Genomic DNA, 57,181 nt, shown 5'->3' with positions numbered 1-57,181 from the left:
TCCGAACAACATCGTAAGCTTCAGCGGCGTCGACTATTTCGGCAATCCGACCTCGAACACGAACATCCTCGGCACCAACACCGCCAACAGCGGTTCCGGCCTGTTCGCCAACGCCTCGCTGCCGAGCGGCCACACCACCTTCGGCTACACCACGTCGCTGCTGTTCGCGATGCTGGTGCCGGAGCGCTACACCGAGATGCTGACCCGCGGGTCGGAATACGGCGACAGCCGCATCGTGCTCGGCGTGCACTATCCGCTCGACGTCATCGCCGGCCGCGTGCTCGGCACCTATGACGTGGTGCAGATGCTCAACAACAATCCGCAATACACCAACGCCACCGTCAACGGCGTGTTCGGCATCGGCGACGTCACCACCACCGGCAACTTCCAGACCGTGTTCAACGCGGCGCGGACCGACGTGACCAATCTGCTGGTGGCCGGGTGCGGCGGCAGCAGCATCGCGGCCTGCGCCGCAAGCGGCGCGCCGGACCGCTTCAGCGATCTGGCCAAGGACAAGGCCGACTACACCGCGCGGCTGACCTACGGCCTGCCGACGCTGTCGTTCGCCCAGGCGCCGCGCGAGGCCGCGCCGGCCGGCGGCCCCGACGCATCGATCCTGCTGGCGACGGTCTATGGCGGCGATTCGGCTGCGGCCAAGACCATCGCGCCGACCGGCGGCATGTTCGGCAGCCTGTCGACCAGCACCATCAACCAGATCCTGGTGAACACCGAGACCAACGCGATCGCGCCGTTCTACGGCACCGCGCTGAGCTACTGGGCGCGCCTCGACCTGTTCGCCGCCGTAACCTATTTCCAGGGCGTGACCGGCACCCTGAGGCTGGCCGCGAGCGACGTCGTCACCACCAACGTCACCGTCGCCAATGGCGGTGTGCTGGGCGGCACCGGCACCATTGCGACGACCAAGGTTCTGAGCGGCGGCGCACTGCAGGGCGGCGCCAACGGCCAGGGCACGCTGCGGATCAACGGCAGCCTCGCGTTCCAGTCCGGGGCGCTCTATCTGGTGCAGGCGACGTCGACGTCGGTCGGCTCCACCAATGTGACGGGCACCGCGACCCTGACCGGCGCCACCGTGCAGGTGTCCTCGCCGACCAACAGCTTCAAGTTCAACCAGGCCCAGACCATCCTGACCTCGGCCGGGCTGAACGGCACCACCTTCGCGTCGCTGGTGACGCCGACCGGCATCAATGGCTCGCTCGGCTATTCCGGCAACGCGGTGACGGTGACCTTGAACTCGGGCCTCGGCCAGATCAGCGGCCTCAACGCCAACCAGCGGTCGGTCGCGAACGCGCTCGACGTTGCCTTCAACGGCGGCGCTGCGGCCGGCGGGCTTGCCGCCATCTTCAACGGCAACGTCGCCCGCAACCTGGAGCAGGCGGAAGGCCAGGGCGCGACCGGCTCGCAGCAGACCACGTTCAACGCCATGACCCAGTTCCTGGGCGTGATGACCGATCCGAACATCGACGGCCGTGGTGAGGCGGCGGTGCCGGCCGCTGCAGCGCAATTCGCCGCCGACGACAGCGAGGCGCTCGCCTATGCGTCGAAGGGCAAGGCGCGGTCGCAGGGCGAGCGCGATGCCTATGCCGCGATCTATCGCAAGGCGCCGCCGCCGGTCGTCTATGAACCGCGCTGGAGCGTTTGGGCGGCCGGCTTCGGCGGCTCGCAGACAACCGACGGCAATGCGGTGCTCGGCACCGCCGACACCCGCAGCAGCATCTACGGCACCGCTGTGGGCGCCGACTATCGCTTCTCGCCGAACACCATCGCCGGCTTCGCGCTCGGCGGCGGCGGCACCAGCTTCTCGCTCGGCAATGCGCTGGGCACCGGCCGCTCCGACCTGTTCCAGGCCGGCGCCTTCATCCGCCACACCGAGGGCCCGGCCTACATCACCGGCGCACTCGCCTATGGCTGGCAGGACGTCACCACCAACCGCACGGTGACCATCGCCGGGCTCGACCAGCTGCGCGCCAACTTCAACGCCAATGCCTGGTCGGGCCGCGTCGAGGGCGGCTGGCGCTATGCGACGCCGTGGATGGGCATCACGCCGTACGCCGCCGGCCAGTTCACCAGCTTCGATCTGCCGGCCTATTCCGAGCAGGTGATCACCGGAACCAACGCCTTCGCACAGACCTACAGCTCGAAGACGGTGACGGCGAGCCGCAGCGAACTCGGCCTGCGCAGCGACAAGTCCTATCTGGTGCAGGACGGCGTCCTGATCCTGCGCGGCCGCGCCGCCTGGGCGCATGACTTCAACACCGACCGCACCGTCAGCGCGACGTTCCAGACGCTGCCCGGCGCCTCTTTCGTCGTGAACGGCGCCAGGCCCGCTTCCGACCTCGCGCTGATCACCGGCTCGGCCGAGATGCGCTGGCGCAACGGCTTCTCGGTCGCCGCGACCTTCGAAGGCGAATTCTCCGACGTCACCCAGAGCTACGCCGGCAAAGGCGTGGTGCGTTACTCCTGGTGACGGCAACGCCAACCAACCGATCCAAATCGAGCGCAAATGAGGCCTCCGGCGACAGCCGGAGGCCTTTTGCATTGCTCCCCTCGCAGGGCGCATCGCCCCGGGGCTGGACAAGCCCTTTGCATCCAGCCCAAACTTGTACCCGTCAAACCGCGGCCATGAGCGCGCGGACAAGCAACGAACGGACGTCCCGCAACCAACGACGGGCGCCGCAAAGAGGGAGTGCATCACATGGCCGTTTCACGCCGTGACGTCTTGTTGGGCAGCGCCGGCGCACTGGGCGCCGCCTCGTTCTCCTTCCCAGCTCCCGCCATTGCCCAGTCGGAACCGATCAAGATCGGCTGCCTGGCTGCGATCACCGGGCCGAGCTCGGCGCCGACGGTCGGCTTCAACCGCGGCGTCAATTTCGCGGTCGACGCCATCAACAATGCCGGCGGGGTGAAGGGCCGCAAGATCGAGATCGTGATGCGCGACACCCAGGGCGATCCGACCAAGGCGGTGAATGCCACCCAGGAGCTGATCAGCCAGGCCAAGGTTCACGCGATGTGGGGGCCGCTGAACTCCGGCGAGGCGCTGGCGACAACGCCGATCATGGCGCGCGCCAAGATGCCGGATCTGCACCCCTGCGTGGTCGAAAGCCTGATCGATCCGGCCAAGTTCCCCAACGCCTTCCGGATCGCGCCGTCGAACAACCAGTGGGACGACGCGGTGCGTAACTATTGCCTGAAGATCCTCAAGGTGAAGAAGGTCGCCGTGATCGGCGACACCACCGGCTACGGCGTCACCGCGGTCGGCGCGTCGGTCGCCGCCTTCAAGAAGGACGGCGCCGACGTCGTCTACCAGGCCAATGTCGATTCGACCCAGCCCGACATGACGCCGGACATGCTGCGCGCCAAGAACGCCGGCGCCGAGGCGATCGTGGTGTGGAGCGTCTCGACCGGCATGGAGGCGCGTATGTTCAACATCCGCGCCACGATGAACTGGGACGTTCCCTTCGTCGGCCATCCCTCGATGGCGTCGGGCGAACTTGCGGGCCTGGTCGCCAAGCCGGAGAACTGGAAGAAGGTCTATGCGATCGGCTACAAGAGCTGCAGCTATGACAGCGCCGGCAAGCTGCCGCCGAAGAGCGAGGATCTGGTGGCGCGGCTCGCCAAGGCCAATATCGCGCTGAACGATACGCTGCTCTGGTGGGTCGCCGGCGGCATCGACTGCATCGAGCTGATCGCCAAGGCGGTGGCGGAGAGCGGCTCGACCAGCAGCGCCGACATCATCAAGTACTGGAACACGCTGTCGGCCTATCCCGGCTATTTCGGCAACTATCATTTCTCGCCGACCGAGCATAACGGCTATCTGACCGAAGAGATCGTGATGTCGGAATCAAGCACGGCGAAGAACGGCACCTTCGCGCTGGCGCCGGGATACAGTTGAGCCAGCGGCGAGGGCGCAGCCGATGCTCGCCTCGATCCTTGCCTCCGGCCTCGCGGCGGGCGCGATCTACGCGCTGGTCGGCGTCACCTACAACACGATGTTCTCGACCTCGCGGGTGATGAGCTTTACCGCCGGCCAGCTCGCGATGCTGGGCGGCGTGTTCGGCTCGATGTTCACGCTGAAGCTCGGTCTGCCCATTGCCGTGGGCTTCGTGCTGACGCTGCTGTGCTGCGCCATCATCGGCATCATCACCGAGTTCGTCGCGGTGCGGCCGGTGCTGAAAAGCCTCGACCAGCACCTCTACGTGCTCTCGACCCTGGCGGTCGCGCTGATGATCCAGCAGATCGCCGCGATCAAATGGGGCACCGAGCCGCAGCCGTTTCCGCGCATCACAGGACTGGGCGAGGGCGTGCTGGACGAAAAGTTCTGGCTGCCGGTGGTGGCCTGCGCCATCACGATCATCGGCCTCGAATATCTCTACCGCCGCACGCTGGTCGGCCGCGCCTTCGTCGCGATCGCCGAGGACAATTTTGCCGCGCGGGCGCTCGGCCTGCCCGAACGCAATCTGCGCGTTGCGAGCTATGCGCTGGCCGGCGTGGTCGGCGGCATTGCCGGATATTCCGGCGGACAGCTGCTGCTCGCCTTCTTCGCCAATGGCGCGCTGCTGAACTTCTACGGCTTCGTGCCGGTGGCGCTCGGCGGGCTCGGCAACAATCGCGGCGCGATTATCGGCGGGCTGGCGCTCGGCCTGTTCCAGCAGGCCGCGAACTTCCTGGTCGGCGGCATCTTCTCCTCGGTCGCGGTGTTCACGCTGTTCATCGTGGTGCTGCTCGCCGCGCCGCAGGGTCTGTTCGGCGCCTCGACCGCGCGGAGGGTGTGATGACCGCGGTCACCGACACTCCGTCCCGAACCGATAGCGGCGCCTGGCGCGCCGTGCTGCCGCATGTCGCACCGTTCCTCGGCATCCTCGCGGCGGCATTTTTGCTGCCGTTCGTCAGCAACGACTATTGGGTGCTGATCGGCACCCGCGCGGCGATCTACTGGGTGCTGGTCTCCGGCCTCAATCTGGTGGTCGGCTTCGCCGGCCATCTCGCGATCGGCTATGTCGCGCTGCTGACGCTCGGTGCCTACACGACCAGCGTGCTGGTCGCCGGCAATGTGATGCCGGCCATTCCGGTATTCGCGGCCTTGCCGATCGCGGGCTGCATCGGCGCGATCTTCGGCGTCATCGTCGGCCTGCCGGCGCTGCGGCTGCGCACCTTCTATTTTGCGATGTCGACATTGGGCTTTGCCACCATCGTGACCCAGATCGCGCTGGCCTGGCAGAGCGTCACCGGCGGCGGCATCGGCATTGCGGGGCCTGAATTCCCCGAACCGTTTAACACGCCATGGGGTTTTTACGGTCTCTGCATCGCATTCGCCGCCGTGACGACCTGGATGAGCGCCAACGTCGCGCGCAGCCGGTTTGGCCGCGCCCTGATTGCGGTGCGCGACGCTGAAGTGGCCGCCGAAGCCAGCGGCATTTCCAAGCCAAGGATGCTGGTCGCGATCTTCCTGTTCGCCGGTGCGCTCGCGGCCATCGCAGGCGGCCTGTTCGCGACCCTGCAGACCTACATCACGCCCGATGCCTTCACCTTCGATCTCTCGGTGCTGTTCTTCATCGCGATCCTGATCGGCGGCCGCGGCTCGATCCTCGGGCCGCTGCTCGGCACCATCATCCTCACCATCCTGCCGGAGATCGCAGCACCGCTCGCGGCGTGGTCGACCTTCCTCTACGCGGTGCTGCTGTTGCTGATCGTGCTGGTGATGCCGGGCGGCATCGCGGCGCTGCTCGACTTCCGCAACCGCCGCCCGCTTGCCAGCAACCGCGCCATCGTGCCGCGCCCCGCCGCGCTTGCCGACATCGTGCGGCGGCGCGCCGGTGGCAAGACGCTGCAGCTGCGCGGCATCGCGCTCAGCTTCGGCAATGTGAAGGCGATCGACGGCCTCGATCTCGACGTCGCGCCCGGCCAGATCCACGGCCTGATCGGCCCGAACGGCAGCGGCAAGACCACGACGCTCAACGTGATCTCGGGCTACTACGCCGCGAAGGCCGGCACCATGACGCTCGGCGGCGCGGCGCTGCCCGCGGGTCAGCCGGTGCTGCGCGCGGCGCGCGGCATCGCCCGCACTTTTCAGACGCCGCGGGTGATCGGCGAAGCCTCGGTGCTGCAGAACGTCATGATCGGCGGCTCGATCGAGGGCACGGCGCTGTTCCTGGAGGCGATGCTGGCGCTGCCGCGCAACGGCGCGGACGAGCGTCTGCTGGCCGAGAAGGCGCGCGCGCTACTTGGCGTGGTCGGCCTGGAGAACCTTGCCGAGGTCCGTGCCGACCGGCTGCAGCACAGCGAACTGCGCTTCATCGAGATCGCACGCGCCTTGATGCTCGATCCGGATTTCCTGCTGCTCGACGAGCCTGCGGCGGGCCTCTCCAACGACGAGATCGAGCGGCTGGCTGCGCTGATCAAGGCGGTGTGCGACCGCGGCACCGGCGTGCTGCTGGTCGAGCATCATGCCGACCTGATCTTCGACATCTGCCACCAGGTCACCGTGCTGAACCTCGGCCGCACGCTGGCGGCGGGCACGCCGGCGGAAATCCGCGTCCACAAGGAGGTCGTCAGTGCCTATCTCGGCGGCTGAATCCCTGCTCGCGGTGAGCGCGCTGCAGTCCGGCTACGGCAAGATCCGCGTGTTGCACGGCATCGACATCAGGATCGCAGCCGGCGAGGTGGTGGCGCTGCTCGGCCCCAACGGCGCCGGCAAGACCACGCTATTGCGCGCGATGTCGGGACTGTTGCCGGTCAGCGCCGGCCAGGTCCGCTTCGACGGCCGCGACATGACCAACGCCACGCCGCGCGATGCCGCGCGCGCCGGCCTCGTCCATGTGATCGAGGGCCATCGCGTGTTCACGCAAATCAGCGTCACCGACAATCTGCTGCTCGCCGGCTACGACCTGCCGCGGGCCGAGCGCGCGTCGCGCGTCGAGGAGGCGCTGTCGTTCTTCCCGGAGATTGCCGAGAAGCGTCACGAGCGCGGCGGCGCGCTGTCGGGCGGGCAGCAGCAGATGCTGACGGTAGCGCAGGGCCTGGTGCGCCGGCCGCGACTGTTGATGCTGGACGAGCCGTCCGCGGGTCTCTCGCCGGTGCTGGTCGACCGTGTTCTCACCGTCGTGCGCCGGCTGCGCGAGCAGGGCACGTCGGTGCTGCTGGTCGAGCAATTGCTGGAAAAGGCGCTGGCATGCGCTGATAGGGTCTACGCGCTGGTGCAGGGCGCAATCGCGCTGGAGGCACCGACCAGCGAAAGCGATCTGCCACACCGGCTGGAGCGCGCCTATTTCGGCCACGAAAGCCATGCGCTGGGCTAGAGCGTTTTCGAGCGAAGTGGATACCGGTTCGCGTGAAGAAAACGCGTCAGAACAAGAATCTAGAGCTCCGTTCCGATTCCATCGGAACGGAAATAGCTCTAGGGCGGTGGCAAATTGCCCCCGCCGCGCTCGGCGATTTCCCCGGGAGTGCCCGGGATGTTGGACGGTGAGAGCGGCGTGGTGTCGACGAACAACCGAGCCAATTGTGGTGCCGCGGTGCTTGTTCCTTCGAGCCTGAATACCGAGCCGCTGCGGTTGCCGCCGGCGCGGATGCCTTGGAGGGCGCAGGATTCATCGCCTGGCAGGACGTAGTCGGGCCCGAGGCGCGGGCCTCCGCGCGCCGGACCTGCGGAGGAGTACGGTGCCTTGCGGCCATTCGAAAGGATGTAGCTGCCGGCAACGTGGATTCTCCGAACCTTCTCCGTCGCGATGCCGTTGAGGGTACCCCTGCGGTGGATCAGAGAACCGTGCTTCTCGAACACACCGTTCGCATAAGTGCAGCCGGCTGAAGCCCCGTGGTCGGCTTCCCAGGCAGCATCCACGAAGTAGGAACGTTTGGCGCCGGTATGCATGCCCATATTGGGATCGCTTCGTGCGACGTAGGCATGGACCTTGGCGTGCGTGTCGACGTACTCGACCTTGACAGTCCAGTCTCCGTGTTCCGCTACAGTCCCGGCTGTTGCGACGGTCGGTTCGACTGCCAGCAGCCACACCGTGCTGCTTCCCCATGCCACCGGTGCGAACACCCCGGTGTACGGTGGAATCGGCACGCCGGGACCGGGAGAGACCGGGCCGCTCGTCGAGCTGAAGACGATTCCGCCGGGCGACGTCAGCGTTACCGTGACATGCGCAGCGTCATGCGTTTGCATCCAGACCTCGGCAAAGCAAAGCACCGTGTTGTCCGGCGGAAGGCGCCACGTCCAGGCGACGCTGTCGGGCATTGTCGCCTCACTTCTGACATAGGCGATGTGCCCCTCGGTGAGGTAGGCATTGCCGGCGGCCAGCGCGATATGGAGCTTCGGCTTGCCCGACGAGCCATCGTATTCGGAGACCAGGTCCCTCAGCGTGTCCTCGAGTTCAGCCGTACCGTCATGCGGTCCCGTGGTCGGTCCATAGCTGATATTGATGACGACCGTCTTCGTCACGTACGGCTTGGTGAACGTCATGATGTAGTCGATCCCATCCTTGACGTACGCCTTGAGCCAGACTCCGGTCGCATCGCGAATGCACTGATCCGCGAATTGTACGAAGACCACGCCGGTCGTCGATGCGGGGTCGGCGTTCGCCTCCCAACTCGGCGGGTTCCGGCCGACAATGCGCGACGAAGTCGGGATGCGCCCGGCGAGTACGTCCATCACATGAGCCCCGTGCGATACCTGCCGCCTCAGGGTCGTGAACTCGGCGTCCGCATAGCAACTATCCTCATCGACGCTCCCGGCACCGGTCCGATGCGACGCCATCCAATCGCTGAGCCCGACGACCGTCGGCGTACCGGCGGTCGAATCGTGCAGAAACTCGATCCCATAGTTGAAGTCGGGCAGAAATCGGCCGAACTGTGCGTTGGTCCCGGCCGGGATCGGCTGTCGGCTCATGGAGCCGTACCAGGGGCCGAGCGTCTGGTTCTGGTCCCAGATGCCGAGCACCCTTGTATCCGTTCCTCCGAGAGTTGTCAGAAATTGAGCCGCCGCGAACGGACAGCCGTCGTCGAGCAGGCCAATCAGATGCTCCGGCGGGTTGGCACGAGAGCGTTCGACGATCTTCCGTGCGAAGGCTCGCTGGTCGGTCGGCACCAGCGGCAACGACAATTCGACCCGGGATACGTTGTCGTTCCAGGCGTCGAACAAGTAGTTCCCGTCGGGTCGCGCGTCCTTGCTCGTGTCCCTGAATGCGTCGGTCACCACGCTCTTGTGCGCGCGCATCGTCGTGTAGAGCGAGTCCCGGTCCACCGGGCTGAATTCGACGGCGTATTTCGGATCGGCGACGGCCTTCTTGAAGGCGTTTGCCCGGTCGAGGCTCCTGAACTCCACGAGCAGGAAGACCCGAAAGGTCTTCTCGTCGAACGACGCAAAATTCTTGAAGTCGCTCGCGATGGCGTAGCGCAGATATGGATCGAAGCAGTTCGGCCGATCGTACATGGAGAATTCTCCACTCGGATGATTGCGCTCGGGCGTTCCTCAAGGGTAGGGGAATCTCGTTTGCCATTCCGCCTGGGCCGCGGCCCACAGGTGCTGCATCAAGAGAGACTGCTGGATGTTGACTCCCGTGGACGTCGAATAGAGCTTGCCGGCGCCAAGATCCTGATCCGAGCTGAACGGATTGAAGTCCGTGCTCGCGTGATGATCGATCCACGTCGCGTTGAATGTCCGGATCGTTGATGCGGTCGAGCCCGATCTCGTCGTGGTGCCGAGGCATCGGCCGACGAAGTACTCGCCGAGTGCAACCCCGAGCATTCGTCCCGCCATGCTGTCGACGGGAAAATGAACGCCGGCAACGGTGCGGTTGACGGCGATGCGCGCGGCCTGGCGATCGAGCTGATCCTTGATCTTGTCATATCCTGTAGTGCCGCCGCGATCCAGGAACAACAGTTGCTTCAGCATGTAGGCGACGGCATGGGCCTGGGTGGAGTGCCCGCTGGGGAAACTGCCGTGCCCCGGCGTCGTGATCATGGGCTGGACTTCCGCGTTGTACTCGACGGGACGCCAGCACGCCAGCGCATGCTTGAAGCGCATCTCCACATACACGCAGAACTGCAACACGATGTTGATCAGTTCGAAGGTGCGCTTGGTGCGGTCCGGATGCATGTAGATGATCGACGACCAGAAGGCGTATTGCGGATCGATCTGCGCCATGATCTCGGTCGCGCGTTCGTCACGCAGCTCGGCCCAGCTCAGCACGATCGGAAGCTGCGCAACGAAGGTTGCCTGGTTCGGTCTTTCGATCGCGGCAATGACGAACGGGGAAGCGGTCGTCGACGAGGCGGCGGACTGCGACGACTGCACCTGGAAGCCGTTGCCTGTTGTCGTCGGTGCGAAGCTGATGCCTTGCAGCATCTCGCCGATCGCCGTGTAGGCGCGGACCCATGGCTCCCAGCGCTCCAACTGCGCAGCGTCTTCTATCGAAGGCAGTCCCGGTGCATAGGTGTTGAATTCGGGAACGATGGTCCCCTCGCGGCTCTGGATGAGCGCGTCGACCATGATCGAATTTGCATAGGCATCGGCCATGGTGCCGAGGAACGAGCCTCCCGCGCCGCCGGCCCCGCCAGCTCCTCCGGCTCCACCAGCGCCTCCGGCTCCTCCGGCGCCGCCGGCGCCACCGGCCCCGCCCGCGCCACCTGCACCTCCAGCACCGCCTAGCTGAGCCATTGCTGCCTCCTCATGATCAATATGCTTGGGTAAAATCAGCCCGTCGTCGGTAAGCCCGCGATTTCAAGGCAGCGCGCCCATTGCCTGCCGGTTTCGAGTTGTGCATTCGGAATGCGTGCGATGTATCTCTGGACGGTCAACGCCGGTTCCAGCCTGCGCATACCGGCCAACGCTGCGCGCGCCCCGTCGATTCGGTCCTGCAGCACAAGCGCAATTGTCAGCACCCTCCAGGTCGAGGGATGCATGCGATTGAGGCTCAGCGACGAACGCGCCAGTCGCTCGGCTTCCTGATAGTTGTGCGCGGATAGTTCGGCGGTGGCACCGAGCGATTCGAAGTAGTAGCGCTGAGGATCGAGCGGCGAGAGCTGCAATGCCCGCCGGGTCGCCTCGACGGCGGCTTGCCCCCGCCCGTTGAACGCATCCACCGTGCCGCGGTACAGCCAGCCGAGCGCGTGGCTCGGGTTCGCTTCGACGGCCTGATCGCATCGCTCGCGGGCGGCGTCGAGATCTTTCAGCAGATGGCAGTGAACGAATCCTTCGGTCGCCAGTGCAAGCGCATCGGAGGGATCGCGATCCAGTGCCGCGTGCGTCGCGTTCAGTGCTTCGGTTGCTTCGCGCTTGCGGTCTTCCGACCACCCGCGTGTGACACGCAAAATGAACCAGTTGGCGAGCCAGGCGCGCGGCGCCGCAATCCGGCTGTGCCGGTTGATCAGTTCGTCGAGGATCTTGCGGGTTTGGAGAAACTCGTCCTTGCCGGAGCAATGCATCAACCGGATGCTGCCAAGCAGCAGCGAATAGCTTTCCAGTGTCGGCAGCGGCTGGGTCAGGACGTGTTCGACCTCGGCGTCGAAGACCGCCAGATGTGCGGCACTGGCGATCCTTTGCGCGAGCTCGCTGTCGGGCTGCAGGAGATCCGCAACGGTTCCGCGAATGCGGTCGGTCCAAACCACGCGGTTGGTGCGCGCGGCCGAAAGTTCTGCGGTCACCATCACCTCACCGGCATCCACAACATAACCACCGCTCAGGATGTAGGTGGCACCGAGATAAGCGGAGACTTCGGCAACGTCGTTCACCCGTCCGCGAAACACATTCGTGGACAGACGTGAGATCACCTTCAAATTCGGCGTCTTGGACAATCGCCAGATCACGCTGTCCGCGATCAGGTTGCCGACGTCGAAATGTTCGTGGGTGTCACGGCGCGCGTTGAAGGGGATGATGGCGATCGTTGGTTCCATGGGAGTGCCGTAATCGCGCCGGGCGGCGAGGCTCGGATATGGACCCGCCGGACCGACGCGATAGGCGCGAACCGGCTTGTCAAAATGTTTGAGTACGCATTCGCCCATGTCCTCGCATATTGCATCCACGCCATGCGTCAGCTCATCGCGCGCGGATGCGCTGCCAATGGTCTCGCCCGGCTCCGCCAGGCTTGCCAGCCCGGCGGCCAATTGTTCGTGCACCGACGCGCTGGCAATGGTCTCACCGGGTCCTGCCAGCGTTGCCAGCCGGGCTGCCAAGTTCACGCCCGTTCCATAGATATCCACGCCGTCGGTCCAGGCGATGGCGGAGTTGATCCCGGCACGGAGGTGGAAGCGGCGGTCTTCGGGTATCGTCGCGTTTTGCGCAGCGAGTGCGCGATGCATTTCCGCGGCCGCGGCCACGGCATCAGACACGGTCTCGAACCGCACCATCAATCCGTCGCCAAGGCTCTTGACCAGAACGCCGTGATGGCGACGCAAAATCTGCGTGGTTACGGTGTGGACGAAGCTTGTCCAGCGGCGCACAGTTTCGGCTTCATGCTCGCGCATGAGCCGCACTGATTCCACGAGGTCGACCAGCAGGACGACCGCCTGTTGTCGCACAAGACCGCCGTCCGCGATCGGACGACCGGACAGCGCATCTTGCGCGTGGTTCTCGTCATCTTCGTCCACCCCATAGGGCGCGGATGGCCCGCCGTCGCCATTCCGGCTTGGGCCTGTTGGCGACTGAGCCGAGCAGGTCGAATGCACCAAAACCTCCCAAGGCTCATGTTACGGGAGAATTTCCAACCGATCCGCCGATCCAGGCTCCTGACTATGATCCAGGCTCCTGACTATTATGCCATTTTTCCTGAGGAGAGGTTGTGATCAATTTCACAGCGACCGGTATTTCATGCTCTATAGGGCGTTAAGTACCAGCCGTGTCATTGAACCAGCACCGCGGCATCTTGTCACCGATCGCGGAATGAAAGAATTCCATGCGTCTCCCCTTCTACGGCTGGATCATCGTCGCGGTGACCTTCGTCACCATGGCGATCGGCGTCAACGCGCGCACCGCGTTCTCGCTGTTCTATCCGCCGATCATCACCGAGTTCGGCTGGGAGCGCGGCGTCACCGCCGGCGCGTTCTCGTTCGGCTTCGTGGCGTCGGCGATCGCGAGCCCGCTGATCGGGCGGCTGATGGACCGCAGCGGTCCGCGCGCGGTGATGGAGCTTGGCGTGCTGCTGATGGGATCTGGGCTGCTGCTGGCGCCGCTGACCACGCAGCCCTGGCACCTTTACCTCACGATCGGCGTGCTGGTCGGCTCCGGCAGCGTCTGCCTCGGCTATTCCGGCCAATCGCTGTTCGTGCCGAACTGGTTCATCCGCCGCCGTGGCCTTGCAATTGGACTAGCCTTTGCCGGCGTCGGCATTGGCTCGGTGACGCTGCTGCCGTGGGTGCAGCACATGATCGAGCAGACCGGCTGGCGCACCGCCTGCACCGCGATGGGGATCATGGTGCTGGTCGTGCTCGCGCCGATCAATCTGTTGCTGCGCAAGCGGCCGGAGGACATCGGCTTGCGGCCGGACGGCGATGCCGCGCCGACGGCGGCCTCGGCGAAGCCGGCCTCGAACATCGTCGATCCGGTCTGGGCCGGCACCGACTGGACGCTGCCGCGCGCGCTGCGCACCGCGCGGTTCTGGTGGATCGCGGTCGGCTATTTCTGCGGCCTGTACATCTGGTACGCGGTGCAGGTGCACCAGACCAAATTCCTGCTCGACATCGGCTTCAGCTCCAATGTCGGCGTCTGGGCGCTCGGCGTCGTCAGCTTGCTCGGCATTCCCGGCCAGATCTGGCTCGGGCATCTCTCCGACCGGATCGGCCGCGAATGGGTGTGGGCGATCTCCTGCTTCGGCTTCGTCATCTGCTTTGCGGCGCTGGTGGCGCTGCGATACTGGCCGGCGATGCCGCTGGTCTGGCTGATGGTGCTGACCCAGGGCGCGCTCGGCTACGGCCTCACCTCGGTGATGGGACCGGTCGTGCTGGAGATTTTTCAGGGCAAGCATTACGGCAGCATCTTCGGCACCGTGATGCTGGCCGCGCTTGCCGGCGGCGCCGCCGGGCCGTGGTTGACGGGACAGCTCTACGATCTCACCGGCAGCTACACGGCTGCATTCGTGCTCGGCATCGCGGCCAGCCTGCTGTCGGCGTTCGCGATCTGGCAGGCCTCGCCCGGCAAGGTCCGCGCCGTCGCCGGACAGATGCACAAGATCGCAAGCGCCCCTGATCTCAGGCCGACGCGACGCCGATCGCGCGGTGTAGATCGGTGATGGCGCGCAGAAAACTGTCCGCCGGCGTGGTCTCCGGGTCGATCAGGCGGTGCAGCCGAAATCCGTCCTCCAGCGCCAGCACGACCGCGCCGGTCCATTCCGGGTCGAGCGCGTTGTTGCGGCCGCCATTCTTCGCCGTGGCGGTGACGATATCCGTGATCAGCTTGCGCCGCGCGCGCAGCCGCTTGGCCAGTTCGGGCCGGCGCTTCTCGGCGCGCGCCACGAACAGGATCATCTCCATGTGCAGCAGTGGCGAGCGGCCGAGCGGATCCTGCCGGCTGCGATCCATGGTGCGGAGCGCTTCGAGAAAATCGGCGAGATTCTGGTGCTGGGCGAGCAAATCGAGACATCGCCTGACCGATTGCTCGACGTGATCCTCGAGCATCGCGAAGATCAACTCGTCCTTGCTGGTGAAGTTCGAATAGAACGCGCCGCGGGTGAAGCCGGCCGCGGCCGCGATCGCCTCGATGCTGGCGCCGCCGATACCCTGTTCCTCGAACACCCGCGCCGCTGCCTCGAACAACTTCTCGCGGGTGTCGTCGCGTGTTGGTCTGGTTCGAACCCTTGACATCGGCGCAGTTTAGGGCACAATGCAACTCGATACAAGAGTGTATCGAATTGCATTTCAGCGAAACCAGAATATCCGGCCAAAGCCGCCGGCCCGAGGGATGACACCAAGGCGCGTCACGGTGCAGGCACCCGGCGCAGCGAGCGAACGAGGTCACCATGAACGAGCATGTTCAGTCGACAGGCAGCGAGCCGCTTTTCAATCCGCTGGCGCCCGAATACATCCGCAATCCCTATCCGTATTACGAGCGGTTGCGCACCATGGACCCGGTGCACCTCAATGTGCACGGCGCCTTCGTCGCCAGCCGTCACGCCGAGGTCAGCCTGGTGATGCGCGACAAGCGCTTCGGCAAGGATTTTTCCGAGCGCACCATTCGCCGCTACGGCCCCAAGATCATGGAGGAGCCGGCGTTCCGCAGCATGAGCCACTGGATGCTGCAGCAGGATCCGCCCGATCACACCCGCCTGCGCGGCCTCGTCGTCAAGGCCTTCACCGCGCGCCGGGTCGAGGACATGCGTCCGCGCATCCAGCAGGTGGTCGACGAGACGCTCGACCGCATCATTCCGCAGGGAAAGATGGACCTGATCGAGGATTTCGCCTTTCGTCTGCCGGTCACGATCATCTGCGACATGCTCGGGATTCCCGAGGAGCACCGCGAGGCCTTCTACAACGGCTCCCGCGACGGCGGACGCCTGCTCGATCCGGTGCCGCTGTCGCCCGAGGAGATCAAGCAGGCCAATGCCGGGAACGTGATGGCGGCGATGTATTTCCACCAACTGTTCGAGCTGCGCCGCAAGCAGCCGGGCGATGACCTCACCACGCAGCTGGTGCAGGCCGAGGAGAATGGTCACAAGCTCACCAACGAGGAGCTCACCGCCAACATCATCCTGCTGTTCGGCGCCGGCCACGAGACGACCGTGAACCTGATCGGCAACGGCCTGCTGGCGCTCCATCGCAACCCGGATCAGCTGGCGCTGCTCAAGGCCAATCCCGGCCTGATCACCAACGCCATCGAGGAGTTCCTGCGCTATGATTCCTCGGTGCAGGCGACCGGCCGAGTCGCGCTGGAGGACATCGAGGATCTCGGCGGCAAGCGGATTCCGAAGGGCGAAACCGTGCTGTGTCTGCTCGGCTCGGCCAATCACGACCCCGCAGTGTATCCCGACCACCCCGAGAAACTCGACATCCGGCGGCCGAACGTGAAGCCACTGTCGTTCGGCGGCGGCATCCATTTCTGCCTCGGCGCCCAGCTGGCGCGGATCGAGGCCGAGATCGCGATCTCGACCCTGCTGCGCCGGATCCCGGACCTGCGGCTCGATGACGCGGAAAATCCCGAGTGGCGGCCGACCTTCGTGCTGCGCGGCCTGAAGAGCTTGCCCGCCAGCTGGTGATCTCCCGGAGTTGCGGCGGGCAGCGTTCCCGCGCGCTCACGGGGAAAACCGGTGTCCAGCCTGAAGTTACAGCGGGAAAGTCGCTGTGACTTCGCCATACTTGTCTCTATATATTGAGCTGCTCCGGCCAAAGGTTTGCCAAGGTTCAGCGTGAGGCGGCTGCCGCGGAGCGGGCTCAAAGGGAGACACCGTGCAGACGACGCTGCTCGGCCTGGCAATCGCATTCATTCTTGCACTGGTGGCCGCGCTGGTCGGTCCGTATTTCGTCGACTGGAACCAGTTCAGGCCGCAGTTCGAGGCAGAGGCGACGAGGATCATCGGCGCGCCGGTTCGTGTCGCCGGCAACCTCGATGCGCGCCTGCTGCCGGCGCCCTGGCTGCGGCTGAAGACCGTCACCATCGGCGGCGCTAACGACCTCGGCAAGGTCCGCGCCGCCAATCTCGACGTCGAGTTCAGCCTCGGCTCGCTGATGCGCGGCGAGTGGCGCGCGACCGAGCTCACCATCAACGGCGTGTCGCTCGATCTCGGGCTCGATCCGAAGGGGCGGGTCGACTGGCCGGTGTCGAGCGGGGCCCTCAGCCTGGCGTCGCTGGCGATCGACCGCCTCAACCTGACCGGCCGCGTCGCGCTGCACGATGCGGCGAGCCGCAGCACGCTCGAGCTGAACGACATCGCCTTCAGCGGCGATGTCCGCTCGCTCGCCGGCGCGATCCGCGGCGACGGCAATTTCATGATGGGCGGCAATCGCTACCCGTTTCGGATCTCCTCGGGGCAGGGCGCTGATAGCAACGGCACCCGTGTGCATTTCTCCGTCGATCCCGGCCAGCGGCCGGTGTCGGCCGATCTCGACGGCGTCCTGAGCTTCGAGAACCGCGCGCCGCGCTTCGAGGGGAACGTGACGCTGGCGGGCCTGCCTGGCCAGCGCGGCGGCAGCGATGCGCCGCCATGGCGGATTGCCGCCAAGGTGAAATCGGACGCCGCGGCGGCGCGCCTCGACCAGGTCGAGCTGAGCTATGGCGCCGAGGACCGCGCCCTCAAGCTTGCCGGCAGCGGCGATATCCGTTTCGGCGCGACGCCGCTGCTGCGCGCCTCGCTCTCGGCCCGGCAGCTCGATGCCGACAGGTTCGCCGCCAAGGACACGGGTAAGGATACCGGCAAGGACGGCAATATCGAGCCGGCGAAGGTGTTGCCGGCGCTGCGCGCGGTGTTGTCGGGCCTTCCGCAAAGCCCGATCGCGGCGCAGATCGAACTGGCCGCAGAGCAGATCATGCTCGGCGGCCGTCCGCTGCAGGACATCGCGGCCGAGCTGCAGACCGATGCAAAATCCTGGACGGTGCGCCGGCTGGACTTTCGTGCGCCGGGCTCGACGCGGGTGTCGATGAGCGGCGCCAGCGCGCAGGCGGGAGTGGCCGACAGCTTCAAGACCGCGCTCAACATCGAATCGACGGATCCCGATGCGCTGATGAACTGGCTGGAGGGGCGCGGCGACGCCGCCTATCGCAGCCAGAAGCCGCTGCGGCTGCGCGGCGACGTCGCGGTGTCGCCGGCAGGCTTTGCGATCGATGCCATGAAGGCGGAGCTCGAGGGCGGCACGCTCGAAGGCCGTGTCGCGGTCTCGCACCGCGCGGCGAGCAAGGGATCGAAGATCGAGGCGCAGCTGAAGGCGGAGCGGCTCGATCTCGATGCGACCACGGCATTCATCCGCTCGCTGGCCGGCCCGCAGGGCGAATGGCCCGACGAGATGCAGCTGTCGCTCGATGTCGGCCGCGCGATCTCCGCAGGCCAGGAATTGCGGCCGCTGCAGGCGAAGATTGCCTATGGGCCGAGCAGCATCGTGGTCGAGCGCGTCAGGATCGGCCAGCCCGACAATGTCACGCTTGACGGCAGCGGCACCTTCGACCGCGGCAACGCGACCGGCAAATTGACGATCGATGCGACCGCCGCCTCGCTCGGCCGGTTCGCTGCGATCGTGCAGCCGTTCGCGCCGTCGGCTGCCGCGCGGCTCGGCGTGCTGCAGGCCGATGCCGGCCCTGTCAAAGCCAAGCTGGCGCTCGAGCTCGGCAAGGGCAAGGCGGCCGACCGCACCGCCGCACAGGCGACGCTCGATCTCGACGCGCCGCAGCTCAAGGGGCGCACGGTGCTGTCGGCGACGCCGCCGGTCGCCGCAATCCGCGCGCTGGATATCGACGCGCTCGGCCGCACCGAGGTCGCCGCGGAGGCAAAGGTCTCGGCGGGCCAGGGCAATGCCCTGCTGGCGCTGCTTGGACTTGATCGGACGATCGCCGCCGGCGCGGGCCCGCTGCAGTTCGAGGGCAGCGTCAATGGCGCGTGGCACGCGCCGCTGCGATTGAAGGCGAAGCTCTGGGGCGGCGGACTAGACGCCGATGCCGAAGGCACCGCGGAGCCGTGGGCGAAGGATGCCAAATCGAGCGTCAGCCTGCGCGTCCGCAGCGCCGACATCACGCCGCTGCTCAATCTGAAACCATCGGATCCGGCCGGAAACATCCGCCTGACGTCGCGCCTGACCCTCGCGGGCGACCGCCTGAGCTTTGACGATCTCGACAGCATCGTGGCCGGCTCGCGGCTGCGCGGCCGGCTTGCGGTGACGCTTGCTGACCAGAAGAGCGTCGAGGGTGAGATCGGCCTCGACCAGATTTCGCTGGCGCCGGTCTTTGCGGCCGCGATCGGGGCTGCGGGCCATGATGCGAAGGAGCCGCTCGGCGCCGGCCTGACCGGCGGCTGGCGCGGCAAGGTCACCTTCGAGGCGCTGCGCGGCCTGTTGCCGGGCGGCGCCGAGCTGCAGCCGGTGAGCGGCACCATCAGGTCCGACGGGCAGGCGGTGACCTTCGACGGCATCAAGGGCAAGATCGGCGGCGGCGAGGCGAGCGCCAGCATCGATGCGCGGCAGGGCGTCAACGGGCTCGCGCTGAACGCCAACCTCCAGCTCTCCGGCGTCGACGGCTCGGCGCTGCGCTATCGCAGTCTCGCGCTGCCAAAGGGGCGCGCGGCGATGCAGATGACGCTGTTGACGCAGGGCCGCAGCGCCTCGGCGCTCGTGGGCGCGCTCTCTGGCAGCGGCACTGTGACGCTGGAGGAGATCAGCCTGCCGGGGCTCGATCCGCGCGCCTTCGACGTCGCGATCCGCGCCAGCGACTCCGGACAGGCGACCGACGACAACCGGCTGCGGCAGATCGTCGAGCCGGCGCTCGCGGGCGGTGCGCTGTCGGTCGCGTCGGCGCAAATCCCGTTCAACATCCGCGACGGCCGCATCCGGGTCGGCGCCACCACGCTCGCGGCTAGCAGCGCCAATATCGTCGTGTCGGGCGGCTACGCCATTCCGGACGACCAGGCCGACATCCGTGTCGCGCTGGCATCGACGCAGATCGGCACCGCGAACAGTCGTCCGGAAATCCAGCTGCTCGCGGTGGGGACGCCGGACGGCCTTTCGCGCAGCGTCGACATCGCGGCGCTGTCGTCGTGGCTTGCGGTGCGTGCGATCGATCGCGAGACCAGGCGGCTCGATGCGATCGAACGCGGCGAGCCGCCGCCTCCGGCGGAGCCGCAGCCTGCGGCGATTCAGCCATCGACTGGGGCCGCCGCACCCGATGCGCCGGTGCCGCCCGGCGAAGTGCCGCTGCCGCGCCGCGCGCCGGCGAAGCCGAAGATTGTGGCACCGCATCCGCCGATCGTGCCGCCGGTGGCGAACGCGCCGGCCGTCGTGCCGTCAGCGCCGCCGGTCGGAAGCCAGCCCCAGCTCGCGCCGTTGCCGCCGCCGATCGACGTCAAGCCGCTGCCGGGCGCAGCCAGACCAAAGCAGCCGCGTCCGCCATTGTCGCTGACGCCGCAGGTCGCCAACCCGCCGCCGCGGCCGGCGATGCAGAACTAGGAATCAGGTTAAGGGGCGTGCAGGCCGCTCAGGCCTGCTGACGCGTATCGACTTGCTGGGAGCGCACCTCCGGCACGGCCGGCGCGGCGCGCGAGCGGAAGTAGTCCAGCACGAAGAGACGGATCGCGGAGGACAGATTGCCCTGCTGGCGATTGCCGTCGATCTCGCCGACCAGCTCCGACAGCGTCATGTTCCGCAGGCCGGAGATTTCCTTCATGCCGTTCCAGAACGCCTCTTCGAGGCTGACGCTGGTCTTGTGTCCGGCGACGACGATCGAACGTTTCACCACGGGAGACTTCATGATGCGTCTCCACCGTCGATGCGATGCTGATCGAGCTGACGCGCATTGCGCTCGGCAACAAATTCATCGCGCGTACGTTCGGACTTCGTGCGACCGAATAGCGCACGGTTGGCTTCGGCCTGCTTCGCTGCTTGTTCGCGCTCACCGCGCTTCTTGAATCGTTTCAAGTTGACCACGTCGCCCATGCTTGTCCCTCATCGTCCCCTGGTCCGAATTGGTGATGCATCGTGACGAAAGCAAGTGTGGTCGCGCTGCGCGCCTGGCTCGGTTTCCATCCAGAATCCCCGTTTGATGCTTGTGATAGCATCAAAGAACTGGTTTCGCTCTGCGAAAACTAGACGTCTGCATGCTGTACCATGCGCCAGCGCAGAGCTGGTAGATGAACGGCCTTAGTCTTTAGGCGTTATGATCCATAATTATATCACGCACGTTGGCCGTAATTGTCCGGATCAATTATCCGGACATTGCGCCGGGCATTCAGCCGGGGTGTGTCATTTTGTCCGGCTGCACCAGACGATCGAATTCATCTGCAGACACGAATCCAAGCCGCAACGCCTCTTCCTTCAACGTGGTGCCGTGCGCATGCGCCGACTTGGCGACCTTGGCCGCGTTGTCGTAGCCGATCTTCGGCGCGAGCGCCGTCACCAGCATCAGCGAGCGCTGCATCAGTTCGCTGATGCGCTTTTCGTCGGCGCGTATGCCGACAACGCAATGCTCGGTGAATGAGCGGACGACGTCGGCCAGCAGCTGAATGGAATTTATCATACAATATGCCAAAACCGGCTTGTACACGTTGAGCTCGAAATGGCCCTGGCTGCCGGCGACCGTGATCGTGGTCTGATTGCCGAACACCTGGCAGCACACCATGGTCATCGCCTCGCACTGCGTCGGATTGACCTTGCCCGGCATGATCGATGAGCCCGGCTCGTTCTCCGGCAGGATCAATTCGCCGAGGCCCGAGCGCGGCCCCGAGCCGAGGAAGCGGATGTCGTTGGCGATCTTGAACAGCCCGGTCGCCACCGAGTTGATCGCGCCGTGCACCAGCACATAGGCGTCGTTCGACGCCAGCGCCTCGAACTTGTTCGCCGCGCTGGTGAACGGCAGCTTGGTGATCTCGGCGACGTGCCTGGCGAAGGCGTCGGCGAATTCCGGCTTCGAGTTGAGGCCGGTGCCGACCGCGGTGCCGCCCTGCGCCAGCGGAAACAGCTCCTTCACCGCGGTCTTGAGCCGCGCGATGCCGCTCTCGACCTGCGCGGCATAGCCGGAGAATTCCTGGCCGAGCGTCAGCGGCGTCGCGTCCTGGGTATGGGTGCGCCCGATCTTCACGATCTTGGCAAATGCCTCCTGCTTGTCGTGCAGCGCCTGGTGCAGCTCGGTGAGCGCCGGGATCAGGTCGGCGATGATCCGCGTCGCCGCGGCGATGTGCATCGCGGTCGGGAATGAATCGTTCGACGACTGGCTCATGTTGACCTGGTCGTTCGGGTGGATCGGCTGCTTGGCGCCGAGCTCGCCGCCGAGCATCTGGTTGGCGCGGTTGGCGATCACCTCGTTGACGTTCATGTTGGTCTGGGTGCCCGAGCCGGTCTGATAGACCACCAGCGGAAAATGATCGTCGAGCTTGCCGTCGATCACTTCCTTTGCAGCGCTGATGATGGCGTCGGCGCGGCGCGCATCGAGCTGGCCGAGTTCGCGATTGGTCTCGGCGGCCGCGAGCTTGACGATGCCGAGCGCGTGGATGATCGCGATCGGCATCCGGTCGTGGCCGATCTTGAAATTCTGCCGTGAGCGCTCGGTCTGCGCGCCCCAGTAGCGGTCGGCGGGCACGTCGATCGGACCGAAGCTGTCGGTCTCGCTGCGGGTGGCGGCGTGGGATGGTGTCGTCGACTGAGCCATCGATGCTCTCCGTTGCGTCATCAGCACGTGATCCGGCAATCGCGCCAGCTTTCCGGCGGCAACGCCAGGCGTCCGCGCCGCGGTCACGTTCAAGCAGAAGATAGTGCGGGACGACGGTCTGTCATCCCGATCTTCGCCGGCATCCTACAGGGTAGGGGAGAGCTCTGCGCTTAGATTATTTCTCGGATCATTTCTTGCGGAAGCGATCGAGCCGCACCACCTCGGCGCCTTCGCTCGGCTTCTCCGGCTCGCCCTCGGTCTCGGCTGCATTGCTCTCGCCGGCAGCGCGGGCCGGCGTCGCTGCGAGCGAGGAGGCCGCCGGCGCAGCCGGCACTTTGGCGGGCGCGGCTTCGGAAAGCGCGTCCGAGACGTCGAACCTGAGGTCGAACGGCGCCGAAGGATCGAGGAAACGCGTCACCGAGGCGAACGGCACGGTCAACCGCTCGGGGATGCCGCCGAACGACAGGCCGACCTCGAACCGGTCCTCGGTCACCACGAGGTCCCAGAACTGGTGCTGCAGGATGATCGTCATCTCCTCCGGATATTGCGCGAGCAGCCGCGACGACAGCTTCACGCCGTCGGCGCCCGACAGGAAGGTGATGTAGAAATGGTGCTCCCCCGGCAGGCCGTGTTCGGCGGCGTCGGCCAGCACCCGGCGCAGCACCCCGCGCAGCGCGTCCCGCGCCAGCACGTCATATCGGATGTGATCGGTCGCCATGGTAATTCCGTCGCTTTCGAAAATGGCCAACATTTCTGAAGGCGCTGCCGGACCCATCCGACTCGCCCCCTGTCTTGGCCAATCTAACCTGCCGGGAGCCGGAAATCAGCAGGGACGGCAAACTGAAAATGCAGGGCGGAAACGCCCCGGTCTGAAAAGAGGTGGAAGTGGAGGCTTCTGTTGCCAGGTGCCTCCGAACCCCGCCTAGCGGAGCTTAACCCGCTAGGACTTTAAGATGGTCTTTCAAACTGCGTTACGCAGCCTGAGCAACCGGAGCAAAGTTGTCGTTGGCAACTATTGCATTGGCCCGATGTCGGCGGAACCATACCGAGAAAAAACGCGCCCTTTACGCCCTCGTCGATCCTATTTCGCCCCCGCCAAAAGCCACCCTGGAAACGTTCCCCGGATGGGCTTTGGTGGAGGCGCCGGGTACCGCCCCCGGGTCCGAATGGTTTATTGCGACGGTCATTTATTTCCATAGCCGGCGAACCGGCACCCCCAATATAGGCGGCTGGCTCAGAGAAAAACAGTGCCGATTCAGGCGCCTTCGGCTGTGAAAACACGCCGATTTGGGTTGGCCTGTGTCCCGTGGCCGTTCTAGATTTTGCCCATGCCCCCGGAATCCCCGCCGGTTGCCGCCCCGGCGCCGGATGCCTCTGCACCATCCCCGCCCACCCAGCCCGGCCTGCTCGAGCTGTTCCTTGCCTTTGCCAAGATGTCGCTGGCCGGCTTCGGCGGGGTGCTGGTCTGGGCCCGGCGGGGCATCGTCGAGCAGCACCGCTGGATGACCGCGGAGGAATTCAACGAGACCTTCGCACTGTGCCATTTTCTGCCAGGGCCGAACATCGTCAACCTGTCGGTCGTGTTCGGGGCGCGCTTCCGCGGCATCGCCGGCGGGTTCGCGGCCTTCGCCGGCCTGGTCGGCCCGCCGATGGTGATCGCGACCATCCTGGCCGCGCTCTACATGCATTACGGCGATATCCCTGCGCTGCGCCGCACCCTCGCCGGCGTCGCCTGCGCTGCGGTCGGGCTGCTGATCGCGGTCGTGTTCAAGATGATGATGCCGCTGATCAAGCGGCGTGATGTCACCGGCCTCGTCATCCTGACCGCGGTGTTCGCGGCGATCGGCCTGATCCGATGGCCGCTGCAGATCGTGCTGCTGGTCGCGATCCCGCTGAGCCTTGCGATCACGATCCTGACGCGCCGCATGGTGAAGGCATGAGCAGCAATTCCAATCCGATTGCGGAACTGGTCTGGACCTTCGGCCTGATGTCGCTGTTTGCGGTCGGCGGCGCCAATTCAGCTATACCGGAAATGCACCGTGCCGCGGTCGACGTCCATCACTGGATGACCGACAAGCAGTTCGCCGATGTGTTTGCGATCTCGCAACTGTCCCCTGGACCGAACGTGCTGATCGTGACGCTGATCGGCTATTCCGTCGCCGGGATCGGCGGCGCATTGGCCGCGACGGTCGCGATGTGCGGGCCGACTGCGCTGTTGGCCTATTATGTCAGCCGCTTCCTCGAGCGCTCGAAGCATGCGCGCTGGCCCGCGATCATCCAGGCCGCACTTGTTCCGCTCTCGATCGGCCTGATGGCGGCGAGCGGGCTGATCCTGGCGCGGACATCAGACCAAAGTTGGATCGCGGCCCTGATCACGATTATCGCAGCTGCACTCGCCTTTGCGACACGGATCAATCCATTCTGGCTGCTGCTCGCCGGGGGCGTCTTGGGTTTTGCTGGCGTTGTCTGACGAAAATCGCTAGGCAGGGGCGGGGCGGGACCTATTCCAGCCGATAGAAGAAGCAAGGCCCGCGATAGCGGGTCATGGAGGAGACACGCATGGCCGACACGATGGGCCACACGGCGTCAGCGACGGACAATATGACGCGAAATACGTCAGTCGCGCTCGGAATCGTCCTGTTGGGGCTGGCGCCGCAGATCTTTGAACTGGTGTGGTCGTTGGGAACGCTCGTCGGACTTGGGGCCGGCCGTGGTCCGCTGCAGGTGGTGACTGCGCATCTGACGGCCCTCGTGACCTCGGTCCCCAGCCTCATTGCCGTTCTGGCCGCCGTTCCTGGCATGATCCTGAGCTATTTTTCTCCGGGATCGGCTGCCGCGGCCGCGAAGTCGACGCTATCGTCGGACGAGCTTCTGGCGCTGATCTATTCCTATCCTCTGTTTGCCGTCGCGATCCTGACGCTGTTCGTCAGGATCCGGGCGCCGCAGGACTATATCGGCGGTGTCGTGCTGATGGCGGTGGCGCTGTTTGCGCTCTGGGCGTCCAGCGATCTGCAGGGTATGCACGGCTTCTCCTTCGGCGCGGGAACCGCGCCGCGGATGTTCGGTGTGCTGCTGGTGGCGCTGAGCGCCAGCATCGCCCTGACCGGGCTTCTCCACGAGGGGGCGGGGCTTTCCCACTATTCCTGGCGAGGGCCGCTGTTCGTGTCGGCGGCGATCATCTTCTTCGCGCTGGCGATCCGGCCGCTTGGGCTCGTCGTCACCGCATTTTCGAGCTTCCTGATCGCGGCGATCGGTTCGCATGAGACGACGTGGCTCGAGGCCGTCATTGTCGGCGCCTGCCTGACGCTCGGCTGCGCGATCCTGTTTCCCTACATCCTCGGGCTTCCGATGCCGATGTTCCCGCGTTTTCTGATCCAGTGAGGACGTGATGGATCTGTTTGCCAACCTCGCTCACGGTTTCGCGGTCGCGTTCTCGCCGATCAACCTTCTGATGTGTCTGATCGGTGCGCTGGTCGGCACGCTGGTCGGCGTGCTGCCGGGCATCGGCACCATCGCCACCGTCGCGATGCTGCTGCCGATCACCTTCGGCCTGCCGCCGGTCGGTGCGCTGATCATGCTCGCCGGCATCTATTACGGCGCGCAGTATGGCGGCTCGACCACCTCGATCCTGGTCAATATTCCCGGTGAGGCGACCTCGGTGGTCACCGCGCTCGACGGCCACCAGATGGCCAAGCAGGGCCGCGCCGGTCCGGCGCTGGCGATCGCCGCGATCGGCTCGTTCTTCGCCGGCTGCGTCGCAACCGTGCTGATCGCCGTGCTCGGCGCGCCGCTGACCAAGCTCGCGCTGGCGTTCGGCCCGGCCGAATATTTCTCGCTGATGGTGCTCGGCCTGATCTTCGCGGTGGTGCTCGCCAAGGGCTCGGTGCTGAAGGCGATCGCCATGATCGTGTTCGGCCTGCTGCTGTCGATGGTCGGCTCCGACATCGAGACCGGCGCCTCGCGCATGGCCTTCAACATCCCGGAACTTGCCGACGGCCTCGGTTTTGCAACCGTGGCGATGGGCGTGTTCGGCTTCGCCGAGATCATCCGCAACCTCGATCATGGCGCCGAGATGAGCCGCGATCTGGTGCAGCAGAAGATCACCGGATTGATGCCGACCAGAAAGGATCTCATCGACTCGGCGCCGGCGATCGGGCGCGGCACCGTGCTCGGCTCGATCCTCGGCATCCTGCCGGGCGGCGGCGCCGTGATCGCCTCGTTCGCGGCCTATACGCTGGAAAAGAAGCTGGCGAAAAATCCGTCGCGGTTCGGCCGCGGCGCGATCGAGGGCGTGGCGGCGCCGGAAAGCGCCAACAATGCCGCGGCGCAGACTTCGTTCATCCCGCTGCTCACCCTCGGCATCCCGCCGAACGCGGTGATGGCGCTGATGGTCGGCGCGATGACCATTCACGGCATCGTGCCGGGTCCGCAGGTGATGCAGAAGCAGCCCGACCTGGTCTGGGGCATGATCGCCTCGATGTGGATCGGCAATCTGATGCTGATCATCATCAACCTGCCGCTGGTCGGCATCTGGGTCCGTCTGCTGCGCGTGCCGTACCGGCTGATGTTCCCTTCGATCGTGATTTTCTGCGCGATCGGCATCTACTCGGTGAACAACGCGCCGGTCGACGTCATTCTCGCCGGCGTGTTCGGCCTGGTCGGCTACTGGCTGATCAAGCACGATTTCGAGCCGGCACCGCTGCTGCTCGGCATGGTGCTCGGCCCGCTGATGGAGGAGAACCTGCGCCGTGCGCTCTTGATCTCGCGCGGCGATTGGAGCGTGTTCCTCTCGCGGCCGCTGTCGGCGGTGCTGCTTGCGATCGCGGCCGGCCTCTTGGTGCTCGCGGTACTGCCGAGCCTGCGTGCCAAGCGCGACGAGGTGTTCACGGAGTCCGAGGGATAGCTGCGGCCTGCGTCGGCGCGCCGCAGGCGCGCAGCCGGAAGTCGAGTAGACTTTCACGGCAGCTTCATGAAATGAAAATGCCGGCCATTGGCCGGCATTTTTGTTGGTTGGACGTTCCGAGGAGATTGAGATGATGCCCATTCGCTCGTTTGCGGGCGCTTGCCTTGCTGCGCTCGCTTCGCTGTGCGCAGTTGCACCTGCTGCGGCGCAGAAATATCCGACGCGCAACATCACCATGATCGTGCCGTTCGCGGCCGGCGGGCCGACCGACGTGATTTCGCGCATCGTCACCGGGCACATGGCGCCGACGCTAGGGCAGAGCATCATCATCGAGAACGTGGTCGGCGCCGGCGGTACCACCGGGGCCACGCGGGCCGCGCGCGCCGCTAATGACGGCTATACGTTGATCACCGGGCATATGGGCACGCACGCGGCCTCCGTGCCGCTGTACCCGAAGCTCGCCTACCATCCGGAAAAGGATTTCGAGCCGGTCGCGCTGCTCGCCGGCACGCCGATCCTGATCCTGGCCCGCAAGGATTTTCCGCCGAAGGACCTCAAGGAGTTCGTCGCCTACGTGAAGGCCAATGCCGAGAAGGTCAACGCCGCGCATGCCGGCATCGGTTCGGTCTCGCACGTGTCCTGCGAACTGCTCAATTCGATCCTCGGGATCAAGCCGGTCGGCGTGCCCTTCAACGGCACCGGTCCCGCGATGAACGCGCTGGTCGCCGGCCAGGTCGACTACATGTGCGACCAGATCGTCAACGCGGTGCCGCAGATCAACGCCGGCACCATCAAGGCCTACGCGGTGGCAACGCCCGAGCGCAATCCGTCGCTGCCCAACGTGCCGACCACGACCGAAGCCGGCCTGCCGGAGTTCCAGGCCCAGGCCTGGAACGCGATCTTCGCGCCGAAGGGAACTTCGCCGGCGATCATCGCCACGCTGAACGCCGCTGCGGTCAAGGCGCTCGACGATGAGAACGTCAAGAAGCGGCTGCTCGAACTTGGCAGCGTGATCCCGGCGCCGGCCAACCGCACGCCGGAGGCGCTCGCCGCGCTCGTCAAAAGCGAGATCGCGAAGTGGACGCCGGTGCTCAAGCCGGCGACTTAAACCAGCGCAATCAGGTAGATAGACAAGGGGCGGAACGCGAGTTCCGCCCCTTGTCGTTTGCCGGAAGAGTGTTCATTTTTCAGGGTATAATCGGTGCAATCAGCCGAATCGGGCGTGTCGACCGGCGGCCTCGGCCGCTACATTCGCCGCTCCCTGGAGCCCCCGAAACAGACGCCCATGAACCAGTATCACGACCTGCTCGAACGCATCCTCGCCGATGGTGCGGAGAAGCATGACCGCACCGGCACCGGCACGCTGTCGGTCTTCGGCCATCAGATGCGCTTCAATCTGTCGGCCGGCTTCCCGATGCTGACGACAAAGCGGCTGCCGCTGAAGGCGATCGTGCACGAACTGCTCTGGTTCCTCGCCGGCGACACCAACATCAAATATCTCAACGACAACGGTGTCACGATCTGGGACGAATGGGCCGACGCCAATGGCGATCTTGGTCCGGTCTACGGCTCGCAATGGCGCTCGTGGCCCGCGCCCGACGGCCGCAGCATCGACCAGATCGCTGGCGTGATCGAGATGATCGAGCGCAATCCGGACTCGCGGCGGCTGATTGTCAGCGCCTGGAATCCGGCCGAGGTCGATAAGATGGCGCTGCCGCCGTGCCACTGCCTGTTCCAGTTCTATGTCGCGAACGGCAAATTGTCGTGCCAGCTCTATCAGCGCTCCGGCGACGTCTTCCTCGGCGTGCCCTTCAACATCGCCTCCTATGCGCTGCTGACGATGATGGTCGCGCAGGTCACCGGCCTGAAGCCGGGCGACTTCGTGCATTCGCTCGGCGATGCGCATCTCTATTCGAACCATCTCGAGCAGGCGCGCCTGCAATTGACGCGGCCGACACGGCCGCTGCCGACCATGACGATCAATCCCGACGTGAAGGACATCTTCGCGTTCCGCTACGAGGACTTCAAACTCGAAGGTTACGACCCGCATCCGCACATCAAGGCCGAAGTCGCGGTGTGAGGGATTGATGTCTCTCACCATCCGCCGCGCGCGGCCCGACGAGGCCGGACTGGTGTTCTCGCTGGTCCGTGAGCTCGCCGAATACGAGAAGCTGCTGCACGAGGTGCAGGCCAGCGAGGCCGACATCGCCGAGGCGCTGTTCGGCGCCAATCCGCGGCTGTACTGCGACATCGCCGAATGGAATGGCGAGCCGGCCGGCTTCGCGGTGTGGTTCGTCAACTTCTCCACCTTCGCCGGCCGCCACGGCATCTATCTCGAAGACCTGTTCGTGCGTCCGGCGTTGCGCGGCGAGGGCATCGGCAAGGCGTTGCTGATGCATCTTGCAAGGGAATGCGTCGCGCAGGGCTGGTCGCGCCTGCAATGGGCGGTGCTGGACTGGAATGCGCCGTCGATCGCATTCTACAAATCGCTCGGTGCCGAGTTGATGGACGAATGGACGATCTGCCGCGTCTCCGGCCCGGCGCTCGCGGCGCTGGCGAAAGGGGCGCGTTGATGGAGATCGTGCTCGTCGTTGCAGTCGCCGAGAACGGCGTGATCGGCCGCGACAATGCAATTCCGTGGCGGCTCAAAGCCGACCAGCAGCGCTTCAAGGCCATCACCATGAACAAGCCGGTCGTGATGGGACGCAAGACCTTTGAATCACTGCGCCGGCCGCTTGCCGGGCGCACCAACATCGTGGTGACGCGCGATCCCGCCTACCGGGCGCGCGGGGCGATCGTCACGACGTCGTTCGAGAGTGCCCGCGCGGCTGCGCTTGGCGATGCGCTGCGGCGTTTCGCCACTGAGATCGCCGTGATCGGCGGCGCGGAAATCTACCGACAATGGATGGATGTCGCCGATCGCCTCGAGCTTACCGAAGTCCATGCCAGGCCGGAGGGTAACACGCGGTTCGACGCCATCGATGCGAAGCACTGGGAAGAGGTGTCGCGCGTGCGGCATCCGGCCGGCGAGGGCGACAGCGCCGACTTTTCGTATGTGACATATCGTCGGCGCGGCCGAGGTTAACCAATGTTTGCATTGACAATTATGCCCCGGCGCATAGCTCGTCCCGCCATGAAGCTTGCGTTGTAAGGGTCCCGACGGTCCCCTATAACCGGGCCGGACATTCGAGCCCTTGACCGATCCGGTCCGGGCTTGCCGAGGAGAGATTTGATGCCGTGGAAAAATCAGGGCGGGGGGCCGTGGGGCTCGGGTCCGAAAGGACCATGGGGCTCCGGTCCGCAGTCGGTCGGGCCGAGGCCGCCGGACCTTGAGGACCTGCTGCGCCGCGGCCAGGACCGGCTGCAGCAGTGGCTGCCCGGCGGGCATTTCAGCGGCATGGGGGTCGCGCTGGTCGTGGCCGCCGCGCTGGTGATCTGGTTTGCGACCGGCATCTTCCGCGTGCAGTCGGAAGAGCTCGGCGTCGTGCTGCGCTTCGGCAAGTATGTGCGCGACGCCCAGCCGGGCCTGCGCTATCACCTGCCGTATCCGATCGAGACGGTGCTGCTGCCGAAGGCACTGCGCGTCAGCACGATCTCGATCGGCATGACCCTGATCGACGATCCCTCCCGGCGCGGCCGCACCATGCGCGACGTGCCGGAGGAGAGCCTGATGCTGACCGGCGACGAAAACATCGTCGACGTCGACTTCACCGTGTTGTGGCGGATCAAGCCGGGCGGCGCCGGTGCCTTCCTGTTCAACATCCAGAATCCCGAAGGCACCGTGAAGGCGGTAGCCGAAAGCGCGATGCGCGAGGTGATCGGCCGCTCCCAGATCCAGCCGATCCTGACCGGCGCCCGCAACGTCACCGAGCAGAACGTCCAGGAGCTGATGCAGAAGACGCTCGACACCTACGGTGCCGGCATCCAGATCACCCAGGTGCAGATGCAGAAGGTCGACCCGCCGGCGCAGGTGATCGACGCGTTCCGCGACGTGCAGGCTGCGCGCGCCGACTTCGAGCGTCTGCAGAACGAGGCGCAGACCTATGCCAACAGCGTCGTGCCCGAGGCGCGCGGCCGCGCCGCGCAGATCCTGCAGGCCGCCGAAGGCTACAAGGAGCAGGCGGTCGCCGAGGCCAAGGGCCAGAGCGCGCGCTTCCTGAAGGTCTATGAAGAGTACAAGAAGGCACCCGACGTGACGCGTGAGCGGATCTACCTGGAGACCATGGAACGCGTGCTCGGCGGCTCCGAGAAGCTGGTTTATGACGGCGGCGCGGGCCAGAACATCGTGCCCTATCTGCCGCTCGGCGAATTGACGCCGCGGCGTCCAGCAGCACCGGCGGCCACCACCGGCCAGCAGCAGCAGGGAGGCACCCGATGAGGTCCCCCGTCACGGGCATCATGACCCTGATCGTCCTGTTCGTGGTGCTCGCGCTCGCCTACAGCTCGATGTTCACGGTGCAGCAGACCGAGCAGACCATCGTCCTGCGGTTCGGCGAGCCGGTCGAAATCGTCACGGACCCCGGGCTGCACTTCAAGGCGCCCTGGAATTCCGTGATCAACATCGACAAGCGGATTCTCGATCTGGAGAACCCGTCGCAGGAGGTGATCGCCTCCGACCAGAAGCGGCTCGTCGTCGACGCCTTCGCGCGCTATCGCATCAAGAATGCGCTGCGCTTCTACACCAGCGTCGGCTCGATCCAGGCCGCCAACATCCAGCTGACCACGCTGTTGAACGCAGCGCTGCGCCGCGTGCTCGGCGAGGTCAGCTTCATCACGGTGGTGCGCGACGAGCGCGAGCGCCTGATGTCGCGGATCCGCGAGCAGCTCGACAGGGAAGCCGACGGCTACGGCATCGAGGTCGTCGACGTCAGGATCCGCCGCGCCGACCTGCCCGAACAGAACAGCCAGGCCGTCTACGAGCGGATGAAGACCGAGCGGCAACGCGAGGCCGCCGAATTCCGCGCCCAGGGCCGCCAGAAGGCGCAGGAGATCCGGTCCAAGGCCGATCGCGAGGCCACCGTGATCGTGGCCGAGGCGAACTCGACCGCCGACCAGACCCGCGGCGCCGGCGATGCCGAACGCAACCGCCTGTTCGCCGAAGCCTATGGCAAGGATCAGGACTTCTTCGCGTTCTATCGCTCGATGACGGCCTATGAGAACGGCCTGCGCTCCAGCGATACGCGTTTCCTGTTGCGGCCGGACTCGGAGTTCTTCAAATATTTCGGCAGCGCCAGCGGCAAGGCGCCTGAGGCGGCCGCTGCGCCCAAACAGTAGCGGCGCGGCACGGCGGCGAAGCGGATCACGCCTCGCCGCCGTCAAAAAACAAGAAGCATCGAGCGGGAGGTTGCCATCTGATGAGGTCCATAGCGTTCGGCGACTTCCTCATCGGCTTGGGAATCCTGTTCGTGCTCGAAGGCATCCTGTTCGCGGCAAGCCCGTCCTGGATGCGCCGGGCGATGAAGAGCGCGCTGGAGACGCCGGACAACATCCTGCGCGTCGTCGGCATCGGTTCGGCGGTGGTCGGGCTGATCCTGATCTGGCTGGTGCGAAAGTAGAGAGATTGTCGTTCCGGGGCGATGCGAAGCATGGGCCTCAGGTGCGCAATTGCGCACCGGGGAACCTGGAGATTCCGGGTTCAGCCTCCGTCGGGCTGCCCCGGAATGACGACGTAAACTCTACGCAATCGTGAGCCTTCTGCAGCCGGTTTTTCGCCGAAATGCCCGGCTGAGATGCTTGCCCGCACGCCGGTTCGGGCGCACTCTGTGACCAATGATTTCGACCCGTTTGCCTGGAGAGATTCCGACATGACCGCTGCCAGACCAGCCCTGAGCCGCCGCCTCCGCCTGATGGGGGCTGCGATCTCGATCGGTGCTGCGACCGTGCTGAGCTCGGTGCCGGCGTTCGCGCGCGGTCCTGAAGGCATCGCCGACACCGCCGAGAAGGTGATCGACGCCGTCGTCAACATCTCGACGTCGCAGAATGTCGAGGCCAAGGGTGGCGGCGGCGCGATGCCGCAACTGCCGCCGGGCTCGCCGTTCGAGGAATTCTTCGACGACTTCTTCAAGAACCGCCGCGGGCCGGGCGGCAGCAAGGGCGGTGACAAGGGCGGCGACTTCCAGCCGCGCAAGACCAACTCGCTCGGCTCCGGCTTCATCGTCGACGCCGCGGGCGTCGTCGTCACCAACAACCACGTCATCGCCGACGCCGACGAGATCAATGTCATTCTCAACGATGGCACCAAGGTGAAGGCCGAGGTGGTTGGCGTCGACAAGAAGACCGACCTTGCGGTGCTGAAGTTCAAGCCGCCGAAGCCGCTCACCGCGGTCAAGTTCGGCGACAGCGACAAGCTGCGTCTCGGCGAATGGGTGATCGCGATCGGCAACCCGTTCAGCCTCGGCGGCTCCGTGACCGCGGGCATCGTCTCGGCCAAGAACCGCGACATCAGCCAGGGACCCTATGACAGCTACATCCAGACCGACGCCTCGATCAACCGCGGCAATTCCGGCGGGCCGCTGTTCAACCTCGACGGCGAGGTGGTCGGCGTCAACACGCTGATCATTTCGCCGACCGGCGGTTCGATCGGCCTCGGCTTCGCGGTGCCGTCGAAGACCGTGGCCGGCGTGGTCGACCAGCTGCAGAAGTTCGGCGAGCTGCGCCGCGGCTGGCTCGGCGTGCGCATCCAGCAGGTCACCGACGAGATCGCCGACAGCCTCAATATCAAGCCGGCGCGCGGCGCGCTGGTCGCCGGCGTCGACGACAAGGGCCCGGCCAAGCCGGCCGGCATCGAGCCCGGCGACGTCGTCGTGAAGTTCGACGGCAAGGACGTCAAGGACCCGAAGGATCTGTCGCGCATCGTCGCCGACACCGCGGTCGGCAAGGAGGTCGAGGTCGTCGTCATCCGCAAGGGTAATGAGGAGACGCGCAAGGTCACCCTCGGCCGCCTCGAGGACAACGACAAGGTTCAGCAGGTCAACGCCAAGCCGAAGGATGATACCGCCGAGAAGCCGGTGACCCAGAAGGCGCTCGGTCTCGATCTGGCGGCGCTGAGCAAGGACCTGCGCACCAAGTACAAGATCAAGGACAGCGTGAAGGGCGTCATCGTCACCGGGGTCGACAACAATTCCGATGCCGCCGAGAAGCGGCTGTCGGCCGGCGACGTCATCGTCGAGGTGGCGCAGGAGGCGGTCAGCAACGCCGCCGACATCAAGAAGCGCGTCGATCAGCTCAAGAAGGACGGCAAGAAGTCGGTGCTGCTGCTGGTCTCCAACGGCGACGGCGAACTGCGGTTCGTGGCGCTCGGCGTGCAGTAGCGGCCACGCGAGTCATTCCGGGGCGATGCGAAGCATCGAACCCGGGATCTCGAACGATTTGCCCGACTTGAGGTTCGGGGCTCGGTCCTGCGGACCGTCCCCGGGGGCGAGGGCACACACTATTTCGGAATAATAAAAGATTACCCCTGAGTTGCCCGACGTGTCAAGTCGCCCGGTCGACCGCCGGCTACTTTGCATGGGGTTGTTTTCGCCATATTGGCAGTTCGCCCCCGCGATCGCCCTGCGGACCGCCTTATTCCACGAACTCATCCCGCCGATAGCCCTGCGCATACAATAGCGCGGTGAGGTCGCCGTGATCGATCCGGCCCGCGGCGGCGGCCGCGACTGCCGGCTTGGCGTGATAGGCGACGCCGAGGCCGGCGGCCTCGATCATGCCGAGGTCGTTGGCGCCATCGCCGACCACCAGCGTGTCGATGTCGTCGAGGTCGAAGGATTCCGTCAGCTCGATCAGGGTGGCGAGCTTGGTGGCGCGGCCGAGGATCGGCTCGATCACCTCGCCGGTCAGCTTGCCGTTCTCGACCTGCAACCGGTTGGCGCGGTTCTCCTGGAAGCCGATCCGCTCCGCGACCACGTTGGTGAACAGCGTGAAGCCGCCCGAGATCAGGCAGGTGTAGGCGCCGTGCGCGCGCATGGTCATGACAAGCTGGCGGCCGCCCGGCGTCAGCGTGATGCGCTTCTCCAGCACCTCGTCGACCACGCTGACCGGGAGATCCTTGAGCAGCGCCACGCGCTCGCGCAGCGCCGGCTCGAAGTCGATCTCGCCGCGCATCGCGCGCTCGGTAATGGCGGCAACATGGGCCTTCAGCCCGGCGAAATCGGCGAGTTCGTCGATGCACTCCTGGCCGATCATGGTGGAATCCATGTCGGCCAGAAAAAGCTTCTTGCGCCGGGCGATCCGCGGCTGCACGACAATGTCGATCGGCAGGTCGCCGCGCGCCGCGCGCAGGCGAGCCTCGATGGCCTTGACGTCCGCGCTGCCGGTGTCTTGGCTCTCGAACGGAATGTCGACGGCAACTTCGTTGAACAGCCAATGCGCCGGGCCGGCCGACGGCAGCACCGCCCGCGCGCCGTCGACGATGGTGGAGTCGAGCGCGGGGCTTGCGGGATTGCAGATCAGCGTGGCAACGAGGGACATGCAGGCGCATTCGAAATTGTTGGACAAGGCCGTGCTTATCGCAGGGCCGACCGCCAGCGGCAAGTCGGCGCTGGCGCTGGCCCTTGCCCAGGCAACCGGCGCCGTCGTGATCAACACCGACTCCATGCAGGTCTACCGCGATTTGCGGATCATTACGGCGCGGCCGACCGCGGCCGAGGAGGCGCTGGTTCCGCACCGGCTCTACGGCCATGTCGACGCGGCCGTGAATTTCTCCGCCGGCGCCTGGGTGGCCGATGCGGCGAGGGTGCTGGCGGAGGTGCGCGCGCAAGGGCGGCCGGCGATCTTCATCGGCGGCTCCGGTCTCTATTTCAAGGCGCTGACGCGGGGGCTATCGGCGGTGCCGCCGATCCCCGCCGTGGTGCGCGAAGCCGTGCGCGCGCGGCTGGAGCAGGGCGGCGTCGAGGCGCTGCATGCCGAGCTCGCACAGCGCGATCCGGTGTCGGCCGCGCGGCTGAAGCCGCGCGACCGCACCCGCGTCGCGCGCGCGCTCGAGGTCGTGGAGGCCACCGGGCGGGCGCTGCCGGACTGGCATCGCGAGGGCCTGCCGCCGCTGCTGCCGGCCGGCGAGTTCCGCGCGCTGTTTCTCGCGCCCGAGCGCGAGCGGCTTTATCAGCGGATCGATGCGCGGTTCGGCACCATGCTCGAGGCCGGCGCGCTCGACGAGGTCGAACGTCTGGCTGCCCGCGGGCTCGATCCGCTGCTGCCGGCCATGAAGGCCCACGGCGTGCCGGCGCTGATACGCCATCTCAAGGGGGAGATCAGCCGGGATGACGCCGCCGAGATCGGCCGGGCCGATACCCGTCACTATGCAAAGCGCCAGTTCACCTGGTTTCGTCACCAGCTGCCGGAATTCGAGTGGGTGGCGCCGGAGGGCGCCAGGGAATGGCTCGGGATTTCGTAACCCGGATGGAGCGCAACGTAATCCGGGGGGCTGCAGCCACGGAGGGGCCTCTCCCGGATTGCGCTTCGCTCCATCCGGGCTACCCGTCTGCTGATGGCGGCCCGCGCCCGTCTGCCATGCGCGTTTTGCCACGCAAAAACACTCGCCGAACGGCCGGAACCCCGTTACACTCCAAAAAGCCGCGAAAATGCTTGCCTTGCCTTGACATTCGGGCTTTGGCCGCTATGTTTCGCGCAACCTTTGGGAAGCCCGAGCAGCCGCATGCGCAACATTATTACCAAACTGCTTATCGCCGTCGTACCCAGGCACACCGCCGGGGATGGCTAGCGGCCATCCAAATTCAGGCGGTGTGCATGGGGCCTCTGGGGCCCTTTTTTATTTCCCGAAGCAAGCTTGCAAGAAAACCGCGCCAAGCCAGGCGCATCCGGAGTGAGCCATGACCGACAAGAGCCACGATCCCAATCAGATGACCGGCGCCGCGATGATCGTGCGCGCGCTCATCGATCACGGCGTGCTGCATGTCTTCGGCTATCCCGGCGGCGCGGTGCTTCCGATCTATGACGAGATTTTCCAGCAGAGCGAGGTCGAGCACATCCTGGTCCGCCATGAGCAGGGCGCCGGCCACGCCGCCGAGGGCTATGCGCGCTCGACCGGCAAGCCCGGCGTGGTGCTGGTGACCTCGGGCCCCGGCGCTACCAACATGGTGACGCCGCTGACCGATGCGCTGATGGACTCGATCCCGCTGGTCTGCATCACCGGCCAGGTGCCGACGCACCTGATCGGCAATGACGCCTTCCAGGAATGCGACACCGTCGGCATCACGCGGCCCGCCACCAAGCACAACTGGCTGGTGCGCGACGTCAACGACCTCGCCAGGGTGCTGCACGAGGCATTCTATGTCGCCACCACCGGCCGGCCCGGCCCGGTCGTGGTCGACGTGCCGAAGGACGTGCAGTTCGCGACCGGCACCTATCATCCGCCGCGCAAGTCCGACGTGCATGTCTCCTACACGCCGCGCGTCAAGGGCGATGCGATGCAGATCCGCAAGGCGGTGGCGCTGCTCGCCAACGCCAAACGCCCCGTGATCTATTCCGGCGGCGGCGTGATCAATGCCGGCCCGGAAGCCTCGAAGCTGCTGCGTCAGTTCGTCGAGGCCACCGGCTTCCCGATCACCTCGACGCTGATGGGGCTCGGCGCCTATCCGGCCTCGGGGCCGAACTGGCTCGGCATGCTCGGCATGCACGGCACTTACGAAGCCAACATGACCATGCATGATTGCGACGTCATGCTGTGCGTCGGCGCGCGCTTCGACGACCGCATCACCGGCCGCACCGACGCGTTCTCGCCGAACTCGAAGAAGATCCATATCGACATCGATCCGTCCTCGATCAACAAGAACATTCGCGTCGACGTGCCGATCATCGGCGACGCCGCCAACGTGCTCGGCGACCTCCTGCAGGTGTTCAAGGCGGAGGCCAAGAAGCCCGACATCAAGTCGTGGTGGCAGCAGATCGCGCAATGGCGCGCGCGCAACTCGCTGTCCTACAAGAAGAACAACGATATCATCCTGCCGCAATATGCCATTCAGCGGCTGTTCGAGCTGACCCGTGGCAAGGACACCTACATCACGACCGAAGTCGGCCAGCACCAGATGTGGGCGGCGCAGTTCTACGGCTTCGAGGAGCCGCATCGCTGGATGACCTCGGGCGGCCTCGGCACCATGGGCTACGGCCTGCCGGCCGCAGTCGGCGTGCAGGTCGCGCACCCGGATAGCTTGGTGATCGACATCGCCGGCGACGCCTCGGTGCAGATGACGATCCAGGAGATGTCGACGGCAGTGCAGTTCGAGCTGCCGATCAAGATCTTCATCCTGAACAACCAGTACATGGGCATGGTGCGGCAGTGGCAACAGCTGCTGCACGGCAACCGTCTGTCGCATTCCTACTCGGAGGCGCTGCCTGACTTCGTCAAGCTCGCCGACGCCTATGGCTGCGTCGGGCTGCGGGCGTCCAAGCCGGCCGATCTCGACGGCGCGATCAAGGAGATGATCTCGATCAAGCGCCCGGTGCTGTTCGATTGCCGCGTCGCGGCACTGGAAAACTGCTTCCCGATGATCCCGTCGGGCAAGGCACACAACGAGATGCTGCTGCCGGAAGAGGCGACCAGCGAGGCCACCGCCAACGCTTTCGCTGCCGGCAAGGCGCTGGTGTGACGATGGGGGACAGTCGACGAGCGCTCGCTCTTCACCTCGCCCCGCTTGCGGGGAGAGGTCGGATTGCGCGTCAGCGCAATCCGGGTGAGGGGGAGGCTCCGCGAGTCCGTCTCCCACCGACCCTGCGGAGGCTCCCCCTCACCCCAACCCTCTCAGAGCGAGCGAAGCTCGTCTCGGCCCCGCAAGCGGGGCGAGGGAGGAGCTTATCGCGTGCGCGGATGGAGTTCGGCCGACATGTTTGATCTCAACGAGCTCGAACGCGCCCACCGGATCGTCGGCACCGCGGTGCCGCCGACACCGGCGCATGCTTGGCCGCTGCTGGCGGAGCGGCTCGGCACCTCCGTCGTGGTCAAGCATGAGAACCACACGCCGATCGGTGCCTTCAAGGTGCGCGGCGGCCTGGTCTATCTCGAGCGGCTGAAGCGCGAGCGCCCCGACGTGCCCGGCATCATCTCGGCGACCCGGGGCAATCACGGCCAGAGCCTCGCCTATGCCGCCGGCCGCCACGGCGTGCCGGCGGTGATCTATGTGCCGCGCGGCAACTCGGTCGAGAAGAACCGCGCCATGCGCGCGTTCGGCGCCGAGCTGGTCGTGCACGGCGAGGATTTTCAGGCCGCCCGGGAAGAGGCCGAGCGCCGCGCCCAGTTCGCCGGGCTGCACATGGTGCCGTCATTCCACCCGGACCTGGTGCTGGGGGTTGCGACCTACGCGCTCGAGCTGTTCCGCGCGACGGCGGACCTCGACACGCTCTATGTGCCGATCGGGCAGGGCTCCGGCATCTGCGGCTGCATCATGGCGCGCGACCTGCTCGGACTGAAGACCGAGATCGTCGGCGTGCAGTCGACCGAGGCGCCGTCCTACGCGTTGTCATTTGCGTCAGGCAAGATCGTCACCACCGAGACCAGCAACACCCGGGCCGATGGCATGGCGACGCGGATTCCCGATCCCGAAGCGTTGGCGCTGATCCGCAAGGGCGCCTCGCGCATCGTGCAGGTCACCGACGACGAGGTCGCTGACGCGATCCGCGCCTACTGGACCGATACCCACAATCTCGCCGAAGGCGCCGGTGCTGCGGCGCTCGCTGCCGCGCTGCAGGAAAAAGCCAGGCTCGCCGGCAAGCGGGTCGGCCTGATCCTGAGCGGCGGCAATATCGATTTCGATCTGTTCCGGTCATGGATCGGGACGGAGGCCGCGCCGGCCGTGCAGCGCGCGGTGGCGTGAGAAGAATCCAAGGGGACGACAATGAACCAGCCCGCATCCGCCTACTTCCTGGAAGAGCGCCACGATCCCAACGAGACGCACACGCTGTCCGTGCTCGTGCAGAACGAGCCCGGCGTGCTCGCCCGCGTGATCGGCTTGTTCTCCGGCCGCGGCTACAACATCGATAGTCTCACCGTCTCGGAGACCGAGAGCCAGAAACATCTCTCGCGCATCACCATCGTCACCACGGGCACGCCGATGGTGATCCAGCAGATCAAGCATCAGCTCGATCGCATGATCCCGGTCTACCGCGTCGTCGACATGACGCTGACGGGGCAGGCGATCGAGCGCGAGCTCGCGATGGTCAAGGTGCGCGGCACCGGCGACCACCGCGTCGAGGCGCTGCGGCTGGCCGATGCGTTCCGCGCCCGGGTGATCGACGCCACGACCGAGAGCTTCGTGTTCGAGATCACAGGCAATTCGTCCAAGATCAATCAGTTCATCGACCTGATGCGCCCGCTGGGGCTGGTCGAGGTGTCACGAACCGGGGTGGCCGCGATCACGCGCGGGCCGGAAGGGATGTGAAATCATGTTGGCGCGCGACTGGTACTACACCCAACGGCGGCGGGTCGGGCTCGATACCGCGGTGGCCTCGATCTATGACGTCACCGAGGACAGCGATGCCCGCGCCCGCCAGGCGCTGACCACGCTCGGCGTCAAGCCGGGCTGGCGGGTCGCCGACATCGGTTGCGGCAACGGTGTGCTGGCGACCGAGGCCGCCTTGATGGGCGCCGAAGTCGACGCCATCGACATCTCGCCGGCGATGCTCGGGCTCGCCGAGATTTACGCACGCGACCGCAAGGCGAACATCCGCACCCAGCCGGCCGGGCTCTTGTCCTTCGCCTATCAGGCGAATTCGTATGATTTGATCGTCAGCGAGTTCACGCTGCACCACTTGCCGGACTTCTGGAAGGCGGTGGCGATGTCGCGGATCTTCAACGCGCTGAAGCCGGGCGCCAACTTCTATCTGCGCGACATGGTGTTCGTCAGCATGCCCGACGGCGTCGAGCGCGACGTCGAGGGCTGGGCGGATTTCTCGATCAAGAACCACGATTTCGAGCGCGACAGCGTGATGACCCACATGCGCGACGAATACTCTACCTTCGGCTGGGTGATGGAGCGCATGCTGACCGAGACCGGCTTCACGCTGGTCTCGGCCGACTATCACGCGCCGCTGCACGGCACCTACTTGCTGCGCAAACCGAAGCCGGACGAACAGATCTAGACGCCGACGCCAGAAGCGAAACGGAAGCAAAAGAAGAACAACAATGAAGCCGGCCGATGTTGGCATCGCCGTCATGGTCGCGGTGATCTGGGGGCTTGCGTTCGTCGCAAGCCGGATCGCGCTCGATGAGCTGCCGCCGGAATTGATGACTGCGCTGCGCTTTGGCATCGCGGCGGTGCCGTGCCTGTTCCTGCGCAAGCCGGCCCAGGTCTCGTGGCCGCTCCTGATCGCTATCAGCTTCACACTGTTTCTCGGCCAGTTCCTGGCGCAGTCGGTCGCCATCGCGCACGGCGTGCCGGTCGGGCTCACCAGCGTGATCGTGCAGAGCCAGGCGCTGTTCACCATCGGCTTTGCGGCGGTGCTGTTCAGCGAAATGCCGTCGCGGATGCAGACAGTCGGCATCGCGATCGCCACGGCCGGCCTCATGATGATCTGCGGCACGGTCGGCTACGATTTCAGCGTCACCGCCTTTGCCATCCTGATGATCTCACCGATCTCGTTCGCGATCGGAAACCTGCTGCTGCGGCCGGCGCAGGGCGCGCGCATGTTCGACCTGTTCGCCTGGCTGTGCCTTTGCGCGGCGGTGCCGTTGTTCGTCCTGTCATTCGTCACCCTGGGACCGCTGCCGCTGGGGCAGGCGCTGTGGCATCTGTCACCGGCCGGCATCGTCTCGATGCTGTTCGTCGGCACCATCTCGACCAGCATCGCCTACTGGCTGTGGGGCCGGCTGCTGCGGGACTACCCGGCCGCACAGGTGGTGCCGTTCGCGCTGCTGGTGCCGTTTGTCGGCTCGGCGGCCTCGAGCATCGTGTTTGGCGAAAAATTCGGGCCGCTGCGGCTGGCCGGCATGATCACGGTGATCGCCGGCATCGCCGTCATGCTGCTGTCGAAGCGGCCTAAAGTTCTGCCGAAAGTCGCGTGAGGGCACCATGTCCAGTTCGTTGCTGTTCGCCTTTGTCGTGTTCGCCGTCGTGATGTTCTTCACCCCGGGCCCCAACAACATCATGCTGCTGTCGTCCGGCCTGACCTACGGCTTCCGCCGTACGCTGCCGCATATCGCCGGCATCACGGTCGGCTTCGCCTTCATGGTCGGCGCGGTCGGCGTCGGGCTCGGCACCATCTTCCTCGCCTATCCGGTGCTGCAGACGATCCTCAAATATGGCGGCGTCGCCTATCTGATCTATCTGGCCGCCATCATCGCCATGGCCGAGCCGCCCTCGGCGGACAAGGACGAGAAGGCGGGCCGCGGCCCGATGACGTTCTGGGGCGCGGCCATGTTCCAGTGGATCAACGCCAAGGGCTGGGTGATGGTGATCGGCACCATCACCGCCTATGCCGCGATTGCCACATTTCCCTGGAATATCGCGATCCAGGTCGGCCTCAGCCTGCTGCTGGGCACGGTGTCCTGCACGGTCTGGGCGCTGTTCGGCACCGCGCTGCGGCCGATCCTGACCTCGCACCTGGCGATCCGGATCTTCAATGTGGCGATGGCCATCCTGCTCCTGGCCTCGCTCTACCCGGTCTTCATGGACGCATGATGCCGCACCGCGCCATGCGAGATGGGGGTTTCCCCTGACGGGGAAAATGCTCTAGACAACGCCGGAAATTCGCGGGCGTCCGGCGGTTCTGTCCTTCCGAAAGCCTGATCCATCGGCCGATGTTCGGCCCCCTGCAAACGAGGAAACCACGATGCGAGTTTACTACGATCGCGATGCCGACCTGAACCTGATCAAGGGCAAGAAGGTCGCCATCGTCGGCTATGGCAGCCAGGGCCACGCCCATGCGCTCAACCTGAAGGATTCCGGTGTCAAGGAAGTCGCGATCGCGCTGCGCAAGGGCTCGGCCTCGGCCAAGAAGGCCGAGAACGCCGGCTTCAAAGTGATGGAAGTCGCCGAGGCCGCCAAATGGGCTGACCTCGTCATGATGCTGACCCCGGACGAACTGCAGGGCGATATCTATCGCGAGCATCTGCACGACAACATGAAGAAGGGCGCGGCGCTGGTGTTCGCCCACGGCCTTAACGTGCACTTCAACCTGCTCGACCCGCGCGCCGACCTCGACGTGCTGATGATCGCGCCGAAGGGCCCGGGCCATACCGTGCGCTCGGAATATCAGCGCGGCGGCGGCGTGCCCTGCCTGATCGCGATCGCCAAGGATTCCTCCGGCAATGCCCATGACCTCGGCCTCAGCTACGCCTCGGCGATCGGCGGCGGCCGCGCCGGCATCATCGAGACCACCTTCAAGGAAGAGTGCGAGACCGACCTGTTCGGCGAGCAGGTGGTGCTCTGCGGCGGCCTGGTGGAACTGATCAAGGGCGGTTACGAGACCCTGGTCGAGGCCGGCTACGCGCCCGAGATGGCCTATTTCGAGTGCCTGCACGAGGTGAAGCTGATCGTCGACCTGATCTATGAAGGCGGCATCGCCAACATGAACTACTCGATCTCCAACACCGCCGAATACGGCGAGTACGTCACCGGTCCGCGCATCGTCACCGAAGAGACCAAGAAGGAGATGAAGCGCGTCCTGAACGACATCCAGTCCGGCAAGTTCGCCCGCGACTGGATGCTGGAGAACAAGGTCAACCAGACCTCGTTCAAGGCGACCCGCGCCAAGCTCGCCGCGCACCCGATCGAGCAGGTCGGCGAGAAGCTGCGCGACATGATGCCCTGGATCAAGAAGGGCGCGCTGGTCGACAAGTCGAAGAACTAAGACTGCGCAGGGTGGGCAAAGCGCAAGCGTGCCCACCTTCGCGAGCACGACACTGCGGGTGGGCACGCTGAGCCGTGCCCACCGTGCGGTCCACCGTCGTCATTGCGAGCCAACGGGTCGCGCGAATGCGCGCCCGATGACAAGCTCCGCGAAGCAATCCATCGTGCGGCAAGCGGAGACATGGATTGCTTCGCTTCGCTCGCAATGACGGGGATGTACGACGCCGGAGGCTACCCCACCGCCGCCGGCTGCTTCTCGAGCCGGTTGTGCAGCTGCCAGAACCGCACGGTGCGCTGCGCGGTCTCCAGCGACAGCCGCCGGTAGTCGCGCTGCGCGATCTCCAGCGTCGCCTCGTCGAGCGGATGCGGCAGCGGCCGCCTGCGCAGGATGGATTCCACCGTCGGCCAGTTCAGCCGCGCCGACCGGCACGGGATCAGGATCAGGTCCGAGCGCATGCCGAGCATCAGGCGTTCCACCATCACGATCGGCATATCGTTGAGCACGGCGAGCGCCACCGTGACCTCGTCGAACTTGCCGGCCTCGGCGAATTTGTAGACCGCCGCGTCGTCGAGCTCGTTGAGCTGCTTCATCAGCTTCACATACTCTTCCGCGATTCCGTAATTGCGGCGCGGGGTGGCGGCCTCCTGCTCGGCGATGTGGTCGAGCACCTGGCGGATATCGTCGCGCACCGCGGGCGGCGCGATCGCGAGCAGGCGGGCGCGCACCGTGGCCTTGGCGCGGGCCAGCAGGTCATGCAGCAGCTTGGCCGGAAGGTCGAGCCGCAGCCCGAGGATCTCAACCAGCTCGTCGTCCTGCTCGGCGCGGGCGACGATGTTGGAATAGCCGTCGTCGGAGAACTGGGCGCTGGCGTTCTTGGCGAGCCGCCGGATCACCCGGTCCTCACCGCGGCCGATGATCACGTCGGTGACGACCTCGGGCAGGTTCTCGCGCGCCGAGATCGCAAACAGATGATCCTGTCCCTTGGTGCTGGCGATCTCGCGCAGCGCCTCCGGGCTGAGGCGGCTGGAATGGGTCAGCACCTCGCCGGCGACGCTGATATCGTCGTCCCAGGCGAGATATTGGACCACCTCGAATGGTGCGTAGTCGAGCGGCGCAAGCCGCTTGGACAGCTCGGCCCGCGCCCGCGTCTCGACGCGCGCGACCAGGAGGCAGAGCACGTCGTCGAACACCTTGACCTGCTCATCGTTGAGCCGGTCGCCATCGTTCAGGAACAGGTCGGTGACCCGGCGCAGCGTCTGCACGCGCCTGGCCGAGGTCCCGTCCCGGACCGCATCTTCGAGTTCGGCAATAATCGATTCTGACGCCTGTTGCGCCATTGATGGGCAACCTTGTTGTTTGTTGGATGACACCTGCGATCACGATGCAACATGTGATGTTACGCCTGTGTTAAGCCGAAACCCGTGGCAAATACGGGTGCAATGCATCCTTAACAGGCCGCGACCGGACCCGATTCAATTCGCGTTTTCACAACTTTAAGGATTTCTTCAGCACGGCGGCGGCGCGCGCGACCGCGAAGACTTCGACCGGCGCGGCACGCCCGCGCAGCTGGGTCGCGCCGAGCGGCTCGATGACGAGGTCGTCGGCTTGAGGAAGCAGGCGGCGCAGCTCGCCCGAGATCAACAGCGGCCGGTCCGCCTGCTTGCAGTGCTGCTGCAACCGCGCCGTGACGTTCATGGTGTCGCCGAAATAGGCGATCTGCCGCCGTGAATCCCCGCATTCGCCGACGACGACAGGACCGGCATGGATCCCGGCGCGAAACGCCGGCACCATGCCGAATTCCTTGCGGTAGTGGTCGGCGCGTTGGGCCAGGCGGTCTTCGATCGCAAACACGCAGTCGAGCCAGCGCCGCGACGGCCGCCCGGTGTCGACCAGCCAGGTCACGATCACCTCGTCGCCGACATAGGCATGAACCTCGCCGCCATGCGCCACGATCGCTTCGTCGATGTCGAAGAAGAAGCGGGTCAGCAGCTCCTGCACGCGCAATTCACCCACGGCTTCGGCGACTGTCGTGGAGCCGACCAGGTCGAGAAACAGCAGCACGCGCTCCTCGCGCAACGGCTGGCGGTAGCGTCCAAGCGCGACGTTGAACAGTGTGCGGCCGCCGATCATCCGCACCAGCTCGTAGATCGTCGTGATCGGGATCGACAACAGCAGGGAGACGCCGATGATCTTGAGAAACGTCTCGCGGATCCACTTCGCCTCGAGGCCATGCCCGTACAGAACGACCTCCAGCACCATCGCGGCGACAGCGACGACGACGGCCAGGATGACGGAGCGGGCGAGCAGATCGACGATCAGCGGCCGCCGCCGCAGCCACGCGCCGCGCGCGGTCAGATAGAGATGCGTGCTCCAGATGATCAGGCTGATGGCGGCGCCTTCGAGCGCGCTGCGCAGATAATTCGCGACTGATGCTTCGTCGGATTGGTCGAAGACATAGCGAAACAGCCCGCCGGCGAGCAGGCCGAACACCGCCAGAACGACCGCAGGCATCAGCGAGCGCCGCATGATCCCTCCACACTGTCTGAGATATCCCGCGCGGGGCGGGATGGCCAGCCGCCGCGCCCCCCTTGGTCTTGCGATCGGCCGGGCTTGCATGCCATTGCGCTCGTGGGCGGTCCGACTACGCCGACCTGATCGCTGGACCGGGGAACGGGAACCTCTTGGCCATCAGTGAGCCATCTTCCGGTGGCACGCCGGCCCCCATGATCGATGCGAAAAACCAGGATGAACTGACCCGCCTTGCGGAGGATGCATTGCGCGCCCAGCCGGGATGCGAAACGGCGCGCGTGCCTGTCGTGGTCGCGCTGCCGGATGTGCGGATCGGCCGCAACTGGGAGATCCCGAATGTCGTGCTGGGCGACAGCCTGATCAGCGATGTCGACCGCGGCGTCCTGTCGGTGCATCGCCAGCTGGGCCGCAAATTCCGCCTGGTGTAGCGCTAAAGCGCGATGAGATTGGGTTGAGCCATCATCGCGCTTTAGTTCTTTTTCTTGAGCATGATCTTTTCGGAAAACCGCTTCACACTTTTCCGGATCATGCCCTAGCCGGCTCGCACCGGGCGCGGCGCGGATCGCTGGGCCATGCTGATCATCCGCAGCGCGAATACGGCGGCGAGCGGGATCAGGAACAGCGCGTACAGCGGCATCTCGGGGATGCGCTTGCCGAACGACACCGCAAACTGCGCCAGCAGATAATAGCCGCCGACAAGATGCAGCGCGCGCCAGGCGCGCGGGCCGAGCATCGCCGCGGTGCGGTCGAACGAGGTCGCGGTCAGCGCGATGATGAGGGCATAGCCGATGCCGCCGAAGATGTAGGACACGACCGAGGTGGCGTCCGCGAAGCCGATCGGATCGAGCACCGCGAAGCAGCCGATCGCGACGGCATGGATGGCGTGCGAGGCCGCAAAACTGACGCCGAGATAGCGGCGGTTGCGGCGCTGCCAGCGCGTCCAGGCGTTCGGCCAGAGCCGCGCCAGCGCCGCGGCGGAGAAGGCGAGGCAGAACAACAGCAGCGAGGTGCGCGCCGTGAAGCGGATCACCATCCGCACGCCCTCGACCTCGAATTGCCGCATCCCGGCGATCCAGATCGAAAGCCCGATCAGGGTCAGCGCCAGCAGGGCGAACAGCCGCCAGCCCTCGAACCAGTCTTGATGCTTCGCCATGTGCTGCCTCCCGTCTTTAATGTAATCGCCAGTTACATAGTGGGGCGACTTGCGGTCAATCCGTGTAATCAGCGCTTACATTCACAAGCCGGTGATGCTAGAGCATCCGGCATGCGTCGCCCCGACAAGAACCCGCCTGCCAAGAACCCGCCTGCCAAGAGCTCGCTCGCCAAACGTCGATCGCCCAAGCCGCGTGCGGCTGCGGCCCCTCCGCCGGCGGCCCGGCCCTATCACCATGGCGACCTTCGGCGGGTCCTGATCGAGGCCGCGATGCAATTGGTCGGCGAGGGCGGGCCGGACGCGGTCAGCGTCCGCGAGGCCGCCCGCCGTGCTGGGGTATCGCCGGGGGCGCCGTTCCGGCATTTCCCGAGCCGGGACGCCCTGATGAACGCAGTGGCGGAGGAGGCGCAACGCCGCTTCCGCGCCGAGATCGAGGCGGCGCTGGCCGGTGCGGCGCCGGGCGATCCGCTAGGCCGCTTCCGCTGCCTCGGGATCGCCTATCTGCGCTGGGCGATGCGGAACCCGACCCATTTCGAGATCATCTCCAGCCGCCGCTTTTTCGACCACGATCGCTCGGCCGAGGTCTCCGGCGACCATGCCGAACTGATCGCGCTCACCGCGCGCACGCTCGCGGATGCGCATTCGGCCGGCCAGCTCGGGGCGCACGATCTGAAGCAGGTCCAGATCGCCGGCCGTGCGCTGGTCTATGGTTTTGCGCGGATGCATATCGACGGCCATCTGCCGCGCTGGGGCGTCAGCGACGCGGAGGCCGAGGCGATGGCCGCCAGCATCGTCGATCTCTTCATCGCCGGGATCGCCCGGCGCGCGCCTGCTGCGAAAGGCTAAGCCGCGCAGCAGCTGAGTACTCCGAATTCGCAGCGGCAAATTCATTGCGCGTTCATGACGATTCAATTACGGTTTTATGACGCGGCACAGATACCGGCTGTGCGGTGTGCCTCCTGGCCGTTGCCAGCCCAAGGCCGTTGCATTGCGCCGGGTTGTATTGCGTCCCGCCCATGGCGCCCGCGCCTCAGCAGAACTCCTCCGTTGCCGCGCTGGCCGGCGGCCTCGCCGCGATCGGCATCTGGCGGCTGATGGCGGTCGCCGCGCCGCATCTCGGCGCGCTGATCGTGATGCTGCGGACCGAGACCGATTTCGGCTCGCGGCTCTGCTTCCTGCTGACCTGGGGCATCATGAACTTCCTGTTCATCGCCCTGCTGCGCAGGCCGGCGCTGTCGGGCGCGCTGTCGCTGACGTTGACCGTGATCGTGGTGCTGCTGTCGCGCTTCAAGCACGACGTGGTGCAGATGACCGCGAACTTCGTCGACCTGATGGTGATCGACCGCGACACCGCGGCGTTCCTGCTCACGATCTTCCCGAATCTGCGCTGGTCGATCATCGGCACCGGCCTCGTCACGCTGCCGTTGATGTACGCGCTGTGGTGGCTCGATCCGTTCCGCATCCGCCGGCTGCCGGCGGCGGCCGCCTGCCTTGCCTGCACCGCGGCGCTCTCCGGTTATGCCTTTGCCTGGCCGGATGAAGCCTGGCGCGGCTATTACGACGACGGCTATCTGTCGAAATTCGCGCGCTCCGGCGTCACCACGGTGTCCGATTTCATCGCGCACGGCTTCATGGAGTCGGACCCGGCCTCGAGCGAGACGTTGAAGGTGCCGCTGGTCGATGCCTGCCATCCCGCAGGCCGGCGCCCGAACATCATCATGATCCATGACGAGTCGAGCTTCGACATCCGCGCCGCCGCCGGCGTCAGGGTGCCGCCGGGCTATGGCAGCCAGTTCAAGTCCTATGATGGCGTGGCGCGCAAATTCCTCGCCGAGAGCAATGGCGGGCCGAGCTGGTTCACCGAGTACAACGTGCTCGCGGGGCTGTCGTCGCGCTCGTTCGGCCGCTTCGCCTATTTCGTCACCCGCATCGCCTCCGGCAGGGTCGAGCGCGGCCTGCCGCTGTCGCTGCGCCGCTGCGGCTACGACACGCTCTCGCTCTATCCGGCCTTCGGCGGCTTCATGGGCGCGCGCGGCTTCCAGGCCACCACGGGCATTCAGCACTTCTACGACGCGCATGATCTGCATGCGAAAGACGTCGAGCCCGACAGCTTCTTCTACGACAAGGCGGTGAAGCTGATGACGGAGCGGGAGCGGCCGGGCACACCGCTGTTCGCCTTCGTCTATCTCGCCGCCAATCATTTTCCGTGGGAGACGACCTTCCGCCCCGACATGCTGCCCGCCTGGAAGCGGCCGGGCAACGTGCCGTCGATCGACGAATATCTGCGCCGGCAGGCGATGAGCGCCAACGACTATGCGAGCTTCGTCGCGGCGTTGAAGAAGAAGTTTCCGGCGCAGCCGTTCCTGATCGTGCGCTATGGCGACCACCAGCCGGAATTCTCGCCGCAGCTGCTCGACCCCGAGCTTGACGAGGCCGGCATCGGCAAGAAGCTGATGGATTACGATCCGCGCTATTACGCGACCTATTACGCGATCGACGCCATCAACTTCGAGCCGGTCAAGAGCCCGGCGGTGATGGACACGATCGACGCCGCCTATCTGCCGCTGGTGATCCAGGAGGCCGCCGGCATCCCGCTCGATCCGTCGTTCGAGGAGCAGAAGGCGATCATGCTCCGCTGCAAGGGCAAGTTCTATTCCTGCAAGGACGGCGCCGAGGCGCGCCGCTTCAACCGCATGCTGATCGACGCGGGCATGATCAAGGGACTGTAGCGCCGTAGGATGGGTAGAGCGAAGCGAAACCCATCATGACGCCGCGCGGCGATAGGCGTGGGTTTCGCTTCGCTCTACTCATCCTACGCTATTTCCCAATCTTCTCCCAAAGCCAGCGCGCCACGGCATCGGGCGACGACGACGCGTCGTTGCCCGACGCCCGCAGATTTGCTTCGCGCATGTCGGCGATGTCGATCTTGCCGAGCAGCGGCCGCAAGGCGGCCTTCAGCTTGTCGTCATCGCGCCGCTTCGGCGACAGCAGCACGATCGCGTCATAGGGCGGGATCGCGTGCCGGTCGTCGTCGAGCACGACCAGATCGTATTTCGCGATCAGCCCGTCGCTGGTGTAGCCGGCGATGACGTCGATCTCGCCGGCAGCGACCGCGGCATACATGAAATCCGGCTGCATCTGCCGCTGGGTGCGGAACGCGAGCCCGTAGGTCTTCTGGACGCGGGCCCATTCCGGCCGCGAGAAGAATTCATAGTCGCCGGCGATCGACATCGCCGGCGCGTGCGACACGAGGTCGGAGATCGAATGGATGCCGAGTTCGTTGGCGCGCTGCTTCGGCATCACCAGCGCATAGGCATTCTCGAAACCGAGCTCGCCGAGCAGGGTGATGTTCTGCCGCGCCAGCGTCTCTTTCAGCTCGCCGAGCAGCTCAGTGCGCTGCTTGGCGTCGGTGCGGTGGAACTGGTTGGCCCACAGCGTGCCGGAATAGTCGATGATGACGTCGACGTCGCCGGCGGCAAGCGCCTCGAAGATCACATTGGAGCCGAGCCCGGCGCGGGTCGTGGACGGCAATCCCGCCGCCTGCAGCCGCTGCGTGACCAATGCCGACAGCACATATTGCTCGGTGAAGGTCTTGGCGCCGATCACGTAGCGCGCCTGCGGGCGGGCGATTGCCGGCACCAGGGTTGCCGCGATCAGCGCCGCGATGCCGAGCCCGCCGAGCGCGGTGCGCAGCCGGCTGCGGTTGCGCAGGCCGTTCTCGATCAGCGCCAGCAACTGGTCGACGACGAGGGCGAGCACGGCGGCGGCGATGCAGCCGAACAGCACGAACACCCAGTTCTGGGTCTGCAGCCCGGCGAAGATGTAGTTGCCGAGGCTGGTCTGGCCGATCGGGGTCGACAGCGTCGCGGTGCCGATCACCCACACTGCCGCGGTGCGGATCCCCGCCATCATCACCGGCAGCGCCAGCGGCAGTTCGACCATGGTGAGCGATTGCCGCGGCGTCATGCCGACGCCCTGGGCCGCCTCCAGCACCGCCGGGTCGACGCCCGACAGGCCGGTGATGGTGTTGCGCAGCACCGGGAGCATCGAATAGAGCGCGAGCGCCAGCACCGCCGGCAGGAAGCCGAACGCGGAAAAGCTGAAGCCGAGCCAGGCTGCGGTCAGCGCCGCGAGCGCCAGCAGCAGCGGATAGAACAGCGCGAGCAGGGCGAGGCCGGGCACGGTCTGCACGATGCTGGCAAGCCCGAGCAGCGCGCCGCGCAGCACCGGCCGGTTGCGGGCGATGAGCGCGAGCGGCAGGCTGATGAGCAGCCCGAGCGCCAGCGCGGCGACGCTGACCCGCACGTGATTGCCGAGATAGTCGCCCAGGTGGCTGAGCGCCTCGCCCCAGCGTGGATCGGCGGACAGGCTCATGCCGCGCCGTCCCGCGGCAGCAGCGCGCCGAGCCGCTCGGCCTGGCGCCGCGGCGTGCGCAAGAGCTGGCCGACGTAAGCGTCGGTGCTCGCCGACAGCTCCGCCGGCGTGCCCAGCGCCAGCAGCCGGCCGGCATGCATCACCGCGACGCGATCGGCGAGCAGCAGCGCCTCGGTCATATCGTGGGTGATCATGATCGTGGTCAGGCCGAGCTCGCGGTGCAGGGCGCGATAATCGTCGCCCAGCGCATCGCGGGTGAGGGGATCGAGCGCGCCGAACGGCTCGTCCATCAGCACGATGCGCGGCTTCGCAGCCAGCGCACGCGCCACGCCGACGCGCTGGCGCTGGCCACCCGACAGCTCGTGCGGCATGCGGTCGCGGTGTTGCATCCGCTCGAGCCGCACCAGGTCGAGCAGTTCGTCGATCTGCGCCGAGATCTCCGCCTGCGGCCAGCCCAGCAGCCGCGGCGTGATGCCGATGTTGCCGGCGACGGTGAGATGCGGAAACAAGGCCCCGCTCTGGAAGACGTAGCCGATGCGGCGTCGCAGCAAGATCGGATCGATGCGGCTGACATCCTCGCCCTCGATCGCGATCCGGCCGCGATCGGCTTCGATCAGCCGGTTGGCGAGCCTGAGCAGCGTGGTCTTGCCCGAACCCGAGCCGCCGACGATCGCCAGAAATTCGCCGGCGGCGACGTCGAGCGAGACATCGTCGACCGCCACCACGCGGCCGGCGTCAAAACTCTTGCCGACATGCGCGTAGGCGATCAGCGGCGTTGCAGGCATTTCCTGGCGACCTCATGTCTCGCCGTCGTGACGACAGCGACAGCCCATAAAAGAGGGCTTTGACGTAAGCCGCAAGCGTGCGCTGCGCGCCTTCGCGGGCAGTTCCTATCCGCAATCAGCCCCTGGCTTCGAGGCCCGAGAGCGGATCACACTTCGTTCTTGGGCACATATTTGCCCATGATGCACTTATAACTGCGCAAACGCCAATCGTGATACGGCCCCTTGGCGAGCCAATCGGCGATGCCGATTTGCGCATTGACCGCGCAGGCCCCCATGGTGATGCCGGATTGATCACTGGTTGTGACGACCTTTTCCATACAGAGTTGAGCATTGCAGAGGATGGCGACGAGCGTAACGAGCATGATGGTCCTTATCGGTGGGATAACCCGGTCTGACAGGATTTCTGAACCGACTCATATTTCTAAACCGACTCATGCAGGGTTCATGCCACTATCAGCGGCGGCGGTATCGTTGTGAGCAAGCCCGGGAAAGTACGGCCCGGCGAGCGACCGCCGCACCAGGCGGTGCGTAGCCGCCCGTCTGTGGATACGCTATACTCCCGGCCCAACTACGACCAAAGATCGAGGCCAGCGAGGAACGTTGCGCGGTCGGGGCTGCATCGATGATGACGTTACCTGAGTTGGCGGCACGCGCCCTGGAGAAGTTTCTCGCCGCGCATGTGAGCCGCACCTTCGGAGCCGCGCAGACGCGCTTCGGCGAACTGCTCCCGGCCGCCGCCCGCATCGCGCTGGAATGTATCGGCAACAGCGACGCGCTCTATCACAATGTCGAGCATACGATGCTGGTCACGCTGGCCGGGCACCAGATCATCTGCGGCCGCATGCTGCACACCCATGTCACCGCAGAGGACTACACCCACACGATCATCGCCTGCCTCACCCACGACATCGGCTATGTGCGCGGCGTCCTGAAGGGCGACGGACCGGACGGCTATGTCATCGATGCGGCCGGCAAGAAGGTGGTGCTGCCGCGCGGCTCGTCGGACGCCGGCCTGATGCCCTATCACGTCGATCGCTCGAAGCTCTACGTTCTGGACCGGCTCGAGCAGGTCATTCCGCTCGACCGCGAACGTGTCGCGCGCAACATCGAGGGCACCCGCTTTCCGGCGCCGGAAGGCCAGGAATACGACGACGAGGCGGCGATCGTGCGCGCCGCCGATTTCATCGGGCAGCTCGGCGATCCCAACTACATCCGGAAAGCCAACGCGCTCTATCACGAGTTCGAGGAGGTCGGCATCAACCGGCAGCTCGGCTACGAATCGCCGGCCGACATCGTCGACCGCTATCCGCAATTCTATTGGAGCATGGTGGCGCCGCATATCCAGGGCGCCATCCACTCGCTCAACATGACGGCGCGCGGCCGTCAATGGATCGCGAACCTCTACAGCAACGTGTTTCGCGCGGAGCGCGAGGTCACGCTGTCCGGTCCGCAAATCTGACGCAGCTGCCGGTTCCCGATTTTCAACGTTGCTTCCAGCTCTTTCTCCGGGTGGTCTGCGCGACCACCATATTTCGGCCTGCTTCAGCGGTTGCACAGTCGATCTAAATCAGCGACCTTGAAGCCATGAACCTTCCTGCCGACCGTGCTTTCGACCGATCCAGCATGATCTCCCGTCTCGTACTGCTGATTGCCGTTGCGATCACCTGCTGGCCTGCGCTCGCGGCCGGCCCGGTCTACGATGTCGACATGTACGCGCTGATGTCCGGCACCTGCCGCAACGTCAACATCGCCGGCCGCAACTACACCTGTAAGGCGGTGGCCTATTTCCACACCCAGAGCGGGCGCTCCGAATTCACCGTCGTGCTGGACGATCCCGCCGACAGCAGCCACATCGTTTCGTTCTCCGGCGAGAGCGTGGGGCGGACCCAGGACAATCTGTTCGAGCTTGCGGTCGACCGCATGCTGCTGAAGTCGAAGGACCGGCCGCGGGTCGACGGGCTGCCGTCGCCGCTGGTCGAAATGTCGACCGGCTCGTGCCGGCAGATCGGAAGCTTCGTGACGCGGCAGGTGTCGAGCATCAGCTGTGCCGCCACCGACCGCAACGGCAAGACCTACGAGCTGAGCTTCGAGTCCGATGGCTCGCCGATGACGCTGCGCAAGTTGCGGCAGTCGGCGCTGCCGAGCGAGCGGCGGCGGGCGCGGCAGATCGCCCAGCTCGAATGTCGCCTCAAGGCCCGCGCCGCGCAGATCCTGCCGCGTGACACGCCGGCCTACGTGATCCGCTGTCTCGGCGAGGACGACGGCAAGACGGACGATCAGCAATAGCTGCGCGCCACCCGCGGTAACAAGGAGACTCCGATGCGCCTGCGCACCTGTGTGATCGCCGCCCTTGGCATGTTTCTCGTTGGCGTCGGTCTCACCGGGCCAGCCGCCGCGCAGGCCTACGATCCGAACTATCCGGTATGCCTGCGGGTTTATGGCGGCACGCTGACGTCTGATTACATCGATTGCAGGTTTACCTCGCTGCCGGAGTGCCGGGCCACGGCCTCGGGACGGCCGGCGACATGCTCGGTGAATCCGTTCTACGCCGGTCCGAAGAAGCCGCCGAAGCGCCGGACGCATCGCTATCGCGATGAGTGAGCCTCGTCAGCCCGGCGCGCCCATCGCGTAGGGCTTTAGCACCGCATACAGCATGCTGTGCGTCGGCGTCGGTACGCCGAGCTTGCGGCCGAGCTCGACCACCTTGCCGTTCAGCCACGGCAGTTCGAGCCGGTTGCCGCGCTCGAGATCGAGCGCCATCGAGGCCTTCATCGCCGGCGGCGCGTGGCCGATGAAGTCGAGCACTTTTGTCAATGCGTCCGGCGGCAGCTTGATGCCGTTGGCGCGGGCGACCGCGATGGTCTCCTCGCAGGCCGAGACGAACAATGGACGCAAGTCGGGATCGTCACGCAGTTCACCGATCGGCTGCCTGGTCACGGCGGTCATGCCGGCATTGGCGGCGAGCAGCACGAACTTCATCCAGAGCTCGGTGGTGATCTGCTCGCTCAAGGTCGCGTCGAAGCCGGCCTTCAGGCAGAGCTCCAGCAACGCCTTGCCGCGCGGCGTGACGCTGCCGTCGAGCTCGCCGAAAATCATGCGCATGAAGGTGCCGACCTGGTTGATCACGCCGGGCTTGATGATCGACGCGCTGATCTGGGCGACGCCGCCCATCACAGCGTCGCGTCCGAGGATCGGGATCAGCCGGTCCGGCGCGTCGACGCCGTTTTGCAGCGGGATCACCGCGGTGTTTGGTCCGACCATCGGCTTGATGTGCTGGCCGGCGCTTTCGACGTCCCACAGCTTGACGCAGAACAGCACGATATCGACCGGTCCGACTTCGGCCGGATCGGCGGTCGCCTTGGTCGGCATCAGATGGGTCTCGCCGCGGCCGCCCTGAACCTTGAGCCCTTCGCTCTGCATCGCCGCGAGATGCGCGCCGCGCGCGATGAAGGTGACGTCGGCCCCGGCATGCGCCAGCGCCGCGCCAAAGCCGCCGCCGACGCCGCCTGCGCCCACCACTGCAATCCGCATGATCCGCCTCCTCGCGTTCGCCGACCTTGGCTTCCTGTGGGCCCAGCCTCGGCGATCTCAGCGCAATTCTCAACCCGCTTTCCGTGAAAACCGCGTGAGCATCCCGGCGTTGAACTTGCCGGCCCGAACCGCTAAGCCATCCCGCAAACGCGGGAGGCAGCGTGGTGGAGAAGACAGAGCCGACGGCGGTCGCGCTTGACAGTGCGACGGTGGCGTTTCGGTTGGCGGATGGGCGGGTCTATACCGCGGTCGAGCAGGCCAATTTTGCGGTCGCCAATGGCGAGTTCGTCGCCATCGTCGGGCCCACGGGTTGCGGAAAATCGACGCTCCTGAACGTCGCGGCGGGCCTGCTGCGGCCGGCCGGCGGCGCAGTGCGGATTTTCGACAAGCCGCTCGCGGGCCTCAACCGCGACGCCGGTTACCTGTTCCAGGCCGATGCGCTGTTCCCGTGGAAGACCGCGATCGATAATGTCGCTATTGGCCTCGAGATCCGCGGCACGCCGCGCGCCGAGGCGCTGGCGCGCGCACAGAAGTGGCTGGGCTCAGTCGGGCTCGGCGCCTTCGCGGGCCGCTATCCGCACATGCTCTCCGGCGGCCAGCGCAAGCGCGTGGCTCTGGCCCAGGTCCTGATCCGCGATCCAAAGATCCTGCTGATGGACGAGCCGTTCGGCCCGCTCGATGCGCAGACCCGGCAGATCATGGGCAATCTGCTGCTGGAATTGTGGACCGCCGACCGCAAGGCGGTGTTGTTCGTCACCCACGATCTCGAGGAGGCGATCGCGCTGGCCGACCGCGTCGTGATCATGTCGGCCGGCCCCTCGGCCCGCATCATC

The 57,181-nt window shown here is 65.9% G+C and carries 51 protein-coding genes and 1 other RNA gene (2 of these 52 only partly in view); 35 read left to right on the top strand and 17 right to left on the bottom strand.

All coding sequences use genetic code 11. The annotated features are described in order from the left end of the window. From XH93_RS30795 to XH93_RS30775, 5 genes are all read left to right on the top strand, one after another. A protein-coding gene (locus XH93_RS30795) for an autotransporter domain-containing protein (RefSeq protein ID WP_246799340.1) crosses the window boundary here: on the top strand, positions 1–2,485 show its 3' portion. 614 nt of this gene lie to the left of the window's left edge; only the last 2,485 of its 3,099 coding nucleotides appear in the window; its start codon lies beyond the left edge, outside the window; the stop codon is at positions 2,483–2,485. 228 nt (positions 2,486–2,713) lie between these two features. Continuing rightward, positions 2,714–3,910: an ABC transporter substrate-binding protein gene (locus XH93_RS30790; protein WP_246799339.1), complete on the top strand. Its 1,197-nt coding sequence runs from the start codon at positions 2,714–2,716 to the stop codon at positions 3,908–3,910. 22 nt (positions 3,911–3,932) lie between these two features. Beyond that, positions 3,933–4,790, top strand: coding sequence for a branched-chain amino acid ABC transporter permease (locus XH93_RS30785; RefSeq protein WP_139485626.1), 858 nt, complete (start codon positions 3,933–3,935; stop codon positions 4,788–4,790). Then, the gene (locus tag XH93_RS30780) at positions 4,790–6,589 is read left to right on the top strand and encodes an ATP-binding cassette domain-containing protein (protein WP_194470337.1); all 1,800 of its coding nucleotides are present in this window, start codon (positions 4,790–4,792) and stop codon (positions 6,587–6,589) included. Before XH93_RS30785 ends, XH93_RS30780 begins: the two co-directional genes overlap by 1 nt. Then, the gene (locus XH93_RS30775; protein WP_194470336.1) at positions 6,570–7,313 is read left to right on the top strand and encodes an ABC transporter ATP-binding protein; all 744 of its coding nucleotides are present in this window, start codon (positions 6,570–6,572) and stop codon (positions 7,311–7,313) included. Before XH93_RS30780 ends, XH93_RS30775 begins: the two co-directional genes overlap by 20 nt. Positions 7,314–7,411: 98 nt before the next feature. Here XH93_RS30775 and XH93_RS30770 read toward each other — a convergent pair whose 3' ends face one another. From XH93_RS30770 to XH93_RS30760, 3 genes are read right to left on the bottom strand one after another with little or no spacing between them, the layout of a single operon-like run. Continuing rightward, the gene (locus tag XH93_RS30770) at positions 7,412–9,448 is read right to left on the bottom strand and encodes a hypothetical protein (RefSeq protein ID WP_194470335.1); all 2,037 of its coding nucleotides are present in this window, start codon (positions 9,446–9,448) and stop codon (positions 7,412–7,414) included. A 39-nt stretch (positions 9,449–9,487) separates the two neighbouring features. Next, a complete protein-coding gene (locus XH93_RS30765; RefSeq protein WP_194470334.1) occupies positions 9,488–10,675 on the bottom strand; it encodes a phosphatase PAP2 family protein in 1,188 nt (395 codons plus the stop codon). A gap of 35 nt (positions 10,676–10,710) precedes the next feature. Beyond that, positions 10,711–12,603, bottom strand: a complete 1,893-nt coding sequence (locus XH93_RS30760) for an adenylate/guanylate cyclase domain-containing protein (RefSeq protein WP_194470333.1) — start codon at positions 12,601–12,603, stop codon at positions 10,711–10,713. Between the two features lie 305 nt (positions 12,604–12,908). Between XH93_RS30760 and XH93_RS30755 the strand changes: the two genes are divergently transcribed. Then, positions 12,909–14,240: an MFS transporter gene (locus tag XH93_RS30755; RefSeq protein ID WP_194470332.1), complete on the top strand. Its 1,332-nt coding sequence runs from the start codon at positions 12,909–12,911 to the stop codon at positions 14,238–14,240. On the opposite strand, the gene XH93_RS30750 is transcribed toward XH93_RS30755, so the two are convergent. Beyond that, positions 14,200–14,811, bottom strand: a complete 612-nt coding sequence (locus XH93_RS30750) for a TetR/AcrR family transcriptional regulator (protein ID WP_194470331.1) — start codon at positions 14,809–14,811, stop codon at positions 14,200–14,202. The two genes, XH93_RS30755 and XH93_RS30750, sit on opposite strands and share 41 nt — an antisense overlap. Positions 14,812–14,966: 155 nt before the next feature. On the opposite strand from XH93_RS30750, the gene XH93_RS30745 reads away from it, so the two are divergent. After that, the gene (locus tag XH93_RS30745) at positions 14,967–16,199 is read left to right on the top strand and encodes a cytochrome P450 (protein WP_194470330.1); all 1,233 of its coding nucleotides are present in this window, start codon (positions 14,967–14,969) and stop codon (positions 16,197–16,199) included. 190 nt (positions 16,200–16,389) lie between these two features. Next, positions 16,390–20,085: an AsmA-like C-terminal region-containing protein gene (locus XH93_RS30740; RefSeq protein WP_194470329.1), complete on the top strand. Its 3,696-nt coding sequence runs from the start codon at positions 16,390–16,392 to the stop codon at positions 20,083–20,085. A 28-nt stretch (positions 20,086–20,113) separates the two neighbouring features. On the opposite strand, the gene XH93_RS30735 is transcribed toward XH93_RS30740, so the two are convergent. The 5 genes from XH93_RS30735 to ssrA all read right to left on the bottom strand — a co-directional run bounded on the left by XH93_RS30735 (position 20,114) and on the right by ssrA (position 23,530). Continuing rightward, a complete protein-coding gene (locus XH93_RS30735) occupies positions 20,114–20,386 on the bottom strand; it encodes a ribbon-helix-helix domain-containing protein (protein ID WP_194470328.1) in 273 nt (90 codons plus the stop codon). Beyond that, positions 20,383–20,571 carry a DUF4169 family protein gene (locus XH93_RS30730; RefSeq protein ID WP_139863004.1) on the bottom strand — a complete coding sequence of 63 codons (189 nt, stop codon included), beginning with the start codon at positions 20,569–20,571 and terminating at the stop codon, positions 20,383–20,385. The genes XH93_RS30735 and XH93_RS30730 overlap by 4 nt, the downstream gene beginning before the upstream one ends. Before the next feature lie 292 nt (positions 20,572–20,863). Then, positions 20,864–22,279 carry a class II fumarate hydratase gene (fumC, locus tag XH93_RS30725; RefSeq protein ID WP_194470327.1) on the bottom strand — a complete coding sequence of 472 codons (1,416 nt, stop codon included), beginning with the start codon at positions 22,277–22,279 and terminating at the stop codon, positions 20,864–20,866. Positions 22,280–22,466: 187 nt separating this feature from the next. After that, entirely contained in the window at positions 22,467–22,997 is a 531-nt protein-coding gene (locus tag XH93_RS30720) for an SspB family protein (protein WP_194470326.1), read from the bottom strand. 166 nt (positions 22,998–23,163) lie between these two features. Then, positions 23,164–23,530: a transfer-messenger RNA gene (ssrA, locus tag XH93_RS30715) on the bottom strand. 77 nt (positions 23,531–23,607) lie between these two features. Here ssrA and XH93_RS30710 point away from each other — a divergent pair. The 12 genes from XH93_RS30710 (at position 23,608) to XH93_RS30655 (ending at position 34,492) form a co-directional block, all read left to right on the top strand. Then, complete coding sequence (locus tag XH93_RS30710) at positions 23,608–24,219, top strand: chromate transporter (RefSeq protein ID WP_139485612.1); 612 nt, start codon at positions 23,608–23,610, stop codon at positions 24,217–24,219. Continuing rightward, positions 24,216–24,749: a chromate transporter gene (locus tag XH93_RS30705; RefSeq protein WP_194470325.1), complete on the top strand. Its 534-nt coding sequence runs from the start codon at positions 24,216–24,218 to the stop codon at positions 24,747–24,749. Before XH93_RS30710 ends, XH93_RS30705 begins: the two co-directional genes overlap by 4 nt. Before the next feature lie 89 nt (positions 24,750–24,838). Further along, positions 24,839–25,660, top strand: a complete 822-nt coding sequence (locus XH93_RS30700) for a tripartite tricarboxylate transporter TctB family protein (protein WP_194470324.1) — start codon at positions 24,839–24,841, stop codon at positions 25,658–25,660. A gap of 7 nt (positions 25,661–25,667) precedes the next feature. Continuing rightward, a complete protein-coding gene (locus tag XH93_RS30695; RefSeq protein ID WP_172627066.1) occupies positions 25,668–27,182 on the top strand; it encodes a tripartite tricarboxylate transporter permease in 1,515 nt (504 codons plus the stop codon). 130 nt (positions 27,183–27,312) lie between these two features. Then, positions 27,313–28,290, top strand: coding sequence for a tripartite tricarboxylate transporter substrate binding protein BugD (locus XH93_RS30690; RefSeq protein WP_139485608.1), 978 nt, complete (start codon positions 27,313–27,315; stop codon positions 28,288–28,290). 177 nt (positions 28,291–28,467) lie between these two features. Continuing rightward, on the top strand, positions 28,468–29,262 hold the full coding sequence (locus XH93_RS30685; protein WP_194475388.1) for a thymidylate synthase: 795 nt from the start codon (positions 28,468–28,470) through the stop codon (positions 29,260–29,262). Positions 29,263–29,269: 7 nt separating this feature from the next. After that, positions 29,270–29,755: a GNAT family N-acetyltransferase gene (locus XH93_RS30680; protein WP_194470323.1), complete on the top strand. Its 486-nt coding sequence runs from the start codon at positions 29,270–29,272 to the stop codon at positions 29,753–29,755. Beyond that, positions 29,755–30,267 carry a dihydrofolate reductase gene (locus XH93_RS30675; RefSeq protein WP_194470322.1) on the top strand — a complete coding sequence of 171 codons (513 nt, stop codon included), beginning with the start codon at positions 29,755–29,757 and terminating at the stop codon, positions 30,265–30,267. Before XH93_RS30680 ends, XH93_RS30675 begins: the two co-directional genes overlap by 1 nt. A 147-nt stretch (positions 30,268–30,414) precedes the next feature. Further along, entirely contained in the window at positions 30,415–31,560 is a 1,146-nt protein-coding gene (hflK, locus tag XH93_RS30670; RefSeq protein ID WP_139485605.1) for an FtsH protease activity modulator HflK, read from the top strand. After that, positions 31,557–32,456, top strand: coding sequence for a protease modulator HflC (gene hflC, locus XH93_RS30665; RefSeq protein WP_139485604.1), 900 nt, complete (start codon positions 31,557–31,559; stop codon positions 32,454–32,456). The genes hflK and hflC overlap by 4 nt, the downstream gene beginning before the upstream one ends. 80 nt (positions 32,457–32,536) lie before the next feature. Beyond that, positions 32,537–32,737 carry a DUF2065 domain-containing protein gene (locus tag XH93_RS30660; protein ID WP_139863015.1) on the top strand — a complete coding sequence of 67 codons (201 nt, stop codon included), beginning with the start codon at positions 32,537–32,539 and terminating at the stop codon, positions 32,735–32,737. 249 nt (positions 32,738–32,986) lie between these two features. Continuing rightward, positions 32,987–34,492 carry a Do family serine endopeptidase gene (locus XH93_RS30655; protein ID WP_139485602.1) on the top strand — a complete coding sequence of 502 codons (1,506 nt, stop codon included), beginning with the start codon at positions 32,987–32,989 and terminating at the stop codon, positions 34,490–34,492. Between the two features lie 253 nt (positions 34,493–34,745). On the opposite strand, the gene serB is transcribed toward XH93_RS30655, so the two are convergent. Then, a complete protein-coding gene (gene serB, locus XH93_RS30650) occupies positions 34,746–35,648 on the bottom strand; it encodes a phosphoserine phosphatase SerB (RefSeq protein ID WP_194470321.1) in 903 nt (300 codons plus the stop codon). On the opposite strand from serB, the gene miaA reads away from it, so the two are divergent. From miaA to ilvC, 8 genes are all read left to right on the top strand, one after another. Further along, positions 35,647–36,570: a tRNA (adenosine(37)-N6)-dimethylallyltransferase MiaA gene (miaA, locus tag XH93_RS30645; protein WP_194475387.1), complete on the top strand. Its 924-nt coding sequence runs from the start codon at positions 35,647–35,649 to the stop codon at positions 36,568–36,570. The genes serB and miaA overlap by 2 nt on opposite strands. Before the next feature lie 436 nt (positions 36,571–37,006). Beyond that, complete coding sequence (locus tag XH93_RS30640) at positions 37,007–38,782, top strand: acetolactate synthase 3 large subunit (protein ID WP_139485599.1); 1,776 nt, start codon at positions 37,007–37,009, stop codon at positions 38,780–38,782. Between the two features lie 234 nt (positions 38,783–39,016). Further along, the gene (locus tag XH93_RS30635) at positions 39,017–40,003 is read left to right on the top strand and encodes a threonine dehydratase (RefSeq protein ID WP_194470320.1); all 987 of its coding nucleotides are present in this window, start codon (positions 39,017–39,019) and stop codon (positions 40,001–40,003) included. A gap of 21 nt (positions 40,004–40,024) precedes the next feature. Further along, entirely contained in the window at positions 40,025–40,567 is a 543-nt protein-coding gene (gene ilvN / locus XH93_RS30630) for an acetolactate synthase small subunit (RefSeq protein ID WP_139485597.1), read from the top strand. A 4-nt stretch (positions 40,568–40,571) separates the two neighbouring features. Beyond that, positions 40,572–41,267: a class I SAM-dependent methyltransferase gene (locus XH93_RS30625; RefSeq protein ID WP_139485596.1), complete on the top strand. Its 696-nt coding sequence runs from the start codon at positions 40,572–40,574 to the stop codon at positions 41,265–41,267. Positions 41,268–41,310: 43 nt separating this feature from the next. After that, positions 41,311–42,189: an EamA family transporter gene (locus XH93_RS30620; protein WP_194470319.1), complete on the top strand. Its 879-nt coding sequence runs from the start codon at positions 41,311–41,313 to the stop codon at positions 42,187–42,189. Between the two features lie 7 nt (positions 42,190–42,196). Next, positions 42,197–42,805, top strand: coding sequence for a LysE family translocator (locus tag XH93_RS30615; protein WP_194470318.1), 609 nt, complete (start codon positions 42,197–42,199; stop codon positions 42,803–42,805). A gap of 151 nt (positions 42,806–42,956) precedes the next feature. Next, positions 42,957–43,976 (top strand): ketol-acid reductoisomerase, encoded by a 1,020-nt coding sequence (gene ilvC, locus XH93_RS30610; RefSeq protein ID WP_194470317.1) that lies wholly within the window; start codon positions 42,957–42,959, stop codon positions 43,974–43,976. Between the two features lie 230 nt (positions 43,977–44,206). Here the strand turns inward: ilvC and XH93_RS30605 are convergent, their stop codons facing one another. Together XH93_RS30605 and XH93_RS30600 are read right to left on the bottom strand one after the other, a co-directional pair. Then, on the bottom strand, positions 44,207–45,313 hold the full coding sequence (locus XH93_RS30605; RefSeq protein WP_194470316.1) for a DUF2336 domain-containing protein: 1,107 nt from the start codon (positions 45,311–45,313) through the stop codon (positions 44,207–44,209). A 148-nt stretch (positions 45,314–45,461) separates the two neighbouring features. Then, positions 45,462–46,502, bottom strand: a complete 1,041-nt coding sequence (locus XH93_RS30600) for an adenylate/guanylate cyclase domain-containing protein (RefSeq protein ID WP_194470315.1) — start codon at positions 46,500–46,502, stop codon at positions 45,462–45,464. A gap of 197 nt (positions 46,503–46,699) precedes the next feature. On the opposite strand from XH93_RS30600, the gene XH93_RS30595 reads away from it, so the two are divergent. Further along, complete coding sequence (locus XH93_RS30595) at positions 46,700–46,933, top strand: hypothetical protein (protein ID WP_139485652.1); 234 nt, start codon at positions 46,700–46,702, stop codon at positions 46,931–46,933. Between the two features lie 104 nt (positions 46,934–47,037). On the opposite strand, the gene XH93_RS30590 is transcribed toward XH93_RS30595, so the two are convergent. Next, positions 47,038–47,658, bottom strand: coding sequence for a hypothetical protein (locus tag XH93_RS30590; protein WP_194470314.1), 621 nt, complete (start codon positions 47,656–47,658; stop codon positions 47,038–47,040). A 111-nt stretch (positions 47,659–47,769) separates the two neighbouring features. Between XH93_RS30590 and XH93_RS30585 the strand changes: the two genes are divergently transcribed. Together XH93_RS30585 and XH93_RS30580 are read left to right on the top strand one after the other, a co-directional pair. Next, positions 47,770–48,504, top strand: coding sequence for a TetR/AcrR family transcriptional regulator (locus XH93_RS30585; RefSeq protein WP_194470313.1), 735 nt, complete (start codon positions 47,770–47,772; stop codon positions 48,502–48,504). A 170-nt stretch (positions 48,505–48,674) separates the two neighbouring features. Then, positions 48,675–50,387: a sulfatase-like hydrolase/transferase gene (locus XH93_RS30580; RefSeq protein WP_139485588.1), complete on the top strand. Its 1,713-nt coding sequence runs from the start codon at positions 48,675–48,677 to the stop codon at positions 50,385–50,387. 88 nt (positions 50,388–50,475) lie between these two features. Here XH93_RS30580 and XH93_RS30575 read toward each other — a convergent pair whose 3' ends face one another. From XH93_RS30575 to XH93_RS30565, 3 genes are all read right to left on the bottom strand, one after another. Then, a complete protein-coding gene (locus XH93_RS30575; protein ID WP_194470312.1) occupies positions 50,476–52,032 on the bottom strand; it encodes an ABC transporter permease/substrate-binding protein in 1,557 nt (518 codons plus the stop codon). After that, the gene (locus XH93_RS30570; RefSeq protein WP_194470311.1) at positions 52,029–52,817 is read right to left on the bottom strand and encodes an ATP-binding cassette domain-containing protein; all 789 of its coding nucleotides are present in this window, start codon (positions 52,815–52,817) and stop codon (positions 52,029–52,031) included. Before XH93_RS30570 ends, XH93_RS30575 begins: the two co-directional genes overlap by 4 nt. A gap of 146 nt (positions 52,818–52,963) precedes the next feature. Next, positions 52,964–53,179 carry a hypothetical protein gene (locus XH93_RS30565; protein WP_139485585.1) on the bottom strand — a complete coding sequence of 72 codons (216 nt, stop codon included), beginning with the start codon at positions 53,177–53,179 and terminating at the stop codon, positions 52,964–52,966. Positions 53,180–53,439: 260 nt separating this feature from the next. On the opposite strand from XH93_RS30565, the gene XH93_RS30560 reads away from it, so the two are divergent. From XH93_RS30560 to XH93_RS30550, 3 genes are all read left to right on the top strand, one after another. Next, a complete protein-coding gene (locus XH93_RS30560; RefSeq protein WP_172627065.1) occupies positions 53,440–54,276 on the top strand; it encodes a metal-dependent phosphohydrolase in 837 nt (278 codons plus the stop codon). A 164-nt stretch (positions 54,277–54,440) separates the two neighbouring features. After that, positions 54,441–55,103: a hypothetical protein gene (locus XH93_RS30555; protein WP_246799338.1), complete on the top strand. Its 663-nt coding sequence runs from the start codon at positions 54,441–54,443 to the stop codon at positions 55,101–55,103. Between the two features lie 33 nt (positions 55,104–55,136). Further along, complete coding sequence (locus XH93_RS30550; protein ID WP_194470310.1) at positions 55,137–55,418, top strand: DUF3551 domain-containing protein; 282 nt, start codon at positions 55,137–55,139, stop codon at positions 55,416–55,418. 6 nt (positions 55,419–55,424) lie between these two features. Here the strand turns inward: XH93_RS30550 and XH93_RS30545 are convergent, their stop codons facing one another. Then, positions 55,425–56,348 carry a 2-dehydropantoate 2-reductase gene (locus tag XH93_RS30545; protein ID WP_194470309.1) on the bottom strand — a complete coding sequence of 308 codons (924 nt, stop codon included), beginning with the start codon at positions 56,346–56,348 and terminating at the stop codon, positions 55,425–55,427. 164 nt (positions 56,349–56,512) lie between these two features. Between XH93_RS30545 and XH93_RS30540 the strand changes: the two genes are divergently transcribed. After that, a protein-coding gene (locus tag XH93_RS30540; protein ID WP_139485649.1) for an ABC transporter ATP-binding protein crosses the window boundary here: on the top strand, positions 56,513–57,181 show its 5' portion. It continues 153 nt past the right edge of the window; the window shows 669 of its 822 coding nt (coding positions 1–669); it begins with the start codon at positions 56,513–56,515; the stop codon falls past the right edge of the window.

Source organism: Bradyrhizobium sp. CCBAU 51753 (assembly GCF_015291565.1).
Lineage (GTDB): Bacteria > Pseudomonadota > Alphaproteobacteria > Rhizobiales > Xanthobacteraceae > Bradyrhizobium > Bradyrhizobium ivorense.
This window is presented reverse-complemented; position numbering and strand designations above follow the sequence as displayed.

Bases quoted from the DNA above. Each gene is read 5' to 3' on its own strand.
- hflK (WP_139485605.1), top strand. From the start codon at position 30,415: ATGCCGTGGAAAAATCAGGGCGGGGGGCCGTGGGGCTCGGGTCCGAAA.
- miaA (WP_194475387.1), top strand. From the start codon at position 35,647: ATGCAGGCGCATTCGAAATTGTTGGACAAGGCCGTGCTTATCGCAGGG.
- XH93_RS30730 (WP_139863004.1), bottom strand. From the start codon at position 20,571: ATGGGCGACGTGGTCAACTTGAAACGATTCAAGAAGCGCGGTGAGCGC.
- XH93_RS30690 (WP_139485608.1), top strand. From the start codon at position 27,313: ATGATGCCCATTCGCTCGTTTGCGGGCGCTTGCCTTGCTGCGCTCGCT.
- XH93_RS30605 (WP_194470316.1), bottom strand. From the start codon at position 45,313: ATGGCGCAACAGGCGTCAGAATCGATTATTGCCGAACTCGAAGATGCG.
- ilvC (WP_194470317.1), top strand. From the start codon at position 42,957: ATGCGAGTTTACTACGATCGCGATGCCGACCTGAACCTGATCAAGGGC.
- hflC (WP_139485604.1), top strand. From the start codon at position 31,557: ATGAGGTCCCCCGTCACGGGCATCATGACCCTGATCGTCCTGTTCGTG.
- XH93_RS30545 (WP_194470309.1), bottom strand. From the start codon at position 56,348: ATGCGGATTGCAGTGGTGGGCGCAGGCGGCGTCGGCGGCGGCTTTGGC.
- XH93_RS30705 (WP_194470325.1), top strand. From the start codon at position 24,216: ATGAGCAGCAATTCCAATCCGATTGCGGAACTGGTCTGGACCTTCGGC.
- XH93_RS30555 (WP_246799338.1), top strand. From the start codon at position 54,441: ATGATCTCCCGTCTCGTACTGCTGATTGCCGTTGCGATCACCTGCTGG.
- XH93_RS30575 (WP_194470312.1), bottom strand. From the start codon at position 52,032: ATGAGCCTGTCCGCCGATCCACGCTGGGGCGAGGCGCTCAGCCACCTG.
- XH93_RS30655 (WP_139485602.1), top strand. From the start codon at position 32,987: ATGACCGCTGCCAGACCAGCCCTGAGCCGCCGCCTCCGCCTGATGGGG.
- XH93_RS30755 (WP_194470332.1), top strand. From the start codon at position 12,909: ATGCGTCTCCCCTTCTACGGCTGGATCATCGTCGCGGTGACCTTCGTC.
- XH93_RS30625 (WP_139485596.1), top strand. From the start codon at position 40,572: ATGTTGGCGCGCGACTGGTACTACACCCAACGGCGGCGGGTCGGGCTC.
- XH93_RS30710 (WP_139485612.1), top strand. From the start codon at position 23,608: ATGCCCCCGGAATCCCCGCCGGTTGCCGCCCCGGCGCCGGATGCCTCT.
- XH93_RS30570 (WP_194470311.1), bottom strand. From the start codon at position 52,817: ATGCCTGCAACGCCGCTGATCGCCTACGCGCATGTCGGCAAGAGTTTT.
- XH93_RS30620 (WP_194470319.1), top strand. From the start codon at position 41,311: ATGAAGCCGGCCGATGTTGGCATCGCCGTCATGGTCGCGGTGATCTGG.
- XH93_RS30680 (WP_194470323.1), top strand. From the start codon at position 29,270: ATGTCTCTCACCATCCGCCGCGCGCGGCCCGACGAGGCCGGACTGGTG.
- XH93_RS30580 (WP_139485588.1), top strand. From the start codon at position 48,675: ATGGCGCCCGCGCCTCAGCAGAACTCCTCCGTTGCCGCGCTGGCCGGC.
- XH93_RS30720 (WP_194470326.1), bottom strand. From the start codon at position 22,997: ATGGCGACCGATCACATCCGATATGACGTGCTGGCGCGGGACGCGCTG.
- serB (WP_194470321.1), bottom strand. From the start codon at position 35,648: ATGTCCCTCGTTGCCACGCTGATCTGCAATCCCGCAAGCCCCGCGCTC.
- XH93_RS30765 (WP_194470334.1), bottom strand. From the start codon at position 10,675: ATGGCTCAGCTAGGCGGTGCTGGAGGTGCAGGTGGCGCGGGCGGGGCC.
- XH93_RS30660 (WP_139863015.1), top strand. From the start codon at position 32,537: ATGAGGTCCATAGCGTTCGGCGACTTCCTCATCGGCTTGGGAATCCTG.
- XH93_RS30750 (WP_194470331.1), bottom strand. From the start codon at position 14,811: ATGTCAAGGGTTCGAACCAGACCAACACGCGACGACACCCGCGAGAAG.
- XH93_RS30585 (WP_194470313.1), top strand. From the start codon at position 47,770: ATGCGTCGCCCCGACAAGAACCCGCCTGCCAAGAACCCGCCTGCCAAG.
- fumC (WP_194470327.1), bottom strand. From the start codon at position 22,279: ATGGCTCAGTCGACGACACCATCCCACGCCGCCACCCGCAGCGAGACC.
- XH93_RS30685 (WP_194475388.1), top strand. From the start codon at position 28,468: ATGAACCAGTATCACGACCTGCTCGAACGCATCCTCGCCGATGGTGCG.
- XH93_RS30590 (WP_194470314.1), bottom strand. From the start codon at position 47,658: ATGGCGAAGCATCAAGACTGGTTCGAGGGCTGGCGGCTGTTCGCCCTG.
- XH93_RS30635 (WP_194470320.1), top strand. From the start codon at position 39,017: ATGTTTGATCTCAACGAGCTCGAACGCGCCCACCGGATCGTCGGCACC.
- XH93_RS30780 (WP_194470337.1), top strand. From the start codon at position 4,790: ATGACCGCGGTCACCGACACTCCGTCCCGAACCGATAGCGGCGCCTGG.
- XH93_RS30790 (WP_246799339.1), top strand. From the start codon at position 2,714: ATGGCCGTTTCACGCCGTGACGTCTTGTTGGGCAGCGCCGGCGCACTG.
- XH93_RS30640 (WP_139485599.1), top strand. From the start codon at position 37,007: ATGACCGACAAGAGCCACGATCCCAATCAGATGACCGGCGCCGCGATG.
- XH93_RS30560 (WP_172627065.1), top strand. From the start codon at position 53,440: ATGATGACGTTACCTGAGTTGGCGGCACGCGCCCTGGAGAAGTTTCTC.
- XH93_RS30745 (WP_194470330.1), top strand. From the start codon at position 14,967: ATGAACGAGCATGTTCAGTCGACAGGCAGCGAGCCGCTTTTCAATCCG.
- XH93_RS30550 (WP_194470310.1), top strand. From the start codon at position 55,137: ATGCGCCTGCGCACCTGTGTGATCGCCGCCCTTGGCATGTTTCTCGTT.
- XH93_RS30600 (WP_194470315.1), bottom strand. From the start codon at position 46,502: ATGCGGCGCTCGCTGATGCCTGCGGTCGTTCTGGCGGTGTTCGGCCTG.
- ilvN (WP_139485597.1), top strand. From the start codon at position 40,025: ATGAACCAGCCCGCATCCGCCTACTTCCTGGAAGAGCGCCACGATCCC.
- XH93_RS30735 (WP_194470328.1), bottom strand. From the start codon at position 20,386: ATGAAGTCTCCCGTGGTGAAACGTTCGATCGTCGTCGCCGGACACAAG.
- XH93_RS30565 (WP_139485585.1), bottom strand. From the start codon at position 53,179: ATGCTCGTTACGCTCGTCGCCATCCTCTGCAATGCTCAACTCTGTATG.
- XH93_RS30770 (WP_194470335.1), bottom strand. From the start codon at position 9,448: ATGTACGATCGGCCGAACTGCTTCGATCCATATCTGCGCTACGCCATC.
- XH93_RS30675 (WP_194470322.1), top strand. From the start codon at position 29,755: ATGGAGATCGTGCTCGTCGTTGCAGTCGCCGAGAACGGCGTGATCGGC.
- XH93_RS30700 (WP_194470324.1), top strand. From the start codon at position 24,839: ATGGCCGACACGATGGGCCACACGGCGTCAGCGACGGACAATATGACG.
- XH93_RS30785 (WP_139485626.1), top strand. From the start codon at position 3,933: ATGCTCGCCTCGATCCTTGCCTCCGGCCTCGCGGCGGGCGCGATCTAC.
- XH93_RS30615 (WP_194470318.1), top strand. From the start codon at position 42,197: ATGTCCAGTTCGTTGCTGTTCGCCTTTGTCGTGTTCGCCGTCGTGATG.
- XH93_RS30695 (WP_172627066.1), top strand. From the start codon at position 25,668: ATGGATCTGTTTGCCAACCTCGCTCACGGTTTCGCGGTCGCGTTCTCG.
- XH93_RS30595 (WP_139485652.1), top strand. From the start codon at position 46,700: ATGATCGATGCGAAAAACCAGGATGAACTGACCCGCCTTGCGGAGGAT.